Consider the following 57671-nt stretch of genomic DNA (forward strand, 5'->3'; position numbering starts at 1 on the left):
AGCAACCCGACCCCTGCCTACGTGCAGCGTGTCGCTGCAGCATTCGCCAACAACGGCAGCGGTGTGCGCGGCGACCTCAAGGCGATGCTGCGCGCGATCCTGCTCGACCCCGAGGCGCGCTTCGGCCAATGGTTCAATGCAGAACGCTTCGGCAAGCTGCGCGAGCCACTGATCCGCAACACCCATCTTTGGCGTTCAATGGACGCGATCGCGCCGAGCGGGCGCATCGTCACCCTCACACCATACCCGGCGATCGAGGACTGGTACGGACAGGGCCCACTGAGTTCGCCGTCGGTGTTCAATTTCTTCCGACCCGACTTCCGCGCGCACGGCGAGATCAGCGCACGCGGCCTGGATTCGCCGGAGTTCCAGATCGTCAGCGATTCCTACATGGTCAGCACCGCCAACCGCCTGTTCAGTGTGTCACTGTGCTGGTACCGCACGGGCACGAACTATGACGGCAGTTGCTGGGCCGACAATTTCAACGGCAGCCGCACGCTGTACCTCGATATCGGTCGCGATTCGACGCTGGCGACGAACGATCCTGCCGGCCTGATCGAGCGCTACAACCTGCTGTTCATGTCCGGACAGATGTCGCCGTTCATGCGCGAGACGCTGCTGACGCGGCTCAACGCGATCAGCGGCAACAACCGCGCCCGCCTGCGCATCCAGCATGCGCTGTACCTGATCCTCAATTCGCCCGAATACGTGGTGCAGAAATGAGCACGTCAATGACAAGCCGCCGCCGATTCCTCAAGCACAGCGTTGCCTCGCTCGCCGGCGCGGGCCTGTTTGGCGCCTTCGGCAACCTGCGTGTGCTGGCCGCCGCGGCCAACCAGTACGTGTTCCCCGCCGGCGACTTCAAGGCGCTGGTCTGCGTCTACCTCAATGGCGGCAACGACAGCTTCAACAGCATCGTGCCGTACTCGACCCAGGCCTACGCCGACTACCGCAGCTCGCGCACCGTGCTGATCGCCAACGGCGGACTCGCCTTCGACCAGGCCACGCTGGCGGCAAATGCGTTGAATCCGCTCGCGGCGAGCGGCGGTCTGCCCGGCGGCCTGCCGTCCGATGGCGCGAGCTACGGCGCGCATCCGGCCCTGGCCGAGCTGCGCGGACTGTTCAACAGCGGCCAGGCAGCAATCATCGCCAATGTCGGCACGCTGTTGCATCCGACCAGCCAGGCCGCCTACCAGAACGGCAGCGTGGCCGTGCCCCCGCAACTGTTCTCGCATTCGGACCAGACCACCTACTGGCAGACCTCGCGCCCGGACGATGCCAACGCGAACGGCTGGGGCGGGCGCATCGCCGACCGCATGCAGGCGGCGAACACCGGCGCTATCCCGGTGTGCATCTCGCTGTCGAACAACAACCTGTTCCAGCGCGGCGATGTCGTCGACAACTATTCGGTGTCGCCGAGCGGCGTCGAGAAGATGAGCTATCTCGGCGGAGGACCCGAGTCCTGGGTGATCGGCGCACCCGGGCAGAACCAGGCGGGCATCGCCGCATGGGATGCCCTGCTCACCGAAGGCTCGCAGCAGCACGTGTTCGAACGCACCTATGCCGACCGTGCACGCAGTGCGGTCGCCAGCTACGGCATCGTCGATGCCGCGTTGTCCGCTGCGCCGCCACTGGCCACGCCGTTCCCGGATTCGTCCCTAGGCGCACAGCTGAGGATGGCCGCCCGCCTGATCCAGGTACGCGGCGCACTTGGCATGGCCCGCCAGATATTCTACGTCTCGGTCGGCAACTACGACACGCACAACTACCAGGTCGACCACCAGCACGACAACCTCGCCCAGCTCTCGCAGGCACTTGCCGCCTTCCACGCGGCCACGGTCGAACTCGGCGTGGCCGGTTCGGTGACTGCCTTCACCGCCTCGGATTTCGGTCGCTCGCTGGCATCCAATGGCGATGGCACCGACCATGGCTGGGGCGGCCATCACTTCGTCGTCGGCGGTGCCGTGCGTGGACAGCGCTTTTACGGACGCATGCCTTCGCTGCGCGCGAACAACAATCCGGATGAAACCGGCTTCGGCCAGATCATCCCGACCACCGCGCTGGACCAGTACGCGGCAACCCTCGCCGCCTGGTTCGGCGTCAGTGCCGGTGACATCGCCGACATCTTCCCGGCGTTGTCACGCTTCGACACGCCGAATCTCGGGTTCATGGGCTGAGCGCCCGCGGGGGGACGCCTTCAGGCGCGAGACCTGTCAGGGATGTTCTTTATTCAGGACCACAACGCGCGGATCGCGGCAATGCCCTGGGCACCGCCGGCGCGGGCCGTGGCGATGTCGGCCGAACCTAGGCCACCCAGTGCATAGACCGGCAGGCGAGCCTGGGTGATGAGGGCGCGCGCGGCGTCCCAGCCGAGTACCGGTGCGCCCGGATGGCTGGCCGTTGGCAGCACCGGCGCCAGCGTGGCGAAGTCGGCACCAATGCGCGCGGCATGTTCGAGTTCGTCCTCGTCATGGCAGGAAACACCGACCAGGCGTGATGCCGGCAAGGGGCGTGTGTCGAGCCGGCGCGCGATGGCGGCAGGCAACTGCACTCCGTCGAGACCGAGCACCTCGGCGAGCATCCAGTCGGCATGCAGCAGCAGCTTCGCCTCGTGCTTCCTGCACAGTTCACGCGCCATGCGCGCAAGGGGAGCGACGCGTTCGCGTGGCGCATCCGGCAGGCGCAGGTCGACCAGGCGGATGCCGGCGCCCAGCGCACGTTCGAGCCCGGCAAGGAACGGCATGTCATCCGCAGGATCGACGTCGGGCGTGACCAGGTAGCGGTCGGGCAAGCGCAGCGCGGTCAACACCGGACGATCGGCCGGCGGCATCGATTCTGCGTCGATCGCCGAAGCATCGACCCAGGAGATCGCCTGCGCCTCGCGTGCATTCGGCCGACCGGACCAGGCAACGACTTCCCAGGCATCCAGCACAATGGGTCCGTGCGGGACCGACATCAGCGGTCGTGCCGCCCGTACGTCGATGCCGAGTTCCTCGTCGAGTTCGCGGGTCAATGCGACAAGCGCATCCTCGCCCTGCTCAAGCTTGCCGCCGGGAAACTCCCACAGGCCTGCGTGCTGCTTGCCTTCGGGACGTCGTGCAAGCAGCACGCGGCCGCGCTCGTCGCGCAAGACGCCAGCGACCACGGCGATCGCCGCCGGCGTACTCGTGATCGTCATCTGCCCGCGGTCAGCTCAGCGCGCCGTGGCAGTGCTTGAACTTCTTGCCGGAGCCACAGGGACACGGGTCGTTGCGGCCGACCTTGGGGGCGTCGCGCATGACCGGCATCGCCTGCGCGCGAGCCTGACCTCGGGCCTCGTCCTCCGCGGCGGCGGCGGCGCCACCGAAACCTGCCGGTTCTGCGTGCTGGAATTGCATCGCACGGGCCTGCGCCTCGGCCTGGGCGCGTTGCTGCGCTTCCATCGCCGCAACCTCCTCCTCGCTGCGTATGCGCACACGCGTCAGCAACTGGACGACATCGAACTTGATGCGCTCGAGCATGCGCTGGAACAGCTCGAACGACTCGCGCTTGAACTCCTGTTTGGGCTGCTTCTGCGCATAGCCACGCAGATAGATGCCCTGGCGCAGGTAGTCCATGCTGGTCAGGTGCTCCTTCCATGCATTGTCGAGTACAGACAGCATCACGTGTTTCTCGAGTGAACGCATGGTCTCGTCGCCGAGCAGGGTTTCCTTCTCACGGAACAGGCGTGCGGCGGCATCCTCGACATGGGCGAGCACATCCTCGGCGTCGGCTTCGTCCTGATCCTCGAGCCAGCGCCGGAGATCGAGCTTGAGGCCGAACTCCGATTCGAGCTCGGCCTCGAGCGCGGGAATGTTCCACTGCTCGTCGACCGAGTTCGGCGGCACGTGGCGGCGCACGAGCTCGGCGAACACGTCCTGCCGGATCGCCGCGACGGTCTCGCCGATGCCTTCGCTGTCGAGCAACTCGTTGCGCTGTTCGTAGATGACCTTGCGCTGGTCATTGGCAACGTCGTCGAACTCGAGCACGTTCTTGCGATAGTCGAAGTTCTGTGCCTCGACCTTGCGCTGCGCATTCATGATCTGCTTGGTCAGCATGCGATCTTGGATCGCGTCGTCTTCCTTCATGCCGAACATGCGCATGAGGCCAGCGACGCGCTCGCCCATGAAGATGCGCAGCAGGTTGTCTTCGAGGGAGAGGTAGAAACGACTCGAACCCGCGTCGCCCTGGCGGCCAGAGCGACCGCGCAGCTGGTTGTCGATGCGGCGCGACTCATGACGTTCAGTGCCGATGATGCGCAGGCCGCCAATCGCCAGTACGTGATCGTGGCGCTCCTTCCACTCGGCTTCGATTCGCGCACGCTCACCTTCGGGCGTCTCCGGCGGCAATGCGGCGAGTTCGGCCTCGAGGCTGCCGCCGAGCACGATATCGGTGCCGCGACCGGCCATGTTGGTGGCGATCGTCACCGCCTTGGGACGACCGGCCTGGGCGACGATGATCGCCTCGCGCTCGTGCTGCTTGGCGTTGAGGACCTCATGCGGTATGCCCGCCTTGCGCAGCAGTCCGGCGAGATATTCCGAGGTCTCGATCGAGGTCGTGCCGACCAGCACGGGCTGACCGCGCTCCCAGCAGTCCCTGATGTCCTCGAGGATCGCATCGTACTTGTTCTTCGCCTTGAGGAAGACAACGTCAGGTTCATCCCTGCGGATCATCGGCCGGTGGGTTGGGATGACCACGACTTCGAGGCCGTAGATCGACTGGAACTCGAAGGCTTCGGTGTCGGCCGTGCCGGTCATGCCGGCGAGCTTGCGGTACAGGCGGAAGTAGTTCTGGAAGGTGATCGAGCCGAGGGTCTGGTTCTCGCGCTGGATCGGCACGCCTTCCTTCGCCTCGACAGCCTGGTGCAGACCATCCGACCAGCGGCGCCCGGCCAGGGTGCGGCCGGTGAACTCGTCGACGATGGTGACTTCACCGTCGCGCACGATGTAGTCGACATCACGCTGGAACAGCGAATGTGCGCGCAGCGCCGCATTGAGATGGTGGACGACGGCGAGATGCTTGGAGTCGTACAGGCTCTCGTCCTCGCCGAGGATGCCGTCGCGGCGCAACAGCTCCTCGGCATGCTCCATGCCGGCCTCCGAGAGATGTACCTGCTTCTGCTTCTCGTCGACCCAGAAATCGCCCTCGCCGTCCTCCTTGTCCTGGCGCACGAGCTTCGGAACGATGCGGTTGACCTTGACGTACAGCTGGGGAGACTCGTCGGTAGGCCCGGAGATGATGAGCGGCGTGCGCGCTTCGTCGATCAGGATCGAGTCGACCTCGTCGACGATCGCGTAGTTGAGCGGGCGCTGGTAGCGTTGCTCCTTCGACAGCGCCATGTTGTCACGCAGGTAGTCGAAGCCGAATTCGTTGTTGGTGCCGTAGGTGATGTCGGCGGCGTAGGCGCCGCGCTTGTTGCCATGGTCCATGCCCGGATAGACGACACCGACGGTCAGGCCGAGGAAGCCGTAGATGCGGCCCATCCAAGCCGAGTCGCGCCGCGCGAGGTAGTCGTTGACGGTGACGACGTGGACGCCCTTGCCTTCCAGTGCGTTGAGGTAGACCGGCAGCGTGCCGACCAGTGTCTTGCCTTCGCCCGTGCGCATCTCGGCGATCTTGCCCATGTGCAGGACCATGCCGCCGATCAGCTGCTCGTCGTAGTGACGCAGGCCGATCACACGTCTGGCCGCCTCGCGCACGGTGGCGAAGGCTTCCGGCAACAGCGCATCGAGCGTCTCGCCGGCGGCGAGACGCTCGCGGAACTGCCCGGTCATGCCGCGCAGCGCATCGTCGTCCAGCGCCTGGAAACGTGGTTCAAGCGCGTTGATCTTGTCGACATTCGTCTGCAATGCACGCAGGATGCGGTCGTTGCGGCTGCCGAAGATGCCGGTCAGGAGGCGTTGAAACATCGGTGGGGTCGTCCCGTGGAGGGCCGCATGGTCAGCAGGCGGCAAGGTGCGGTTGAGCGAAGCCGGCAATGATAAGGCGCAGCCCACTGCAACACCAAGGGATGCCCTGATCAATCCCAGGCAACTTGGTCTCGAATGCGGCGATTCAAGGGTGCGACAGGGCAGGACCGATTCGCCGCATCGCAGTCAGTCGTCGACCGCGTAACGCGTCGGCGGCTCCCGAAAGCCTCGAAAGCCTGAGGAATCGCGCCTGAAGGCGCCCCCACAGGCGATCCTGCAAGGGCCTTCAGGCGCGCGGCGAGCGGGTTTGGCGCACGTAGGCCATCGGATTGACCGGGCGACCGTTGAGCCAGACCTCGAAATGGCAGTGCGGGCCGGTCGAGCGACCGGTCGAGCCGACCTTGGCGATGACATCACCGATGTGCACACGCGCGCCCACCTCGACGACATTGCGCGAATTGTGCGCATAGCGCGTCATGTAGCCGTTGCCGTGGTCGATCTCGACCGTATTGCCATAGCCGGCGCGGTTGTCCGAATACGTGACCACGCCCTCGGCAACGGCGAGCACGTCGGTGCCGAGGGGCACATCGAAATCGACGCCGAGATGCTGCGCCTGGCGGCCGGTGATCGGGTCGACCCGCACGCCGTAGCCCGAAACGACGTAACCGTGTGCAACCGGCATGCCGGCAGGTAGCAACGCATTGTCGATCTTGCGGTCGAACAGAAGATTCTCGAGCACGCCGAGTTGCGCTTCCTGACGTACGAACTCGGCGCGCAGGTTCTCGATCTCGGCATCCAGCGGCAACGGCGCGCTGGATTGCGCAACCGGATCTTCAGGACCTCCGAGGGCCGGTTCGGTGGCGAAATCGAACTCGCCATCATCGAGCTTGCCCACCTGGGTCAAACGCTCACCGAGCGCGTTGAGGCGCATCGCCTGTGCGCGCAACTGGCCTAGTTGCAGAGCCAGCGCGTCGACGTCGCGACGCGAAACGGCCTCGAACTCGGCCAGCGTGGTTTTCTGTCCGTCGATCAGCGCTCGCATCTCGGCGAGATCCTCGACTGCCGTCGAACGCGGATCGATGGTCAGCATGGCCACGCCGAAGCCGACGCCGGCGAACAGCAGGAATGCGCCGGCGAGGACGGAGCCAAGCAGCAAGCGTCCGCGCAGGCCGCCGAGATCAAGGCAGCGCGGGGTCGAATGGGATTTCGCGACTAGAATGATGTTCATTGCCGACCGCCGAATGGTTTCCGCCATGCAGCCCAGCCGTCCGCCGCGTCCGCATGCCGGCTTCATGCCGGTTGCGGAGTGCGCCGCCCTCGACACGCTCGCTGTGCGCGCGCGCGCCCTGGATGCGCTCGACGGAAGACTTCGCCACCTCTTGCCCGCCACGCTGGCCCGCGAATGTCGCCTCGCGGACGTACGCAACGGACGGCTTGTCTTTCTCGCGACCTCCGCCGCGTGGGCCACGCGCCTCAGGCTCCACCAGGAAGCCCTGCTCGCAGAAGCCCGTGTCGCCATCGGCGACACTGCCACGCAGGTCGTTGTGAAAGTGGCAGCCCTGCCGCCCGTTCCCCCGGAACCGGCAAGGCGGAAGCCTCTTTCCGCTACCGCCGCAAACCATTTGCGGACGGCGGCAAGTTCACTGACGGACCCGGAACTCAGGGCCCTCTTCCTCAACCTGGCTTCCCTCGCCGAATCCGATCCCCAGGCGGAGGCGTGAGCGCCCCTCTGCTGTCCCCGTGAAACGCCGACGACTCCACGCGGGAGTCGTCGTCCGAACCTGTGCTGCCTAGACCGCCTGCGCCGGATGGGCGTAGGAGATCGGGGCCTTGCTTTCGTCCTCGAAACTGACCTCTTCCCACGCGCTGCGATCGGCGAGGAGCGTGCGCAGCAGCGTGTTGTTGAGGGCGTGGCCAGACTTGTAGCCGTAGAACGCGCCGATCAGGCTGTGCCCGAGCAGGTACAGATCACCGATCGCATCAAGGATCTTGTGCTTGACGAACTCATCCTCGTAGCGCAAGCCATCCTCGTTGAGGACGCGGTAGTCGTCGAGCACGATCGAATTGTCCATCGAGCCGCCAAGGGCAAGGTTGCGCTCGCGCAACATCTCGATGTCGCGCATGAAGCCGAAGGTACGCGCACGACTGACTTCCTTGACGAACGAGGTGGTCGAGAAATCGATCTCGCTCGAGGACGTTCGCTTGCTGAACATCGGGTGGTCGAAGTCGATCGAGAAGCCGACCTTGAATCCGTCGAACGGCTCGAAACGCGCCCACTTGTCGCCGTCGCGCACGGTCACGGTCTTCTTGATGCGCACGAAGCGCTTGGCCGCTGGCTGTTCCTCGATGCCGGCCGACTGCAGCAGGAACACGAACGGGCCGGCGCTGCCGTCCATGATCGGCACCTCGGGCGCCGACAGGTCGACATAGGCATTGTCGATACCGAGGCCGGCAATCGCCGACAGCAGGTGTTCGATCGTCGAGATGCGCACGTCGTCCTTGACCAGGGTGGTCGACAGGCGGGTATCGCCGACGTTCTCGCAGCGAGAGACGATTTCCACGGGTTCGGGCAGGTCGACGCGGCGGAACACGATTCCCGAGTCCACGGCGGCAGGGCGCAGGGTCATGTAGACCTTGTCGCCCGTGTGGAGACCCACGCCTGTCGCCCGAATGACATTCTTGAGCGTGCGCTGTCTGATCATATTCTTGTGCTGACCCCTGGGGCAGGAGCATCAAAACGCCGGGGATGCTAGCACAGCGACTTGGTCAGTCCAAGTTCATGCGACGCCAAAAGCCCACATTTTGTTGCTTTCTAGCAACAGCGGGCAGGGTGTGGCGTGATGGCTACAGAGTCAGGTCGTCGGTTTGGCGGCTGGATCGCGTCGTCCTTTCGATTCGGAAAAGCCCGCTGCGACGCCACGCAGCGGGCGGGTTCCTGCATGCCGCGCCTGCCGGTGGCAGCCGGACACAGTGCGCGGGACTAGCCGATCGGTCCCTCGAGGCAACGGGAACACTGACGGAAAACTCCGCAAATCCTCCTCAATCGGCCTGGCGGCGCAGGAACGCCGGGATGTCGAGATAGTCGATCTGCGTGTCCGCCGTCGCCGCGGCCTGCTCGGCCGGGGCCTGGCTGCGGACGAGGCCAGTGGCATGCATCGGCGGCACGGCGGCGTAGTCGACCTCGCCGGTGGTGGCATTGCGCACCACGCGAATCGGCGGACGTGGCACATTGGCGACTTCGCGCTCTGTGCGCAGCACCGGCTGGCGCGCAACGCCGCGATTGAGGCCGGTGGCAACCACGGTCACACGCACCTCGTCCTGCAGTTCCGGGTCGAGCGCGGTGCCGACGACCACGGTGGCATCCTCGCTGGCGAACTCGTGGATGACCTGGCCGATGTCGTCGAACTCGCGCATGGTCAGGTTCTGGCCGGCGGTCACGTTGACGAGGATGCCGCAGGCGCCGGCGAGGTTGACGTCCTCGAGCAGCGGGTTGTTGATCGCCGCCTCGGCCGCCGCCACGGCGCGGTCGTCGCCGCGCGCGCTGCCGCTGCCCATCATCGCCATGCCCATCTCGGACATGACCGTGCGCACGTCGGCGAAGTCGACGTTGATCAGGCCCGGCCGGGTGATCAGGTCGGCGATGCCCTGCACTGCGCCGAGCAGGACATCATTGGCCTGTTTGAACGCACTGAGCAGGGTGACATCGCGACCGAGCACGGTGAGCAGCTTTTCGTTCGGCACGGTGATGAGCGAATCGACGTGCTGGCCGAGATCCTCGATGCCCTTGAGCGCGACCTGCATGCGCCGGCGGCCCTCGAACGGGAACGGCTTGGTGACCACGGCGACGGTCAGCACGCCCATCTCCTTGGCCAGTTGGGCGAACACCGGTGCGGCGCCGGTGCCGGTGCCGCCGCCCATGCCGCAGGTGATGAACACCATGTCGGCACCCTGCAGCAGTTCGACGATACGCTCGCGGTCCTCCAGAGCGGCCTGGCGGCCGACCTCGGGATTGGCGCCGGCGCCGAGACCCTTGGTGACGTTCACACCGAGCTGCAAGGTGTGCTTGGCGCCGCTGTTCTTGAGTGCCTGTGCATCAGTGTTGGCACAGATGAAGTCGACGCCGTCGACATGCGCCTGGACCATGTGGCTGACCGCGTTGCCGCCGCCGCCACCAACACCGATGACCTTGATCACCGCATTCGGTGAGGTCTTTTCATAGAGCTCAAACATGTTCCCGTCCTCCGTCGGCTCTGGCCGTATTGGTTATGTGTTCATGCATGTGCGGTCTCCGAGACCGCCCCTGCGTCTTGCCATCGGCTGGCGTGCCGACGGCACATCCCGGTCCGCCTGGACCCGGGTGTTTTCAACCGCGACCGTTTCGGTCGCCTCGCCGCGCATCCCGCGCGACCGTGCAGCCCAACCCTAGAAATTGCCCTTGAGCCAGTGCGTGACCCGCCCCCACAACCCGGTTCCGGCAACGTCGCCGCGCGCACCGCCGGCATGCGCCTGCTGGCGACTGCCGTACAGCAGCAGGCCGACGCCGGTGGCGTGGATCTGGTTCGAGACGACATCGGCGAGGCCGGTCACGTGCTGCGGCGCGCCCAGACGCACCGGCATGTGGAAGATCTCCTCTGCCAGTTCGACCGCGCCTTCCATCTTCGAAGCACCGCCCGTCAGCACGATGCCGGCGGCGACCAGGCTTTCGTAGCCGGAGCGACGCAGCTCGGCCTGGGCCAGCGAGAACAGCTCTTCGTAGCGTGGCTGCACGACTTCGGCGAGGGTCTGCCTGGCCAGCCGCCGCGGCGGACGATCGCCGACGCTCGGCACCTGGATCGTTTCCTCGGCGTGCGCGAGCTGGGCCAGCGCACAGGCGTACTTGACCTTGATCTCCTCGGCGTGCGCGGTCGGCGTGCGCAGGGCCACGGCGATGTCGTTGGTCACCTGGTCGCCAGCGATCGGCAACGAGGCGGTGTGGCGAATCGCACCCTGGGTGAAGATCGCGATGTCGGTGGTGCCGGCGCCGATATCGACCAGGCACACACCGAGTTCGCGCTCATCCTGGGTCAGCACGGCGAAGCTCGAAGCAACCTGCTGCGGCACGAGGTCGTCGACGCGCAGTCCGCAGCGCGACACGCACTTGCGGATATTGGCCGCCGCACTCATCGCACCGGTGACCAGATGCACACGCGCCTCGAGGCGCACGCCGCTCATGCCGATCGGATGGCGGATGCCTTCCTGCCCGTCGATGACATAGTCCTGCGGCTCGACATACAGACGCTCCTGGTCGGCCGGGATCGCGACCGCGCGCGCCGCCTCGATGACGTGCTCGCGATCGGCCTCGGTCACCTCCCGGTCTCGGATCGGCACGATGCCATGCGAGTTGAGGCAGCGGATGTGGCTGCCGGCGATGCCGGCGTAGACCGAGCGGATCTCGCAGCCGGCCATCAACTCGGCTTCCTCGATCGCGCGCTGGATCGACTGCACGGTCGATTCGATGTCGACCACCACCCCGCGCTTGAGCCCGTGCGATGGGTGCGTACCAATGCCCATGATCTCGACCGGCTGGCCGGGCTCGTGCTCGCCGACGATCGCGACGATCTTCGACGTGCCGATGTCGAGGCCGACGATAAGGTTTTTTTCGGTCTTGGGTTTCATGGGGCCGTGGGTCGGGAATCGGGTGTGGGAAACAGCCGGGAATGGAGCATGGAGAATGGAGAATGGTTTGCCGCCAGAGCGTGCAGCTCTTGCCCGTTTCCCATTCCCGATCCCCCATTCCCCGCGTTGGGCAAGGCCCAGCGCACGGCGAAGCCGTTCTCGTAGCGCAGGTCGACGTAGACCGGCGGACCGCCGGCGCCGGAGGCGAGCTTCGGCCAGACATCGAGAAAACGTTTCAGGCGCGCGTGAGCATCGACGCGACCGATCTCGATCAGTGCGCCGGTACTCAGGGTCAGGGTCCAACTGCCGCGCGGACTCAGTTCGACCGCGCGCACGGCCAGCCCGCTGCCGGCGAATTCACGCAGGATCCCGGCGTGGAAGGCGAGCACGTCGGCGAGACGCTCGTCGGGGCCAGCGAGTTGCGGCAGGCCCTGCATGCCCTCCGCACCCGGTACCTGGAAGATCTCGCCGCTGCGGCTGAGCAAGCGATCCTCACCCCAGTGCGCATACGGCTGGCGCTCGTAGACTGTCATCTGCAGCGTGTCCGGCCAGCGCTTGCGCGCATCGACGCGCTCGACCCAGGGCAGTGCCTCCAGTGCTTTCTGCACATCGCCGAGACGCAACGCGAAGAATCCCGCGCCCAGATGGTTCTCGACGGTCGCCCGGATCTGCTCGGCGCTGACGTGGTTGTACTCGGCGCGCAGCTCGATCTGGCGCACCGGCCAACGATCGGCAGCGAACCATCCGTTGAGCACGCCCACGATCGGCAACCCGACCAGGGTCAGGGCGATGCTCCAGGCGAGGACCTTGACCGGCAGCGACTTCATGCGTCGGCTCCGCCGCCTGGGGAATGGGAAGGAGCAGCGCGCTCCGGCTGCCAACCATTGCCGACTCCCGACTCCCGATGCCCGGCGTTACCCCATTCCCGGACCAGGCTGGTCTCGAGGATGCGCCAGCACAGCTCGTCGAACTCGATGCCGGCGACCCGAGCCGCCTTCGGCACCAGCGAGTGACTGGTCATGCCGGGCGTGGTGTTGACTTCGAGCAGGAAGTTGTTGCCGGCGCGGTCGCGCATGACATCGACCCGACCCCAGCCCGAACAGCCGGCCGCGTCGAAGGCCGCCACGGCGAGCGCGCGGATGTCGGCTTCCGCGCTACCGTCGAGGCCGGGACAGAGATACTGCGTATCCTCGGCGACGTACTTGGCGTGGTAGTCGTAGAACGCAGCTTTCGGCACGATGCGGATCGACGGCAACGCCACGCCATCGAGGATGGCGATCGTCAGCTCGTCGCCCTCGACCAGTTGCTCGATCAGCAGTTCACCGTCGTAGCGCGTGGCCAGTTCGACCGCGCCGGCAAGGTCGGCCGCGGAGAATACGCGCGTGATGCCGACGCTCGAGCCCTCATGCGAGGGCTTGACGATGGCCGGGTAACCGATCGATGCGATCGCCGCACCGATATCGTCGCCCCGCTTCCATGCCACGTAACGCGGCGTCGGCAGGCCGAGCGCCTGCCACACCTGCTTGGTGCGCACCTTGTCCATGGACAGTGCCGAACCGAGCACGCCACTGCCGGTGTACGGCACGCGCAGCGCATCGAGTGCACCTTGCAGCATGCCATCCTCGCCACCGCGGCCGTGCAGGATGTTGAACACCCGCGCATAGTGACCGGCGCGCACAGCATCGAGCAGGGCGGGAATGCCATCGACCGGATGCGCATCAATGCCACGCGCACGCAGCGCGGCAAGCACGTTGCGGCCCGAATCGAGCGAAACCTCGCGCTCGGCAGAGGCGCCACCGAAGGCGACGGCGACACGGCCGAAGACCTTCGCGTCGGTCACGCGCATGGCTTGCCGGGTCATCGGCCGCCCCCCTGTGATTTCAGTTGGCCGACCGAAGCCAGTTCGGCGGCGGTGGCCCCGATGTCGCCGGCGCCGAGCAGGAGCAGCAGGTCACCGTCGGCAAGCAAGGTCGGCAAGGTCGCGCGCAGATCACGCGGATGTTCGACGAGAACCGGATCGACCTTGCCGCGCGCGCGCACGGCGCGGGCCAACGCGCGGCCGTCGGCATTGGCGATCGGTGCCTCGCCGGCCGGGTAGACCTCGGTCAGCACGAGTACGTCGACGTCGGCGAGCACGCGCGCAAAGTCATCAAGCAGGTCACGCGTGCGCGAATAGCGGTGCGGCTGGAAGGCGACGACGAGGCGGTGCCCGGGCCAGCCGCCGCGCGCAGCGGCAAACACCGCAGCCAGTTCGCTCGGATGGTGGCCGTAGTCGTCGACCAGCAACACCTTGCCGCGATCCAGGGCGACCTCGCCGCGCAGCGTGAAACGACGACCGACGCCCTGGAACGCCGCGAGCGCGGTCTGCATGGCCGCTGCGGACACGCCTAGCTGCCAGCCGACCGCGCAGGCGGCCAATGCGTTCTGCACGTTGTGCCGGCCGGGCAGATTCAGCTTCACCGGCACGGCCTCGTCGGCGTCCGGCAGGTGCAGGTCGAAGTGCATGCGCGCGCCGTCCTGGCGCAGGTTCGAGGCGCGCACGTCGGCCGCGCTGTCGATTCCACAGGTCAGCGTGCGCCGCGGCGTCAGCGCGGCCAGCGCGGCGACCTCGGGATCGTCGATGCAGAGCACGGCCACGCCGTAGAACGGCAGGCGGTGCAGGAAGGCCTCGAAGGCCTGCTTCACGCGCGCGAAGTCTCCGTCGTAGTTTTCGAGGTGGTCGGCGTCGATGTTGGTGACGATGGCGATGACCGGCGCGAGCATCAGGAACGAACCATCCGACTCGTCGGCTTCGGCGACGAGGTATTCGCCGGTGCCGAGACGCGCATTGGCGCCCGCCGCGGTGAGTTGGCCGCCGATGACGAAGGTCGGGTCCAGCCCAGCTTCGGCGAGCACGCTAGCGGTCAGGCTGGTCGTGGTGGTCTTGCCGTGCGTGCCGGCAACGGCGATGCCGCGGCGGAAACGCATGAGCTCGCCGAGCATTTCGGCGCGCGGAACGACCGGGATGCGCCTCTCGCGCGCAGCCAGAAGCTCGGGATTGTCATCGGCGATCGCACTGGAGACGACCAGCACGTCGATGTCCTCGACGTGCGCGGCGGCGTGGCCGCGACGCACGTCGATGCCGAGCCCGGCGAGGCGGCGCGTGGTCGGCGAATCGGCGCGATCGGAACCGGATACCGCATAGCCGAGGTTGTGCAGCACCTCGGCGATGCCGCTCATGCCGACGCCACCGATGCCGACGAAATGGACATGGCGGAAGTCCTGCATGATGTCACCGTGCTGGCGCAGCCGCTGCGGCGTCATGCTGCGACCTCCAGGCAGATGTCGGCGATGCGCGCGGCGGCCTGCGGGCGCGCGAGCGCGCGCGCGGCGGCGGCCATGCCGGACAGGCGACCGCGGTCGCGTGCGAGGCCGTCGATGGCCACGCCAATGCGGCGCACGAAATCCTCTCCTTCGGCAACCAGGCACGCGGCACCCACCTCGACCAGCATCTCGGCGTTGCGCGTCTGGTGGTCGTCGACCGCAGCGGGGAACGGCACGAGGATCGCAGCCACACCGGCCGCGCACAGTTCGGCAATGGTCAGCGCGCCGGCACGGCAGATCACCAGATCGGCCCAAGCGTAGGCTGCCGCCATGTCGTCGATGAACGGTTCGATGCGCGCCTCGATGCCCGCCTGGGAATACGCCGCACGCGTCTTGTCGAGATGTTTGCCACCGCACTGATGGCGGATGTCGAGCGCAGGCGCGCTGCCGCGGCGCTGGAACACCAGCGGCAGCTGCGTGTTGAGGCTGGCCGCGCCCTGGCTGCCTCCGAGCACGAGGATGTGCAGTGAACCGGTGTGGTCGGCTTCGCCCGGCGGCGGCATCGCTGCGATCTCGGCACGCACGGGGTTGCCGATCCATTCGGCACCGGGCAGCGCACCGTCGAAGCCGCCAAGCACGCGACGCGCCAAGCGTGCCAACAGGCGGTTGGTGAAACCGGCGACGCGGTTCTGCTCATGCACGACCAGCGGACGCTTCAGCAGCCACGCGGCGATGCCGCCCGGCGCCGCAGCGTAGCCGCCCATCGACAGCACGCTGCGCGGAGCGAGGCCGGCGATCAGGCGGCGCGCAGCCAAGACCGCGCGGGCGAGGCGCAGCGGAGCGAGCATGAATGCGAGCAGGCCCTTGCCGCGCACACCAGAAAAATCGATCGTCTCGAGTTGAATGCCGGCGCCCGGCACGAGCTGCGACTCGAGGCCCTTTCGACCACCGAGCCAAACCACGGGCACGCCGCGCGCGAGAAGCTCGCGCGCGACCGCGATGCCCGGAAAGATGTGACCGCCGGTGCCGCCGGCCATGATCAGTACGGGCGCGCTCACGCCGGCGCTCCGCTGGGCTCGCCAGACTGCACGGCCTGCACGGCCGCCGCTTCGGCGCGCGAAAGCTCGAAACTGACGCGCGCGAGCACGCCGATCGCGAGACAGGTCATCAGCACGCTCGAACCACCCGAACTGATCAGCGGCAAGGTCAGGCCCTTGGTCGGCAGCACGCCGAGATTCACGCCGATCGACACCAGCGCCTGCAGCGACAACATCAGCGAGATGCCGAAGGCCGAGTAGCCGGCAAACCGCAGGCCACGCTCGACCGCACGCAGACCGATGCTGAAGCCGCGCCCGACCAGCCAGGCGAACAGCACGAGCACGAGCACGATCCCGGCAAGACCGAGCTCCTCGGCGATCACTGCGAGGATGAAGTCGGTATGCGCCTCGGGCAGATAGAACAGCTTCTGCACGCTCGCGCCGAGGCCGACACCGAGCCATTCGCCACGACCGATCGCGATCAACGCCTGGGTCAGCTGGAAGCCGTCGTTGAACGGATCGGCCCAGGGATCGAGGAACGACTTCAGACGCTTGAAGCGGTATTCCTCGAAGATCGCCGCCCAGGCGATTGCCGGTGCGACGACCGCACCGAGCATCGCGAGGTTGCGCAGGCGCGCACCACCAAGCCAAACCATGCCGAGCGACACCGCCATCAGCAGCATCGCGCTGCCGAAATCCGGCTGCGCGAGGAGCAAGCCGACCAGCAGCACGCCGATGCCGAGCGGCTTGAACACACCGAACATGCTCGACTGCAGGCTGTCGCGGTGGCGCACCAGGTAGCTGGCGAGATAGGCGATGAAGATCAGCTTGACCGCCTCGACCGACTGGAACCCCGAAATGCCCAGGTTGATCCAGCGCCGCGCACCATTGATGCGTGTGCCGATGCCGGGCACGAACACGAGCAACAGCAGGACGATGCCGAATACGAGCAGGATGCCGGCATGGCGTTCGATCCATTCCAGCTCGATCTTCGCCACCGTGATCGCCAGGGCAACGCCCAGCGCGAGAAACACGAGGTGGCGGATCAGGTAGTAGAACGGCCCGATCTGCTGGTTGTCGGCGACCGCGATCGAGCTCGAGGCGACCATGATCGTGCCGAGACTGGCCAACGCGATCGCGCTCAGCACGATGCCGGCGTCGTAGCGCCCCTTCGCATCGCTGCGTCGCGTGGCCTGGGTATTGGCGGTCGTGGCGAACATCAGCGCACCTTCAGAGTGGCCAGGCCAACGAGCACAAGAACGACACTGATGATCCAGAAGCGCACGATCACGCGCGGCTCCGGCCAGCCCTTGAGCTCGAAGTGGTGATGGATCGGCGCCATGCGGAAGATGCGTTTGCCGGTGAGCTTGAAACTCGCCACCTGCAACATCACCGACACCGTTTCGATGACGAACACGCCGCCCATGATGATGAGCACGATCTCCTGGCGGACGATGACCGCGATCGTGCCGAGCGCGGCACCGACCGCGAGCGCGCCGACATCGCCCATGAAAACCTGCGCCGGATAGGTGTTGAACCAGAGGAAGCCAAGTCCGGCGCCGGCCATCGCCCCGCAGAAGATCGCCAGCTCGCCGGCACCCGGGATCGACGGAATCTGCAGGTAGCTCGAAAACACCGCGTTGCCAGCGAGGTAGGCGAAGGCGCCGAGTGCTGTGACCACGAGCACGCTCGGCATGATCGCCAGGCCGTCCAGCCCATCCGTCAGGTTCACCGCGTTGGAGAATCCGACGATCATGAAATACGCGAGGGGTACGAAGGCGATGCCAAGTGGGATCGCCACGCTCTTGAACACCGGCAGGTAGAGCACGGTCTCCGCGGGCGTCTCGGCGGTCAGATACAACACCACGGCAACGGCGAGGCCAAACACCGACTGCCAGAAGTACTTCCAGCGCGCGGCAAGACCACGGCTGTCCTTCAGCACGAGCTTCTTCCAGTCGTCATAGAAGCCGATGCCGCCGAATGCGATCGTCACGCCGAGCACGAGCCAGACGTGACGGCTGTGGATGTCCATCCACAGCACGGTGGCGATGATCACGGCGAGCAGGATCAGGCCGCCGCCCATGGTCGGCGTGCCGGCCTTGGCCAGATGCGTCTGCGGGCCGTCGTTGCGGATGACCTGGCCGGCCTTCAGTTCGGCCAGCTTGCGGATCACCATCGGGCCGACCAGCAACGACACCGCCAGCGCGGTCAGTGTGCTCATGATCGCGCGGAAGGTCAGGTACTGGAACAGATGGAAGCCGCTGTACCAGTTGCGCAGCAGGTCGGCGAGTTCAAGCAGCATGGCGGCCTCCCGGTGCGGCATCGGCGCTGAGTGCGGCGACGACGCGATGCATCCCCGAGCCATGGGAGCCCTTGACCAGGGCGGTGGTGCCGGCGCCGAGTTCAGCGCGCAGCGCATCGACCAGGGCAGCCTGGTCGCGGTGGTGCGCGGCATTCGCTCCGAATGCCTCGACGGCAGCGGCGCTGAGCGGACCGACCGCATGCAGGCGCTCTATGCCTTCCTGTTTCGCCAACGCACCGATGCGGGCGTGCAAGGCAGGCGCGTCGGGGCCGAGTTCGAGCATGTCGCCCATCACCAGCACGCGCGTACCGGGCTCGGCGGCGAGCGTGGCGACGGCCGCGGCGAACGAGCCCGGATTGGCGTTGTAGCTGTCGTCGATGAGCACCGCGCCATTGGCCAGCGCGATGCGTACGTTGCGACCCGGCACCGGCGTGGCTGCTTCGAGGCCGGCCTTGATCGTCGCCAGCGGCACGTCGAGCGCATGCGCGATGGCCGCCGCGGCAAGCGCGTTGCCGATGTTGTGCCGGCCCGGCAGGGCGAGCTGCACCTGGGTCTCGCCCTGCGGCGTGACCAGCACGAACTGTTGCGCCGGCGCGCCGACCTCGAAGCGCGCACCGATTTCTGCCGGCGTGGTGAGGCCGAAGCGTACGATGCGGCGCGTGCCGGCCAGTTCGACGAAGCGCGGCGCGTAAGCCTCGTCGGCATTGATGACGGCGATGCCGTCGGCCGGCAGCTGCGCGTACAGCACGCCCTTGGTTTCGGCGATCGCATCGAGCGAGCCCATGCGCTCGAGATGGGCTGGAGCGATGTTGTTGACCAGTGCGACCGACGGCCGCGCAATGCGCGCGAGGTAGTCGATGTCGCCCGGCTTGCCGGCGCCCATCTCGAGCACGACGTAGTCGCTGTCGGCCGGTGCCGAGAGCAGGGTCAGCGGCAGGCCGATCTCGTTGTTGAAGCTGCCACTGTTGACGTGAGTACGGCCATGGCGTGCAAGGATCGATGCAGTCAGTGACTTGACCGTGGTCTTCCCGTTGGATCCGGTGATGCCGATCACGCGAGCCTCGCGTGATGCACGCACACCGCGCGCGACGTCACCGAGCGCGACCAGCGTGTCGGCAACCACGACTTGCGGCAAGTCGGTTTCGAGTGCATGGTCGACCAGCACCGCCGCCGCGCCGCCTGCGCGCGCCGCATTGGCGAAGGCGTGGCCGTCGTGGTGCTCACCGCGCAGGGCCACGAACAGCGCACCGGGCGCGAGCGTGCGTGTGTCGGTCGACACCGTGCCGATGCGCACGGCGGCACCGATCAGATGTCCTTCGCACCAGCGCGCGACGTCGGCGAGATCGAGGTTCAGCATGGCCGCCCCTCCAGCACCGCGTCCACGACGGCACGATCGTCGAATGCATGGCGCACGCCGGCGACTTCCTGATAGCGCTCGTGGCCCTTGCCGGCGACGAGGACGACGTCATCCGCGCCGGCCATGCCGATCGCCATGGCGATCGCGCGCGCGCGGTCGCGCTCGACGCGCACCGCTCCCGCGTCGGCGAAGCCGGCGACGATGTCGGCGATGATCGCATCGCCGTCCTCGCCGCGCGGGTTGTCGTCGGTGACCATGATGGCGTCGGCGAAGCGCTCGGCGATCGCCGCCATCTGCGCGCGCTTGCCGGTGTCGCGCTCTCCGCCGCAGCCGAACACGCAGACCAGGCGCCCGGCGCAATGCGCACGCAGGCTCGACAGCGCCTGCTCGAGCGCGTCCGGTGTGTGTGCATAGTCGACCACGACCAGCGGCTGGCCATGGTTGCCGCCAAGGCGGTTCATGCGTCCTGCCACCGGCTCGAGCATGGCCAAGGTCGCCGCGATCGCCTCGAATGCGTAGCCGAGCGCATGCAGGGCTCCGGCAACGGCAAGCAGGTTGGAGACATTGAAGCGACCGAGCAGGCGCGTCGCCACCCGGCCTTCGCCATCAGGCAAGCGAAGCTGGAATCGCAAGCCGCCGGCCGGCGTCTCGATGGCGCTCGCCGATACCGGCGCGACGGCATCGTCGATGCCATAGGCGAGTGCGCGCACCCCGGCCGGAAGGCTCGCCAGCAGCTCTCGACCGAAGGCATCGTCACGATTGATGACGGCGTGGCGCAGGCCCGGGAGCGCGAACAGGCGTCGCTTGGCGGCGCCGTAGGCTTCCATCGTGCCGTGGTAGTCGAGGTGATCACGACTGAGGTTGGTGAAGACCGCCAGGGCGAAGTGCGTCCCCTCTACGCGACCCTGTTCGAGCGCATGCGAGGACACCTCCATCGCCACGTCGGTCGCGCCGGCAGCGCGGAACTCGGCGAACAGTCCTTGCAGGGCGATCGCGTCGGGCGTGGTGCGCTCACCGGGATGGAAGTTTTCCGGCAGACCGGCACCGAGTGTGCCGATCGTCGCTGCGCGGCGGCCGAGATGGCCGAGTGCCTGGGCCAACAGCTGTACGGTCGAGGTCTTGCCGTTGGTCCCGGTAACCCCGCTGACGCGGATCGCCTGCGACGGTTCGCCGTGAAAGCGCGCAGCGATCACACCGACTTCACGATGCAGGCGCTCGATCCACACGATCGGCACGCCGGGCGCATCGATCGGTTCGGCCGGTGCCTCGGCGAGCACGACGACCGCCCCGCGCGCGACCGCGGCGGGCGCAAAATGGATGCCGTGCGCGCGCGTGCCGCGCAGGGCGAAGAATGCATCTCCGGCGCGCACACTGCGCGAATCGAGGCTGAGACCACGCACGACGACATCACCGGCCGCCGCAGGCAGAGCGGCGCCGGTGATGAGTTCACGCAGGGGCAGGCCGGCACTCATTGCGGCACGGCCTCCTCGTAGTTCGGCTCGTCCGGCGGATAGTCCGGCGGAAGACTCGTCGCGCCGATGGCATGCCCCATGTCCGGGGAACCGGCATACCAGCGCTGCACGTTGTCCGGGGCGACGTCGAGCAGGCGCATCGCCTCGTTCATGACCTTGCTGAACACCGGTGCCGAGATCAGGCCGCCGAAATAGGCGCCGCCGCGACCGCCACCCGGATCGTGGATCACGACCACACCGACCAGGCGCGGTGCGCTGGCCGGCACCATGCCGGCGAACAACGACACGTAGCGTTTCTCGTAGCCGCCGCCGATGGCGCGGCGCGAGGTGCCGCTCTTGCCAGCGACGCGATAGTTGGGCACCGCTGCACGCAGGCCGCCGCCCTCGGGACCAACCACGGTCTCGAGCATGGCGATGACCTGCCCGGCGATGTGCGGATCGACCACCGCGCTGTCCGGATTGATGGCGCCCTTGACGAAACCCGGCTGGCGCAGCCGCCCGCCGTTGGCCAGCGCGGCGTAAGCCTGAGCGAGTTGCATCGGCGTGACGCTGAGGCCATATCCGTACGAGATCGTCGCCTTCTCGGTCGGGCCCCACGCCTTGGCGACCGGCAGCAGACCCGGCGATTCACCAGGAAAACCGCAGCCGGTGACCTCGCCGAAGCCGAAGCGGTGGAACACGTCGTACATGTGCTCCGCACTCATCGACATCGCCATCTTGGTCGCGCCGACGTTGCTCGACTTGGTCAGCACGCGGGTGACGTTGATCGGCCCGAAATTGCGGATGTCGCCGATCGTGTAGCCGCCCGGCAGGGTCATCCTGCCGGGCGTGGTATCGATCGGCGTGTCGGGCTTCCAGCGCCCGCTCTCGAGCGCGGCGACGACGGTGAACGTCTTCATCGTCGAACCGGGCTCGATCACGTCGGTCACGCCGCGATTGCGGCGAAACGCCGGTTCGGCACTGCCTTTCGCGTTCGGGTTGAACGAAGGCTGGTTGACCATCGCCAGCACTTCACCGTTGCTGACGTCGAGGATCACCATCGAACCCGAAGAAGCGTTGTGTTCGAGGATCGCGGCCTTCAGTTCGCGGTAGGCGACGTACTGGATGCGACGATCGATCGACAGGGTAAGGTCGCGGCCGGGCTGCGCTTCCTTGAGCAGTTCGACATTCTCGACGACATGGCCGAGACGGTCGCGGATGACGCGCTTGACGCCGGGCTTGCCGGCCAGCCAGTCGTCGAAGGCGAGCTCGAGGCCTTCCTGACCGCGATCGTCGATGTTGGTGAAGCCGAGCGTGTGGGCGAGCACTTCGCCACTTGGGTAGTAGCGGCGGAAGGCGCGTTCGCTGGCCACGCCGGGAATCTTCAGCGCGAGCAGTTCCTCGGCGGCATCGGGATCGACCGGACGCTTTAGGTACATGAACTCCTTGTCGCGACGTTGCAGCAGGCGTTCGGTCAGCGCGTCCAGACTGACCCCGAGCGCCCTGGCCAGTTCCGGCAACCGATCCGGCGCGGCCAGCAATTCCTGCGGATTGCCCCAGATCGATTCGACCGGTGTCGACACCGCCAGCGGCTCGCCGTTACGGTCGAAGATCGTGCCGCGCGACACGGCGATCGGGATGTCGCGCAGGTAACGCGCGTCGCCCTGGTCCTGGTAGAAGTCCTTGCGCACGACCTGCAGGTCGACCGCGCGCACGATCAGCGCGGTCGAGGCAAGCACGAGCACCATCAGCACGGTGTACAGGCGCGCGCGCAGATTGGCCGGCTTGGCGCGCTTCATGGCGAACCCCGGCGGATTCGCGTGCACGCGCAAGCCTGCGCCTGCGCGCAGCCACGAAGACGACCGCCAATGGCGGCGCCTGCGGATGTCGCCCCGCTGACCGGGCGTCCGTTCATGACTGTGAGTTCCCCCTCACCGTCGTCCTACCGTCTTGTCACGACCATCTCCGCGGGGCCCGGCGAAACCATGCCGAGGCGCCCACGGGCGATCTGTTCTATTCGATTGTTCTCGGCCCAGGTCGCCTGCTCGAGCTGCAGGCGTCCGAACTCGTAGTTGAGGTCGTCGCGTTCACTGGTGAGGCGATCCAGCTCGATGAAGTGGCGGCGGCTTTCGTGACGCGCGTAGACGATGCCGATCGAACTGGCGACCACCGCCGCAGCCAGCAACAGCAGCAACGCCACACGCACCTTCACGGCCGCCTCTCCGCCACACGCAGCACGGCGCTGCGCGCACGCGGATTGGCCGCCAGTTCGGCCTCCCCGGGGAACTGTTTGTCGATCGCGACCAAGGTCCGCGCGGGCGCATCCAGCGGCGGCAGGTTGCGCCGATTGGCCGGCCGCATGTCCTGTCCACGGATGAAACGCTTGACCACGCGATCCTCCAGCGAGTGGAAGCTGATCACCACGAGCCGCCCGCCAGGCCGCAACCGGGCGAGCGCACCTTGCAAACCTGCCTCGAGGGCGCCGAGCTCGTCGTTGACGGCGATGCGCAGCGCCTGGAACGTGCGCGTCGCCGGATGCTTGTGGCGCTCGCGATAGCCGATCGTGCGCGCCACCAGTGCAGCCAACTCGCCGGTCGTACGCAACGGCGCTCCGGCGCGGCGCTCGACGATCGCGCGCGCGATGCGCCGGCTCATGCGTTCCTCGCCGTAGCGCCACAGCACATCGGCGATGTCGGCTTCGTCGGCGGCAGCCAGCCATTCGGCGGCGCCAATCCCGGCGGAGCTGTCCATGCGCATGTCGAGCGGGCCATCGGCCTGGAAGCTGAAGCCACGCGTCGCGTCGTCGAGTTGCGGCGACGACACCCCGAGGTCAAAGAGCACGCCATCCAGGCCTTGCGCCGTTTCCGGCCAGTCCGCGAGTTCCGCGAAGCTGGCATGCCGGATGCGCACACGCTCGTCCCTGCCCAATGTTTCCCGCGCCGCCGCGATCGCCTGCGGGTCACGATCCATCAACAACAACCGCCCTGCCGGCCCGAGCCTCGCCAGCACTTCGAGCGCGTGACCGCCGCGACCGAAGGTGCCGTCGAGATAGGTACCATCCGGACGGACCCGCAGCGCCTCGATCGTCTCGACGAGCATGACCGGCGCATGGGTGAAGGTTTCCGCCATGACAGCGTCCCGACTAAAGCGGCAGTTCGAGCATGTCCTCCGTCAGATCCTCCTCGCCGATGGTCTGGCGGATCTTTGCGTGGTGGGCCTGCTCGCTCCAAAGCTCGAGTTTGTTGCCCATGCCCAGCAGGACCGCCTTCTTCTCGATGCCCATCGCGCCGCGCTGGCTGGCCGGCACCTGGATGCGCCCGTTGGCATCCGGCTCGACCGCGGCAGCGGCACCAACGAGCTTCATCTGCAGATTGCGATGCACGGTCTTGGCCTTGCTCAGTGCGTTGACCTCGTCGCGCAAGGTTTCCCACTCCTTTTCCGGAAAGATCCACAGGCAACCGTGTTCGAACGGGTTGTAGGTGACGACGAGGTGGTTGGCGCTGGCCCTGGCCACGGCCTCCCGATGGGCGCTCGGAATGGCGAGCCGGCCCTTGTCGTCGAGCGTGACGGGGGTTTCACCCTGGAACATCCCACCTGACACCACTAAAACCCACTTAAAGCCACCTTATGTCGCAGTCCATGAGACTGTCAAGAAAAATTCCATGGCGAAGCGGTGCCCTGAGGGCTGCTCCGGGACAATCCGTGGCGGGGAACTGCACCGGCCGGGACTGACCCGCAGGCAGGGCCAGCCGGAACCGCACGGCGCGCGCAGGGTCATGGTCAGTGGTCAACCCGCCACCTGATCGGAGATCCGCGAGAGCCGCGCTCGACTTACACCCGGATCAGGTCGTGCCGGGACATGGACCGCACCCGGAGCCAGGGGCTCGACCGGAATCGAGGCACTGCGATTCAACGCATCCCGTCGTGTTGCAGCAGATTGGCGAAGCCAAGGTCGTCGTCGGCGCCGCGGCTGCGCATGAGCACGCGTATGCCGCCGGCGGCGCCGCCGGCGCGGCGTTCGATCAGGCTCGATGCCGGGAACGGAACGTCGTCGAGAACGATGTCGGCGCGGGCGAGGAAGTAACTGCTGGCCACGCCGAGGCCGCGCCGGTCGAGATCGGCGATGACGATGCCTTGCTGCTCCCATTCGCGCAGGGCCGCAGCCACATCGCTCCAGCGCGCCTGGCCATCGAGACTGACGCGGCCGGCGAGCGCGGGCGTGATGCGTGAATCGAGGCTCATCAGCACCGCCGTGGTGGCCGTGTTGAGATTGAGCCGGGTGCCGGGAGGCAGCGCGCAGACCTCGGGCAGCAGGCGTGCATACGCGGCACCGTCGATGCCGCGCACGAGGCGCAGTTCGGAGACATGCGCGAACGGCCGGTTGGCCGCGCGGTATGGCACACTCTGGGCCAGATAGGCCGGATCTTCGGCACCACCGGAAGTGTCGACATTGCCGTCGCCATCGACCCAATCAGTGATCGCGCCGGCCAGCGCCGGATCGAGTTCCAGTGCGGTCAGCAGCCGGCGCAGGCGCTCGCGCCAGAGGCCCGCGAGCGCGGCATCGGCAACGATGAGGTTGTTGAGGTTGAAGCAACCGTTGAGGTCGCGCAGCGAAGCCGAGATGCGCCCGCCCGGCACGTCCTGAGGCGGCAACGGCAACGCCCAGATGTCGGTGCGCGTGTCGATGCGCTCGTCAAGATCCTTGATCAACACCTGCGCGGCATAGGCTTCGAGGCCGTCGGCATAGGCGACCGCCTGGGCGCCGCGCAACACGTTGCGCGTGCGTGCAAAGGCGAGCTCACCGCGATCGAGCAATGCGGCAATCAGGATCACTGCCAACGCCACCGCGAGCAAGGCGATGATCAGGGCGACGCCACGCTGGCGATGCGCAAGACTCATGGCACACCGATGGTCAGCGGCGTGGTCGGGATACCGGTTTCCGCAGCCGCCTCCGCGGCACGCATCGGCAGGCCGGACGACAGGATGACGATGCGGCGCAGCTCGCCGAAGTCCTCGACGAGCAGGCGCCATTCGACCGCGCGCGGCAGCGTTTCGGCCGCGATGTCACGCGGCGGCCAGGCGTCATGCCACTGGTTGCCGTCGCCGAGGTAGCGCAGGCGCAGCGATGTCGCACGCTCGAGCAGGTCGCGCCGCGCAGGCGTGCTGTTCGCCGCGCGATCGAGCACCGCCCAGCGTTCGCGCACCAGCTTGCCGGCATTGACCGCATAACCGACGCGCTCGACATGACTGCGCGGTTCCGCGCGCGGACTGGCGAAACCGACGCGGCTCAATTCGACGCGATCACTGCGTCCCATCACGGCGGCCAGCACCTCGCCGTAGTTGCCGCGCACCGGTCGCGACACGGCCTGGCGCAGGTCGCGCTCGAGATCGCCCATCGAACGCACGACAGCGGCAAAGCGATCCTGCTGCGCCGCCAGCTCGCCGCGCGTGCGCACGACCTGGCCGAGCGCACCCCAGGTGATCGCCGCGACCGCGGCGAACACGACGAGGGCGACGAGGATTTCGATGAGAGAGAAACCGGGATCGGGCTTCATGGCATCTCACTCCCAAACCCCGACAACGTCGCCAAGGGCTGTGCGTCGTCGCCGGCATGCACGGCGATGTCGAGGCGGCGGATCTGCGTGTTGGCGGTGGCCTGCACGTCGAGGGTCCAGCGCCATTCGCGGCCGGCGAACTGCATGCGGCCGTCGCGGCGGCCGGTCGGTGGAAGCGGCGTTGCCAATCGTGTTTCGGCCAGCACATTGGCAGCGACCCAGCCGGCCAGCGTGCGTTCGCGCAAGGCATCGAAGGCGGCAACCTGGCCGCCGGCGGTGCGTGTCAGCGCAAGCAGGGCCAGGGCGACCACGACGAGGGCGACCAGCACCTCGATCAGGGTGAAGCCGCGCGCTTGCCTCATTGCCGCGCTTCCCGGCGTGCCAGTTCGACACGCCCATCGGCGTGGCCGACGACGTCGATCGCGGCGAGGCCTTCGCCAAGCGAGAGCGTGAGGTGGAACGGCGTCAGCTCGCCGGATGGAAAGCACACCAGTTGCGGCGCCGCTGCGTCGTCGGCAGCCGTGCGCAGTTCACGTCCGTCGCGCGCGAGTGTGACGTGCATGCCCTGCATCCATTCGCGCGCACGCAGCTCGCCCTCGCCGCGACCCTCGCGCCAGCCTTCGATGCCCAGTGTCATGAACGCATAGCGCGCGGCGTCGACACGCAAGCCGATGCTGCGCCCGCCGAGTTCTGCCTGCGTGCAGGCATGCACGACCAGCGCCTGGAACCGCTCCGCCTCGCGCTCAAGCCGCCGCTCGCCACCGACACTGGCCACGCCGATCCCGACCGCCAGAACCAACACGCCGACGATGGCGAGCACGACGAGCACTTCGATGAGGCTGAAGCCAACCGGTGGCCGGGCGCCGGAATCGCACCGAACCATCGGCGAAGACGCGGCGCGACGCAGCTTTGCCCGCTCCTTTCCCTCGCTTGCCACGCTGTGGGCCCCTCGCGCCTTCACGGCTTCGACCCATTTCCCATTACCGGCCTCAATCGCCCCAGTTCCCGATATCGGCATTCTCGCCTTCGCCGCCCGGACGGCCGTCGGCACCGTAGCTGAAGATGTCGATCTCACCGTGCTGGCCGGGCTGCAGGTACTGATAAGGCTGGTTCCACGGATCCTTCGGCAGGCGGTCGAGGTAGGGCCCCTTCCAGTTCGGTGCCTCGGGTTGCCCGGAAGGCTTGCTGACCAGCGCCTGCAGGCCCTGGTCATTGCCCGGATAGCGGAAGTTGTCGAGCTTGTAGAGGTTGAGCGCCGTGGTGATGCCGGCGATGTCCTGCTTGACGCGCGTGATGCGCGCCTCGGCCGGACGCTGCATGACGCGCGGCACGACGATCGCGGCAAGAATGCCGAGGATCACCACGACAACCAGGATCTCGATGAGGGTAAAGCCGCGTGATGAGGCCGGGAATGGGGAACGGGAAATGGGGAATCGGCAAGACGGGCGGCTCGAGCTGCGTCGCCGCGCTGCGTCCATTCCCGATTCCCGATTCCCCGTTCCCGGCTTCCCGCCATTCCCCATTCCCCATTCCCCGTTGTCGGATTCAATGTTCATGCGTGCAGCGCTTGTGTGGCGGCGGGAATGGCGGGGATCATAGCAAAGCATGTCCCAGCCCCCGCCGCCGCATTTCCACGTGCCTGCGCATACCGACCTGGCCGCACGCGATCTCGCCGTGGTCTGGCATCCGTGCACGCAGATGCATGATCACGAGACGTTGCCGATGCTGCCGATCACGCGCGCCGATGGCGCGTGGCTGTACGGCGACGACGGCCGACGCTGGCTCGATGCAGTCAGCTCGTGGTGGACCTGCCTGCTCGGTCACCGCCATCCACGCATCGTCGCCGCACTCAAGGACCAGCTCGATCGGCTCGATCACGTGATGCTCGCCGGCATGACGCACGCGCCGGCCGTCGAACTCGCCGAGGCACTGGTCGCGATCACTCCAGCCGGCCTCGAACGGGTGTTCTATGCCGACAACGGCTCGAGCGCGATCGAGGTCGCACTCAAGCTCAGCTTCCACTACTGGCGCAACCTGGGCAGCGGCGAACGCAGGCGCTTCATCGCCCTGCGTGGCGGCTACCACGGCGAAACGCTCGGCGCACTGTCCGTCACCGACGTCCCGCTGTACCGCGAGACCTATGCGCCGCTGCTGCTGCAACCGCTGTTCGCACCCTCACCCGACGCCTACGAAGCCGAACCGGGCGAGAATGCGGTGGATTGCGCACAGCGCCGGCTCGGTGACATGCGCGCCCTGCTCGAACGCCACGCGCACGAGACCTGCGCGGTCATCGTCGAACCACTCGTGCAGTGCGCCGGCGGCATGCGCATGCACGATGCCTCGTACCTGAGCGGCCTGCGCGCACTCTGCGACGCCTACGACGTGCACCTGATCGCCGACGAGATCGCGGTCGGCTTCGGGCGTACCGGCACCTTGTTCGCTTGTGAGCAGGGCGCGATCGCACCGGACTTCCTGTGCCTGTCGAAGGGCCTCACCGGCGGCACCTTGCCATTGTCGGCCGTGCTGACCACGGCGGACATCTACGCAGCGTTCTATGCCGAATACACGGCCGGCAAGGCCTTCCTGCATTCGCACAGCTACACCGGCAATCCGCTCGCCTGCCGCGCTGCGCTGGAGACGCTCGCTATCCTGCGCGAGGAAAAGATACTCGAACGAAACCGCGCGCTGGCCGTGCACCTGGCCGCGCGCCTCGCCCCGCTCGGTGACCATCCTCATGTCGCCGACGTACGCCAGACCGGAATGATCGCCGCGCTCGAACTGGTCGCCGACAAGGCCACGCGCAGGCCGTTCGCACGCAACGACCGCCGCGGCCTGCGCGTGTATCGGCACGGCCTCGAACGCGGCGCGATCCTGCGTCCGCTCGGCGACGTCGTGTATTTCATGCCGCCTTACTGCATCACTCCGGACGAGATCGACTTCATGGTCGATGTCGCCATCGATGGCATCGAGCTCGCGGTTCGCTGAGCCCCACGCGTAGAATCGCAACATGCGCATTCCCCGCATCTGCGTTTTCGATCCGCTCACTACCGGCATGGAGCTTGCCCTGCCCGAGCAGGCCGGCGAGCATCTCGCGCGCGTGCTGCGTCTCGAGCGCGGCCATCCGCTGGTGCTGTTCAACGGCGACGGTCGCGAATACCGCGCCGAGATCGCTCAACTGGCCAAGCGTGCGGTCACCGCGCGTGTGCTCGGCGAAAATGCCGTGGTCGATCGCGAAAGCCCGCTCGCCCTGACCCTCGTGCAGGGCATCGCGCGCGGCGAGAAGATGGACCTGATCCTGCAGAAGGCGACCGAACTCGGCGTGGCGCGCATCGTGCCGGTCATCACCGACCGCACCGAGGTCAAGCTCGACGCCGAACGCACCGGCCGGCGCCTCGCGCACTGGCAGGCCGTGATCGCCGGCGCCTGCGAGCAATGCGGGCGTTCCATCCTGCCCATGCTCGACCCGCCACAGCGGCTCGTGCACTGGGCCGGCGAACTCGGCAATGCCGGCGGCCTGCGCCTGGCGCTTGATCCCGACGGCGAAGCCACACCACGCTCGCTCGCGTCGTTCGATGCGGCGATGCTCGTCGTCGGCCCCGAAGGCGGACTGTCCGACAACGACATGACCGTACTCGACGAAGCCGGCTTCACCGGCCTGCGCCTCGGTCCACGCATCCTGCGCACCGAAACCGCCGGCCTCGCCGCGATCGCGGCCTTGCAGGCGCTTTACGGAGACCTCTGACGGACCGTGGCGCGAGACCTGCCCCGCCCGCTTCTGGTCGCGAATGGCGCAGGCTCAACCGATGTCGGTGGCCTTGCTGACAGTTCTCCGCATTGTGGGGAACGTGAATCCGAAGTTCGGGCGGTCAGACGGAGATCGCTGCGGCGACCATTTCCTCGATCTTCGAAAGATCGGGAATGACGGCGTGGTCGTCGCGCACGAGCACTTCGGAGTGCACACCAGGCCCGAGTTCGGTGTGGTCGCCGGTGGTGACCAGGAGTTCCGAGGTGATCGTGGTCAAGCGAGGGAAGCCTTGGGCAAGCATGGCGATGAACGGCATCTTGGCGTTGCCGCCGAGCGCCTTGAGCACGGTCACGCGGGCGTTGCGCGTGCTTTCCTCGCTGGCATGGCCGGCAAGCATCGGGAACGAGAACAGCGGCAGACGCCAGCCGCGCCAGCCGAGGCGGCCGAGCAGCCACGCTGGTGCACCCGCGATCGGTTCGGGAGTGGTGAAGGTGATTACCTCGGCGACGGTCGCGTTCGGCAGCAACACGCGGCCACCGGTGACCGGAATCATGACGCCACGGATTTCGCGCGGAAGCTCGGCCATCGAGGGTGTCCTAAGAGTTTGAGGGAGCGCCACGTTCGGCGAGCACGCGTTCGGCGAGCTCCTGCGGCGAACCCGTGAACGAAGCGACGCCGGTCTCGAGCACCCCATCGACCATCGAACTGATGACGCAGGTCTCGGGATCCTGCACGTAGACACGACCACCCTTGGCGACGAGGATGCGGCTGCCCTCTGCCGCATCCTCGGCCATGCCGGAGAACACGATCGCACTGGCCTTCGCGCCGAAGCGGTCGGCGACATCGACGAGCAACTGGTCGATCGATGGGCTGTATGCGGGCTGCTGCTCGTCGAGCGGTTCCAGCACTACCACGCCTTCGGCGTCGATGCGCAGGCGGCGATCGATCGGCACGATGACGATGTCACCGTGGCCGACCCGCTCGCCATGCGAGGGCATGCGTACGGTCAGCGAGGTGGCCTTGGTCAGTTGCTGGGCCATCAGGTCGACGAACTCGGCACCCATGTGCTGGGCAAGCAGGAACAACGCCGGATAGTCCTTCGGGATGTGGGCGAGGAACTCGCGCACGGCTTCGGGACCGCCGATCGAAGCGCCGAGCACGATCACCCTGCGCACCGCGATCTTGACCGCCGCCGTGTCCATCCAGCTCTCGTGCGCCGGCGCTGCATCGCGCGGCTGCGGGGCGACCGCCTCCTCGAGCGGCACGAGTTCGAGGGAGAAACTCGCCGGTTCCGCGGTTTCTTCGGCGGCCGGCTCGGCCTCCGGAGCGAGATACTCGGCGGCGCTGATCGTCTCGATGCCGAAGTCGGCCTTCGCGTCGGGTGGCGGCGCTGCGGTCTCGGCAGCCTCTTCACCGTCGACCTCCGACAGAGTCCAGGAGAAGGCTTCATGCGATACCGGTGGAGGCGGAACCACCACGGCTTCAGGAGCCTCCTCGCGAGCTGGAGGCGCCGGCGCATCGGCCCAATCGAGATCGAGCAGTTCGAGTTCAACCAGGCCATCGCGAGCGCTGGCCGCACGGTCGATCGCCTCAGCGGAGGCCACCAGTTCGGCAGCCACGTCCTGGGGCGGGGGCGCGACCGTGGCCGGCGCTTCATCGATCGGGTCAAGGTCGAATCCGAACGCCGATTCGTCATGCGGACGCGGTTGCGTTGGCTCGTCCGCCACGAAACCGATACCGTCTTCGACGCCGCTGTCGCCGGCAAAATCGTCGAGATCGCCGAAGCCCAGCGCGGCAATGTCGGTGGCGTCGGAATCTGATCCGGCAAGCGGCGATTCGAATGCCTCGGTATCGCTCGCGGCGACCACGTCTTCGGAGCCGCTGGGCTGCTCGACCTCGGCAATCTCGAAATCGAAGCTGAAATCGCCCGCCGGCGTCGCGGCAGTGGCGTCATCGAGCGCAAACTCGGCGGCGAGGTCGGTTGCCGCCTCGATCTCGACCTGCGGCCCTGGCGCAGGCACCTCCTGTCCGGGCTGCGTGGCTTCGACTACATCGGTGACGTCGGCGGCGGGCGCCATGCGCGGCGCAGGCTCCGGCTTCGGCACCGGTTCGGCATCGGCCGGGCGCGGCGGATCGGCATGTTCGGCGCCGAGCACCTTGGCGGCGAGATGACGCGCCCAGCGCGCCTGCTCCCAACCTGCGAGCTGCAGCGAAACCTGCGCCTCGTTGAAGATCACCTTGTAGCGGTCATCGTCAAGCAAGGCATAGACCTCGTCGAGCTGCGCCTCGACATCACCGTCGAGATTGACGACGACGACGCGCGCGCCGGAGGCTTCCAGCGCGTCGCGGTCCAGCGCGGCGGCATTCGCCTCGTAGACGATTGGAGTGCCGGCTCCGGCCAACGCCTCACGCACATGGCGGCTCGATTCACCGACCTGCGACAGCAGGGCGATCGGAACGCTGGACTCAGGCATCGACACGGTGTGCCCTCAGCGTTTCCTGCACATTGCGCAGCAGATCGGCTTCCTGGTACGGCTTGCCGAGGTAGCGCTCGACACCAATCTCGATCGCGCGCTGGCGATGCTTTTCGCCCGTGCGCGAGGTGACCATGATGATCGGCACTCCACGCAGGCGCGCGTCATTGCGCATGTAGGTGGCCAGTTCGTAGCCATCCATGCGCGGCATCTCGATGTCCAGCAGCATGAGATCGGGCACGTTGTCCTGCAGTTTTTCGACTGCGTCGAGGCCGTCCTTCGCGGTGATGACCTCCATGTCGGCACGTTCGAGCACACGCGTGGTCACCTTGCGCATGGTGATCGAGTCGTCGACAACCATGATGAGCGGGTTGCGACGCGTCTCGACCGCCACCGGTTCGGCTGCGGCCGGCATCTCCGACACCTCGCCGGCGGCGACGCTCGCGCGCAGTGCGGAGACGCGACGCACCAGCGGAGCGAGGTCGAGGATCATGACCACCGAGCCGTCGCCCATGATCGTTGCGCCGAAGATGCCCGGCACCGAACTGATCTGCGGACCGACCGACTTGACGACGATTTCACGCGAACCGACCACCGCATCGATGCGCACCGCGGCGCGCTGGTCGCCGGTGCGCGTCATCAACAGCGGCAACTGCGTCTCGTCGACGATGCGTCCCGGCGGCACGCCGAGCAGGTGCGAGAGTTCGTAGATCGAGAACTCATCGCCGGCATATGCATACGTCGGGTTTCCACTCGTCATGCGGCGCTGGTAGTCGTCGAGAGCAATGCGCACGACGCCCTGCACCGATGACATCGGCACTGCGTAGACGGCATCGCCGAGGCGCACGAGAATCGCCTGGGTCACGGCAAGGGTGAATGGCAGGCGGATCGTGAAGACCGAGCCCTCGCCCGGCTTCGAATCGATGACCAGCGAGCCACCGAGCTGCTTGATTTCACTGAGCACGACGTCCATGCCGACGCCGCGTCCGGAAAGCTGGGTGACCTGTTCGGCGGTGGAAAAGCCGGGCTCCATGATGAAGCCGTAGAGGTCGCGGTCGGAAAGTTGCGCGTCCGGGCTCAACATGCCCTGGCTGATCGCCTTGGCGCGGATCGCGTCGCGATCCATGCCTGCGCCGTCGTCGGTGATGCGCAGCACGACTTCGGTCGATTCACGCGTTACCGCGATCGTCACCGTACCATCGAGCGGCTTGCCCGCAGCAAGGCGCTGCTCCGGCGTCTCGATGCCGTGGGCGAGCGCGTTGCGCAGCATGTGCTCGAACGGCGCCTTCATGCGCTCGAGCAGGTTGCGGTCCATTTCACCCTGCGCACCCTCGACCTTGAGTTGGGCGCGCTTGCCGGTTTCCTGCGCAGCCTGGCGCAGTGTGCGGCGCAGCGAGGGCACCAGCGAATCGAACGGCACCATGCGAGTACGCATGAGGCCTTCCTGCAGGTCCGAGCTGACCCGCGACTGCTGCAGCAACAGGGTTTCCGACTGGCGGGTGAGGTCGTCGAGAAGGCCCTGAATCGATACCAGGTCAGACACCGACTCGCCGAGCGCGCGTGAATACTGCTGCAGTTGCGAGAATCGGTCGAGCTCAAGCGGATCGAAGGTTGCGTCGGCGCCTTCGTGATGCTCGCGCTGGTAGCGCGCGATGATCTGCGCCTCGGTCTCGATCTCCAGCTTGCGCAGCTGCTCGCGCAGACGACTGACGGTCTGTTCGAATTCGATGAGGTTGAAGCGGAATGTCGAGATTTGCTGCTCGAGGCGCGAACGGTAGATCGACACCTCACCGGCATAGTTGACCAGCGAGTCGAGCAGTTCGGAGCGCACGCGGATCATTTCCTGCGGCGCACGAGCCTCCTCCTCGATCTCGGCCACCGGCATCGGGCGCGGAGCCGGTCGCACCGGTGCCGGTGCCGGTGCCGGTGCCGGCTCAGACACGGCTGCAGCGGCGGCAGCGCGATCGCTCGCCGTCGGCGCTGACAGTGTTTCGCCGGCGACGAGGTTCTCGAAGCGCATGATCGCGCGTTCAGGCATGGCAATGGCCTGGCGCCGCGCGACGCGCTGAACCAGGCCGTGCAGACCGTCGAAACCGCGCTCAAGCGCCTCGACCGCCGGACGGTCCATCTCGCGGAGTCCTTCCTGCACGGCGTCGAGCAGGGATTCCATGACGTGGGCGAGATCGCCGATCGGAGCAAGTCCGGCCATGCGCGCACCGCCCTTGAGGGTGTGCAGGTTGCGCTGCAGACCACCGAGCAGCTCGCGCTCGTGAGGCGTCTCGCGCAGGCGCGCCATCGTCGTGTCGGCCTGGTCGAGAATGTCGTTGCCCTCGAGCACAAAGATGTCGAGCAGGTCTTCGTCCATCTCCGGCAATTCGAGGCGGCCCTCGGGCTGTTCGTCCTCGAGCGCAGCGCCGGTCTCACCGAGCAGAACCTCGAGTTCGGCGCCAGCCTGTTCGACATCGACCACCGACGCTTCAGACTCGATGGCCTCGTCGGACTCGATGGCCTCTTCAGACTCGATGGCCTCGGTGGACTCGACCACAGCCTCGTCCACTGCTACCGGTGTCTCGAAGCCGAGCACCACTTCGTCGGCGAAGGCCTGCGCTTCAAGGAGCGGCTCGTCGGCTTCCGCCGAAACCGGCTCACCGTCGACGTCGGCGACCGCGAACCATTCGGATTCGAGTTCTTGCAGAGGCTCCGCACCGTCGTTTGCGGCGATCGACACTTCCGCCACGGTACTGTCGAGGTCCTCGCCGGAAGTCCCGGAAACTTCGGCAACGTCACCCTCCAATGCAATGTCGCCTGCCTCGGCGTCGGCCGCACCCGCGGCAGATTCCGCCACTGCAGCAGGCTTGTCGGGCAGTTGCTCGAATACATTGGCCGCACTCAGCAGGATGCCGGCGTCGACCAACTCGGCGTCTCCACTCGGCAACTGGCCAGCAAACATCCGCGTGACTTCTACCGCGACAGCAGCCTCGGCATCGTCCGCCGTGATCGACGGTTCCACCATCTCGCCGGCGAGACCTTCGAGTTCAGCCGTCAGCTCGTCGAGGCCGACGAGTTCCTCGTCGGGCCCCACCGCAGCGACTGCGACATCCTCCGCCCCCACGTCGCCTTCGTCGGCATGTCCCTCGTGATAGAACTCGAGCGCGCTGACCGGCTCGGCCAGCTCATCCCGCATCGCCGAGATGCGTTCGGCGAGTGCCGTGGAATCCGGCAGGGCGCTCGAACCCTCGTCGAGCCGACGCATGACCTCGCGCACGATCTCCGACGATTCGGCGATGACAGCGAGGCCCTCCGCTGCGAGCGGCGCGGCTTCGGCGCGCGCGCGCTTGAGGTACCCCTCGAGTGGCGCCAGGACCTGCGCGAGCGGCGCGATCTCGACCATCGCGATGGCTCCGCTCAGGGTGTGCACGGCGCGCAGCACGGCCTCCGAGACTGGCAGTGGCACGTACCTGGATTGCTCGAGGAAATCGTCGACCACGCCGAGATGCAGGGCGGTCTCGCTCTTCAAGATGTCGAACAGGACCGGATCAAGTCCCGGCAGCGGACCGGCGACGATGCTCTCGCTGTGCGCCGATTCGATCGCCACCGGCGCCGCGGAGGTGAGGTCGTGGGTGGGTTCGGCAGGCGTTGCCGGCGGCGCTTTCGGCACGGCAACGCGGCGCGTGACGATGCGCTTGATCGTACGCCGGCCAACTGGCTGACGCTTTGGCACCTCGACCATTTCGCCGGCGCCGAGGCGATCGGCGGTATCCATGATGGCACCGATGTCCGCCTCGATCACGCCGTCGCCACGCAATGCGGCGAGCAGGCCCGGCAAGGCATCGACGGCGTGCTGCACGAGTGCGTACACCTGCGGAGCGGGCTGGATCGTGCGATCGAGCACGCGGTTGAGCATGTTCTCGACCTTCCAGCTGAATTCACCGAGGGTGAGGGCGCCGACGAGACGCCCCGAACCTTTCATCGTGTGGAAGGCGCGACGGATGGGCTTGAGCTGCTCGAGGTCGTCGAGATTGGCCTTCCACGCCGGCAAGGCGGTACCGAGGCCGTCGATCTCTTCCTGGACTTCCTCGATGAACACGTCGCGGATCTCGTCGTCGATGCCGCTGTCGGCGTCGACCTGGAACCCGCTACTGCCGACGGCCGGCGCCCCCGTCTCGTCGTCCTCGATCTCCTCCTCAACTTCCTCGCTGATTTCGATCCAATCGACTGCATCAGCATCGGCATCGGTGCTGGCGGCCTGGTCGACGGCATCAACCGGGGGCGAGACTTCAAGCTCGGGCACCGCATCGCGTTCGAACGTCTCGACCAGGCGCAGGCCGGCAAGATCCTGCTCCTCGGGTTGGTGCGCAGGCGCGTCGCCAACGATCAATCCGCGCAGATCGCTGCCGGCGGCAATCTCGACAATGCTGTCGAGTTCCTGACCGTCGACCGCTGCCGGATCACTCGGCACCGCGGCAGCCCCGGCCTCCCCATCGGCAGGCGCGACGAGGACATCGACGAATGCCGTCAGGTCGACGTCGATCGGGGCGAGTTCAATGCCCTCGTTGCTCTCGGTCTCGCCGATGTGCAGCGCGGCCTCCTGCTCGACCGGCAGAGGTTCGCTCCACGACGGGAACGAGGCGTCCGATGGTGCTTCGCCAGCAAAGGCCAGACTCGACGCCGACGCAGCCGAAGCCGGCTCGTCGGCCGTGCCGTAGGCGAGCGCGGCCGCGGCGGCGAGCAGGGATTCGTCGGGCGCCCCCTCCGGCGGCGGCGGGTCGCCATCCGGGCCGGATCGGGGCCCGGGATCCAGGCCGGGTCCGTCGTCGAGCGGCGGCGGCACTGGCCAGTACCCGAGCGCTTCGAGACTGCTGCGCGTGACGGCGAGGATCTTTTCGCGCCCGGCACGCTGTTCACGCGTGGCCTCGAGGTAGTACTCGATCGACGCCAGAGCATCGGCGAGTTGGTCCATCTGCTCGGTGGTCGGCACGCGCCGATGTTGCAGCAGTTCGACTTCGACGAAGCGGATCAGGCCGCCCATCAGCTCGGCCGCCTCGCCGAGGTCGAGCATGCGCATCGCTCCGGAAATCTCCTCGAGCAGGCGCGGGATCTGCTCGACGCGCGCATGGTCCCAAGGTGATTCTATGAAGGCGACGATGTCATGCTTGGCCTGCTGGATGTTGACCGAGGCCTCGCGCATCAGCGCGTCGAGAATCTTGCGTACTTCGGCCTTGGGCAGCTCGAGTGCGCCGTCGTCGGCTTCCGCATTCGCCGCGCCGAGGCGCTCGATGTGGTCATCGAGCGAGGACTCGACATAGAGCAGTGCACCCGCGACGTCGAGCAGGGTGCCCTCGTCGGCCTGACGACGACCGGCAGCGATGTCCTCGATGATGCCGCGCTGTTCGGTGACGACCCGACGCGGCACCCCGAGGCCGAGCATGCCAAGCGTGTCGCGCACGCGGTCGAGCAGGTCGACCTGACTGACCAAGTCGGCGCTGTCGCGATTCTGCGCGCGCAGGAAGATGTCGAGCGCCTCCTTGACGCGCAGCAGGTCGTCCTTGATCGCAACCGAAACCGTATCGAGCAGGGTGCGATTGTGCCCGGCCATGGAGCCGCGCGCATGCTCCACCTCGGCATCGGTCGGCAACAGGGAACCGAGCCGATAGGTGTCGCGAATCAGTTGCACGCGACCCGACTGGCTCGTCGAATGAGCGATGTAATACAGCAGGTTCTGCACCAGATCGCGTGGCGGTGTGGCCGCGAACGCCGCCTCGCCGGTGTCGCCGAAACGACGGATCTCGCGATCGACGCCACCGAACAACAATTTGACCGCCGCACTCGATTCGAGCGCACCATCGCCGATCGCATCGGCCACGGCAGCGGCGATCCAGAACAGGCGACGTGGATGCTCGCCGTGTGCCACGCTGGTACGCAGGCGATCAAGAATGTCGCGCAGGCGGTGCGGATGCTGGGGAACACCAGCTTCGCGGAACCATTTCAGCAGGGCTGCCTGGAACGCCAGGCGCAGGCGCAGAGCCTGAGCCTGCAACTCCTTCTGCGGCAACGGCGCGACCAGTCCCTTCGCTTCGGCGGGCAGCGGCAGCGACAGATCGGGCGCAAACAGCACCGATTCGGTGAGCAGCTTCTCGCCGCGGCAGGCGCGCAGGTCATTGAGCAGCGGCAACAGGACGATCGGAATATCCTTGTGCCCACTCTGCACGCGCTCGAGGTAGTCCGGCAGCTGGACCATTCCGCGCATGAGGATCGAGTAAGCCTCCTCACGCTGACGCACGGCATCGGCGAGCAGCGCTTCGGCGACGCGCTCCATTTCTTCCACGACCATCGCCGCGCCGTACAGCTCGACCATGCGCAGGCTGCCCTGCGCCTGGTGCAGATAGGTGGAGCAGAACTGCATGAGACTCGCGTCGGCAGGGTCGTCGACGTAGGCCTCAAGGGCCTGGCGAGCCTGCTTGAGGGTCTCGTCGAGCTCGCCCTTGACCCAGTTCAGCGTGGTGAAGTCGTCTTGCAGTTTCATCTTCTCGTTCGCCCTCGCGAGACGCCCCCGCCGACCCTGGAACGCACATCCCGCGGCGAAGCAGGCTTCGCACGCGCGATGACTCGTCTACCCGACATGTGGCGCCATCGCTTTCCCTGCGGATGCTCGCGCATCCGGCGGCGACGGGTTCATGACAGTGGTCGCAGGTGTCTGTGCTCGCAGTCTCCGTGGTGGTTCAGTTCCAGGATCAGATCAGCCCGGCAGCTTGAAGTCCGCGACCGAGCGGCGCAGATCGGAAGCGAGTTGGGCAAGGTTGCCGATCGACTCTGCCGTCTGGCTCGCACCGACCGAGGTCTGCGTGGTGATTTCCTGAATGACGTTCATGGTCGCCGAGATGTTGGTCGCCGCGGCCGACTGCTGGCGCGCCGCCGACGAAATGTTCTGGATGAGGTCGGCAAGGTCATGCGAAACCTTTTCGATCTCGCCGAGAGCGAGGCCCGCGTCCTCGGCAAGGCGGGCGCCGGCGACGACCTCGGCCGTGGTCTGCTCCATCGAACTGACCGCTTCGTTCGTGTCCGACTGAATCGTCTGCACCAGCGTCTCGATTCGCTTGGTCGCGTTCGCCGAACGCTCCGCGAGGCGCTGGACTTCGTCGGCAACCACCGCGAAGCCGCGACCGGCCTCACCGGCCGAGGCCGCCTGGATCGCCGCGTTCAGCGCGAGAATGTTGGTCTGCTCGGCGATGTCGTTGATCAGTTCGACGATCGATCCGATTTCCTGCGACGACTCACCGAGGCGCTTGATGCGCTTTGAGGTTTCCTGGATCTGGTCGCGGATCGAGTCCATGCCCTGGATCGTCTGGCGCACGATGCCGGCCCCCTTGGCAGCAATCTGCACCGAGCGCTGCGCCACCTCGGCGCTCTCCGCGGAGTTCTTCGACACCTCGTCGATCGAGACCGCGATCTCATTGATTGCCGCCGAAGCCGATGTGATCTGCTGCGCCTGGTGCTCGGCGGCCTCGGCAAGGTGCATCGCGGTCGCCTGCGTTTCCTGCGCGGCGGCGGATACCTGCACGGCAGTCTCGTTGATCGTGGTCACCAGGGAGCGCAGCGCCTCGACTGCGAAGTTGATCGAGTCCGCGATCGCGCCGGTGATGTCTTCGGTGACGGTGGCCTTTACCGTGAGGTCGCCTTCGGCGAGCGAGCCCATCTCATCGAGCAGGCGCAGGATCGCTTCCTGGTTGCGCTGGTTCAGCTCGGCCGACAACTGGTAGCGGCGCTGCTGGTCGCGCACGAGTGCAACACCGAGGAAGATGACGAGCAGGATGGCCAGCGCCGCAGCGATTGCGCCCCACAGGGGGTTCGGGAAGAGGCGCTTGGATGGCAGCTCGTCAAGGCGCTGGGCGACCACCTTGGCCTTCTCGAGCACGACCTTGCTGTCGCGCACGATATCGTTCGCCGCCGCCTTGACGTCCTGCAGGCCGGTCGAGGATTCGAGGATCTTGCCGACCGGTTCATCCAGGCCGACCCATTGCTGCAGCACGTCACCGAGAATGGTGCGCGCGTTCGGCTGGTCGATCGCGCGGATATTGAGCGTGGCGTTACCGTCAATCAGGCCATTCAGCACAGAACGATACATCGCCGCGTCGCGCGAGAAACCATCTGCCGCGGACTGCGCGTCCTGGCCGCCCTGGCCGATTTCCTGCACGCGGCGAATCATGCGGTCGGCGAGCAGCATCTGGCGCGTGGCAATGTAGACCTGGCCGGCAGCGCCGTTACGCTCGGTAAGGATGTTGACGACCTCATTCATGCGCGAATTGAGGATCGGCATCTTCGATGTGAAGTCCTCACTGGTCGCGGCAGTGTCGAGCACGAGGGTCTTGCCGTTGAGGATCTTGGTCGCGTTGGTGAGCACCTGCGTCCACGCCGCATCGAGTTCCCTGATCTCTTTCTGCACGTGCGGTTCGTCGGCGTAGCCGGGCATACCGGTTGCGTTGTCGCCATTCTTGAGAGCGCCGATGTTGCGATCGATCGTCGCGCGCGTGCCGTCCAGTTCGGAGAACGAGATCTCGTTGCCGCCGGCCGCGTTGGACGCGTAGGTGGTCAGCTCCTGCGACAGCACCTGGATCTGCGTGGTCAGCGAACTGGCCTGGCGATCGTGGCCGTTCTTGATCGTCAGATAACCGAAATCGACGGCCGCGAAGGCGATCGCCAACACGAGCAGGATGATCAGCAGCGTATTGAAACTGCCGGATCGCTCCGATCCCGAGAGTGCGCCGGACGTTGTGCTCATGGTTTCACCTCACCCCTGAAAGTTGCTGTTGGCACGCGCCGCCCAGCGACGCCCGCCCGCGATCAATTGGCCGCCTGCTGGAACTCCGCCGAGCGCACCAGCGCGCTCATGCTGAACAAGCCCCACAGCACGTCCCCGAGCTGTACCTTTTCTCCGACGAAACGTGCGTAGCGCTCGTCCTCTTCGCCGACCGCCTGCGCGCGTTGATCGTCGGAAAAACTGCGCTGCCCAAGCACTTCGTCGACGAGCAGGCCGACGCTGCCGCCGTGCTGGCGCACGACCAGCACCCGCGAAGAGTCGGTCAACAGCGTGCGCTCGCCCTCGATGTGGCCGCGCAGGTCGATTACCGCGACGAGGTTGCCGCGCACGTTGGCCACACCAAGCATCCAAGACCTCGTCCCCGGCACGATTGCCAGTGGCGGCATGGTCAGGATTTCGTTGACCTCGGCGATGCTGCTGACCAAGTGATGCGAACCGACGCGAAAACCGATGCCGCGCCACAGACCCTCGGCCTCGACTTGATCGGGCAGACCGGCAACGTGGGCCAGGCTGCGCTGCTCGTAGTCGGCGAGCGCTTCGTAGGGTGAGGTTGGCGTGGTGTCGAGTGCCATGGTCGACCTAACCCGCCAGCAGCGAGTCGATGCGCTGAAGGAGATCCGTCGACTCGACCGGCTTGGTCATGAAGTCCTTGGCACCTTGACGCAGGCCCCAGACGCGATCGGTGTCCATCGACTTCGTCGTGATGATGAGAATCGGGATGTCCGAAGTCCCGGCATCGCGACTGAGGTTGCGCGTGGCCTGGAAACCGTTCATGCCGGGCATGATGACGTCCATGATGACGAGATCGGGGCGCTCGTGGCGCACCTTGACGATGCCATCCTCGGCACTCGCCGCGCTGCTGACGCGATGCCCCGCCTTCTCGAGCATCGTGGTGAAGACGCGCACGTCTGTCGGCGAATCGTCAATGATGAAAATGTGCGCCACCGCCTAACCCCCGTGAGTCGAATGGCCTTTGGTTTCAACATCCGTGCAACGGCTTACTTCCAATCCACATGCCGGCGGATCGCACCGAGCAGCTCCTCGCGCGTGAACGGCTTGGTCAGGTACTGCTCGGAACCGACGATGCGCCCACGCGCCTTGTCGAACAGGCCGTCCTTCGAGGACAGCATGATCACCGGCGTGTTGCGGAAAATCTGGTTGTTCTTGATCAACGCGCAGGTCTGATATCCGTCGAGCCGCGGCATCATGATGTCGACGAAGATGATCTGCGGCTGCTGGTCGGAAATCTTGGCCAGCGCCTCGAAGCCGTCGGTCGCAGTCACGACTTCGCAGCCCTCCTTGCGCAGCAGCGTCTCCGCCGTGCGCCGGATGGTCTTCGAGTCATCAATGACCATGACTTTAAGGCCGCCCAAGCTGCCCTGTTTGGTCTCATCCACCTGGTGCAGACTCCCGTCGCCAACTCGTGATCGGACCGGCCCCCGCGGCCAACTCGGCAACGACGGGCCATACATGCGCGCAACCCGGGGAAACGCCGTGCTGTCGCGTGGCGCCTCCCCGACAATCCCCTGTTCGGGCTTCTTTAAGCTTTACTTAGCTGACTTGTCAAGTTATGCGCCCAAGTCCTTGCAATACATGGAATATGGACTTGCCGCACAACCTGCCCCGACGAGCCGCTGCGTAGCGCAGTGTAATATACGCGACGCGGTGACCCTGCTCTTGCATGCACGAATGATGCCGCTCGGGGACGCCCTGATTCATTCCGGAGCCGACCATGCCGCGCACCCTGGCCGTCCTCATGGACGCCATCGCCGCCATCAAGATCGCCAAGGACTCAACTTTCGCGATGCTGCTCGAGGCGCAGGCGCGTGGCTGGCACCTGCGCTACATGACCCAAGGTGACCTCGCCATCCGTGATGGCGTGCCGTGGGCACGGCTGGCTCCGCTCGAAGTGCGCGACGATCCGACGGGCTGGTATTCGCTGGGCACGCCGACCTGGACCGACCTGCGCACGCTCGACCTCGTGCTGGCCCGCAAGGACCCGCCCCTCGACACCCAGTTCCTTTACGACACGCTCGTCCTGCAACTCGCCCACGATGCCGGCGTGCTCGTGGTCAACCATCCGCAGGGCCTGCGCGATGCCAACGAGAAACTGTTCACCCTGCTCTTTCCGCAGTGCATCACGCCGACCCTGGTCGCGCGCGATGTGCGCGAAATCCGACGATTTGTGGCGGAACATGACAAAGTCGTACTCAAGCCGCTCGATGGCATGGGTGGACACAGCATCTTCAAGTCTGCGCACGGCGACCCGAACCTCAACGTCATCCTCGAGACGCTCACCGACAACGGTGCCCGCTTTGCCGTCGCCCAGCGCTTCATTCCCGATATCACGGCCGGCGACAAGCGCATCCTGCTGGTCGACGGCGAACCGGTCGACTACGCGCTGGCGCGCATCCCGCAGGGCGACGACTTCCGCGGCAATCTTGCTGCCGGCGGCAAGGGCGTTGGCGTGCCGCTGTCCGACCGCGACCGCTGGATCGCCGCCCAGGTCGGACCGGAACTGAGGCGGCGCGGCATGATCTTTGTCGGCCTCGACGTCATCGGCGACTGGTTGACCGAGATCAACGTGACCTCGCCGACCTGCATCCGCGAGCTCGACGCCCTGTTCGGCATCAACATCGCCGGCCGCCTGTTCGACACCATCGAGGATCGCCTCGGGTGAACACTTCAACCACCGCCGGCGACCGCCTCGGCGTGACCCTGTTGTTCTCGCTGATAGCCCACGGCGTGCTTGCGCTCGGCGTGACCTTCGCCTACGAGAAGCCGGCCCCGGCGCTGCCGGCACTCGACGTCATCCTGGTGCAGTCGGCCAGCGGGCAAACGCCGGACAAGGCCGATTTCCTCGCCCAGGCCAGCAACAGCGGTGGCGGGGACGCCGAGACCGCGAAGCGGCCGACCGAGCCGCTATCCAGCCCATTGCCAAAACCGACCGCCGGCATCACCCCGCGCCCGACCGAAACGGGTGCGCCGCGACCGACCCCGCCGAGCCGGGAGGAACTGCTGACCGCGCGCGAATCCGACCTCGCCGTACAGACCGAGCGCGAAACGCCCCAGACGCAGACCATCGACGCCGCGGTCGAGCGCGAGATCATCGAACGCAAGCTCGAAATGGCGCGCCTCGCCCAGGAAGTGCAGCGCGAATCCGAGCAGTACGCCAAACGACCGAAACGCAAGTTCATCTCGGCCAATACGAAGGAATACGCCTATGCCTCGTACATGGCCGCCTGGGTTGCCCGCGTCGAACGCATCGGCAACCTCAACTACCCCGACGAGGCGCGGCGCCAGGAATTGCACGGCCAGCTCGTACTGACCGTCGGTCTCGACCGCGACGGCAACGTCCGCAGCGTCGACATCATCCAGCCGAGCGGCCACAAGGTGCTCGACGACGCCGCCATCCGCATCGTCCACCTGTCCGCCCCATTCAACGCCCTGCCGAAAGACGGCGACACCGTGGACGAGCTCTACATCACGCGTACGTGGCAGTTCTTGCCCGGAAACATCTTGCGCAACCGCTGAGAGGGGCTGGGAATGGGGAATAGGGAATGGTTGAAGCAGGAGCGCAGAGCGTTTGCTTTTGATCATTCCCCATTCTCTATTCCCCATTCCCTATTGCCGGCATTTCACCATTCCCGGCTCCCAGGGATGTCCTGATCAATCCCACAACGGCGTCACCGTCCTGTGCGGGCGCAGATCAAGGCGCGACGGCGAAGGCAGACTGGCCGTCTGTCGAGCCGGCCCAACGCCGAGCTGCGTCCGCACAGGGCGGCCTCAGCCTTTCGATTCCCAATGACGGGGTGACATCCGCAAGGCCCGCAGCGCGGCGTGCGCGGCTCGCCCAGGCAACCAGCCTGCACTTCGCCACGCCCACCCCGCTGCGAACCTTGCGGATGTCATGACGCCATTGCGGGATTGATCAGAGCATCCCTAGTACAATCGCCCCCATGCACGAGGCCTCCACGCTCTCGAACCAGTTGCTGATCGCGATGCCATCACTGCGCGACCCGAACTTCGCGCGCGGGGTTGCCCTCGTTTGCCAGCATGGCGAGGACGGCGCCATGGGCATCATGATCAACCGTCTGTCGGAGTACCGCCTCGGCGACGTGCTCGCGCAGATGAACCTGCGCTCGGAATTGCGCGACGTGATCGATGCACCCGTTCTGGTCGGTGGGCCGGTACAACCCGAGCGCGGCTTCGTCCTGCACACGCCGCATGGCGAGTGGGATTCCTCGTTCCGCATCTCCGACGAGGTCAGCGTGACCACCTCACGCGACATCCTCGCCGCGATTGCGGTCGGACGTGGCCCGGAACACGCCCTCGTCGCGCTCGGCTATTCGGGCTGGAGCCCGGGCCAGATCGAGCACGAGTTGCGCGAGAACGCCTGGCTGACCGCGCCGGCCGACCCCAGCGTGCTGTTCGAGACGCCGCTGGACGAACGCTGGCAGGCCTCGGCTGCCCTGGTCGGCGTCAACCTCGCCAGGATCTCGCCCTACGCGGGCAACGCCTGAATGGTCACGCCGGGCCGCGCGCTCGCGTTCGACGTCGGGCGCAAGCTGATCGGTGTCGCGGTCGGCCAGCGCGATGCCGGCACCGCACGCGCGATCGCCACGGTCGAGGTACGCGGCGGTGAATTCGACTGGAGTGCGATCGACCGCCTCGTTGCCGAGTGGCAGCCGGAGTGGTTCGTGGTCGGCCTGCCGCTCACCCTAGATGGCGGCGAACAACCGATGAGTACGTTTGCGCGCCGCTTTGCCGAGATGATCGCGCAACGGCATGCGCGCCCGGCCCACCTGGTCGACGAACGCCACAGCTCGCGGGAAGCGAGCCGCCGCTTCGCCCGCCAGCGTGCCGACGGCGTGGCGCGGCGCAAGCACGCCGCCGCGATCGATGCGCTGGCCGCCCAGGTCATCCTCGAAACCTGGCTGGCCCAGCCGGATGAAGGCATGCTCTCGCCATGAATACGCTGCAGTTCGATGACACCCGCCGCCTGCGCCACCTGCTTACTCTCGACGGTCTCGGCGGCGAACGCATCGGCGCCCTGCTCGACCGCGCCGCGATGCTGCGCACGGCCTTCGCCGCCGCCGGCGCGAAGCCGAGACCGCTGGCCGGACGCACGGTCGTCAACCTGTTCTTCGAACCCTCGACGCGCACACGTACGAGTTTCGAACTGGCGGCGCGGCGACTCGGCGCACAGGTCGTCAACTTCGATATCGCCAGTTCTTCGACCAACAAAGGCGAGACGCTCGAAGACACTCTGGCCACGCTCGAAGCGATGCAGGCCGATGCCTTGGTCGTGCGCCACAAGGCGAATGGCACACCCGCACGTCTGGCCGCCAGCGCACGGCACGCGGCGATCATCAATGCCGGCGACGGCAACCACGCCCATCCAACCCAGGGCCTGCTCGACGCCCTGACCATCCGCGACCATCACGGCGACTTCGCGCATCTGACCGTAACGATCTGCGGCGATATCCTGCATTCGCGCGTCGCGCGCTCCGACCTGCACATGCTGCGCGCGCTGGGTGCGCGCGAGATCCGCCTGTGCGGACCGAAGCGCCTGTTGCCGACAGCGGAGGAATGTGCCGGCGCGATCATCACCACCGACTTCGACGCCGCACTGGATGGCAGCGACGTCGTCATCATGTTGCGCCTGCAGAAGGAGCGCATGGACGAGGCACTGGTTCAGAGCGAGAGCGCCTATTTCGAGCGCTACGGACTCGACGAGAAACGCCTGCGCCGTACCTCCCGCGATGCGATCGTCATGCATCCAGGGCCGATGAATCGGGGCGTCGAGATCGCCGACGCCGTCGCCGACGGTCCGCAGTCACGCATCTTCGCCCAGGTAGCCAACGGCATCCCTGTGCGCATGGCCGTGCTCACCGACCTGCTCGACCCCTGATTCGCTTCAACTGCTCCGAGGAGATGACCCCATGAACGCTGTCCATCATGCCCGCGCCGTCCTGCTCGCCGCGACCCTCGTCCTGGGCGCCTGTGGCGCGAGGGCGCCTGTTGAGGCCGATGCTTCGCCACTGGCCTACGTGCCGGCCGATACCGCCTTCGTCATGGCCAACCGCGAGCCCTTGCCCGAGGCGAGCGTGAACGCCTGGTCACGGCAGATGCAGGGCGCCTGGCCGGTCATGATCGGCATGTACGAGAAAATGCTGACCGGGCTGGCGACAAGCGCGGACGACCCGCAGGCAGCGACCGCGTTGCGTGTCGCCAATGCGCTCATCGCCGAACTGAAGTCGCTCGACACGATCGACAAGTGGGTTGCCGTCGGCTTCACCACGAAGGCGCGTGCTGCACTCTACGCTGTCGGCCTCGTGCCCGTGCTGCGTATCGAGCTCGGCGACCCGGATGCATTTCGCGCGATGGTCGCACGCATCGAGGCGAACAGCGGGGCCCGACTCGGCACACTTGATGTCGACGGTCGCTCGGTGTGGACGATCGACCTCGAAAAACTGCGCGGCCTGATCGCCATCGAAGGTCGCCAACTCGTCACCAGCGTCCTCCCGGCGAATGCCGACGAGGCCTTGCTGCGTCGCGTGCTCGGCTTCGAGCGGCCGCAGCAGAACCTCGCCGCCAGTGCCGCGCTCGCCGCACTCGAACAGGCTGAGGGCTATCAGCCCTACTTCTCCGGCTGGCTCGACCTGCGCCGTATCGTCGCGCTGGTCGACCGTGATCCAGGCTACCGCGCTTTCGCCGCGCTCGCCGGAAATGCGCCAGCGCCAGCCCTCGATGACATCTGTCGCGCTGAACTCGACGGCTTGTTCGCACAGATGCCGCGCATGGTGTTCGGCTACACGCAGCTCGACGCATCCCGCATGCGTGCCTCGGCGCGAATCGACCTGGCCGCACCGGTCGCGCAGTCGCTGCTGACGCTGTCGGCACCCCCACCGGGATCGAATGCGCCAGCCGATGCGATCTACGATGTCGCCGTGTCGCTGCCGGTAATCAAGCTCAAGGATTTTCTGCTCGCGCGCATCGAGCCGGTAGTCGCTTCACCCTACAAGTGCGCGGCCTTCAGCGACTGGAATGCCAAGGCCGCCGAGATGAAGAAACAACTCTCACAGTTCGTACCGCCGCCGTTGAGCGATTTCACCGGCCTGCGTCTGACTCTCGACCGCTTCAGCTGGCCAGCAGACGGCGAACCGAATTTTGCCGCGCGCCTGCTCATCGCCACCAGCAATCCACAGGCCCTGATCGGCATGGCGCAGATGACCCTGCCGGCACTTGCCCAGGTGTCGATTCCGACCGATGGCACGCCGGTCACGCTGCCGGCCGACGTCATCCCGGGCAGCATCGGCCAGTCTCCGACGCTGCGCGTGGCGATGGATGCGAAAGCGGTCGCGCTGGCCGCCGGCGACGCTGACCTGAAGGCGTACCTCGATGCGCCTGCGGCGAGCGATGGCCAACTCATGCGGCTCGCCTTCAGCGGTGCGCTCTACTCGATCGTCGGCGACATGATGGGCCGATTCGGCACGATGCTGCCGACCGAGGACCAGGTCGACCTGGCCGCACAGCGCGATCTCTATGCGCTGTACGCGAAGTGGATCAAGCAGGGCGATATTCGCGTCAACGCCACGCCCAAGGGCCTCGAACTCGTACAGGACATCGAAATGGTTCCGTAGTCCGGGTGCGCGCGGGCACGATCAGTCGCGCGTGACTATCCAGCGTCGTCCGACCCACCCCGCGCCTGCTGCACCATCGTCCATGGCGATCACAAGGCGCACGCCCGGATGGCGAGTGAGCACGGTTTCAAGACGGGATTCTCCGAGCACGTGCATTTCGAACACCGTGCTGCGCCGCCATGCCAGGCGGCGCAGAGGGTTGAGCCAGCGGTTCGGTACCATACCGTAGAGGCGTCCGCGCAGGCTCGCGTCCGTGCCGGCGACGAACTGGAACGACGCCACACCACCCGGCGCGAGCACGCGCAGGAACTCGTCGACATACCCCTCGGCGAGTTCGGCGGGAATGTGCTGCAGGGTCATGTTCGAATAGACGAAATCGACGCTGGCGTCGGCGAGCATCGCCAGCGTCGGCGCTGCGTTCTCGATGAAATGCAGGTTGTCGATGCCGGCATTGAGCCGGCGCGCGCAGTCGATCATGCTCGGCGAAACGTCCACGCCGATCGCCTCGTCGAACATGGCTGCGAGCGGCCGGGTCAATCGCCCCGCCCCGCAACCGAAATCGACGGCCCGCCCACGCGCACGTGGCAGGCCCATCGCGGCGAACGCGGCGAGATGCTCGCCGATCTCGATCCGGCCGGTCGCAAAGAACTCATCGACATCCCAGCGCCCGCCACGCTTGTCCGGCCGCGACAGCACGGCCCACAACGGATCCTCGCGACCTAGGCTGGACCAGACCTGGCGAAGGTGGGCCAACTGCCGGGACTTGGACATGTGCAACGGGGAATGGAGGGGGCCGCCAGCCGGCTCAGGATGGGCTTCACCCTGCCCATCCGATCGAGATTTGACCATTCCCTACGCTCTGATTCCGATGCCCGGCCCCACTCACGTCTCCGCCAGCTCTACGCCATCGAGGCCCTGCGAAAGGGTATGCGCGTCGCCGCCCTGGGCGAGCTTGATCTTGAGGCGCACCTCGTTGGCCGAATCTGCGTGGCGCAGCGCATCCTCGTAGGAAATTTCGCCGGCCTGGTAAAGCTCGAACAGGCTCTGGTCGAAGGTCTTCATGCCGAGGTTGGTCGACTCCTTCATCACGTCCTTCAGCTTGTGGATGTCGCCCTGGCGGATGTAGTCCTGCACCAGCGGCGTGCCCAGCAGTACCTCGATGGCGACTCGGCGCGACTTGCCGTCCGGAGTGGGAATGAGCTGCTGGGCGACCACACCCTTGAGGTTCAGCGACAGGTCCATGAACAACTGCGCGCGACGGTCCTCGGCGAAGAAGTGGATGATGCGGTCCATCGCCTGATTGGCGTTGTTCGCGTGCAACGTGCACAGGCACAGATGGCCGGTCTCGGAGAAGTTGATCGCGTGTTCCATCGTCTCGCGCGTGCGCACCTCGCCGATCATGATGACGTCGGGTGCCTGGCGCAGGGTGTTCTTCAGCGCGTTCTCCCAGGAGTCGGTGTCGATGCCGAGCTCGCGCTGGGTGATGATGCAGCCCTCATGCTTGTGCACGTACTCGATCGGATCCTCGATCGTGATGATGTGACCGGTCGAGTTCTGGTTGCGGTAACCGACCATCGCGGCCAGCGAAGTCGACTTGCCGGTGCCGGTGGCGCCGACGAAGATGATGATGCCGCGTTTGGTCATCGCCAGCGTCTTGATGATCGGCGGCAGGCTCAATTCGTCGACGGTCGGGATGCGCGTCTCGATGCGGCGCAGAACCATGCCGACACAGTTGCGCTGGTAGAAGCACGAAACACGGAAGCGACCGACGCCGGTGACGGCAATCGCAAACTGGCACTCGTGCGTCTTTTCGAATTCCTCGCGCTGCGATGGCGTCATCACGTTCAGCACCATGTCGCGCGATTGCTGAGGTGTCAGCGCATTCTGCGTGATCGGCGAGATGCGCCCATGCACCTTCATCGACGGCGCGACCCCGGCCGTGATGAACAGGTCGGACGCCTTCTTGTGCACCATCAGCTTGAGAAAGGATGTGAAATCGACGCTGCTCATGTCCGTCTCCAGGCGTGCGGCCGGGCTGGGGTGGCGGGCATCTTACACTGCGCCCCGCCGTACGCGATGCGATGTCTGGCACGACCCGCAGGCAGCCCGCAGACGCATCTCGCGGGTGAGCGGGTTCAACTTCAACCCGATGCACGCACTCCGGCAAACCGGAGTTCGCTCGGCCGCTCTACTTGAAGATTTCCTTGTTCTTCGCGTAGCCGATTGCCTGCTGGCGGGTGACGAGGCCGCGCTTGACCAGATCCTGCAGGCACTGATCGAGGGTCTGCATGCCGTGCTGGGCGCCGGTCTGGATCGCCGAATACATCTGCGCAACCTTGTCCTCGCGGATCAGATTGCGGATAGCCGGGATGCCGACCATGATCTCATGCGCGGCGATGCGGCCGCCGCCGACCTTCTTGAGCAGCGACTGCGAGATCACCGCGCGCAACGACTCGGACAGCATCGAGCGCACCATGGGTTTCTCGCCAGCCGGGAACACGTCGATGATGCGGTCGATCGTCTTCGCCGCAGAACTCGTATGCAGGGTGGCAAACACGAGGTGACCGGTTTCCGCGGCCGTAAGGGCAAGGCGGATGGTTTCGAGGTCGCGCAACTCGCCGACGAGGATGTAGTCCGGGTCTTCACGCAACGCCGAGCGCAGTGCCTCGTTGAAACCGTGCGTGTCGCGGTGCACTTCGCGCTGGTTGATCAGGCACTTCTGCGAGGTGTGCACGAACTCGATCGGATCCTCGACCGAGAGGATGTGGCCGTACTCGTGCTTGTTGACGTGGTCGACCATCGCCGCCAGCGTCGTCGATTTGCCCGAGCCGGTCGGCCCGGTGACCAGGATCAGCCCCTGAGGCTGCTCGATCAGTTCCTTGAACACCTTCGGACAGCCGAGGTCCTCGAGAGTCAGAACCTCGGACGGAATCGTGCGGAATACCGCGCCGGCACCGCGGTTCTGGTTGAAGGCGTTGACGCGGAAGCGCGCCAGGCCCGGGATCTCGAACGAGAAGTCGACCTCGAGAAACTCTTCGTAGTCGCGGCGCTGCTTGTCCGACATGATGTCGTAGATCAGCGAGTGGATCTGCTTGTGGTCGAGCGCCGGGATGTTGATGCGGCGGACGTCGCCATCGACGCGGATCATCGGCGGCAAGCCGGCCGACAGATGCAGATCCGAGGCCTTGTTCTTGACCGAAAAGGCCAACAGCTCGGCGATATCCATACAATCTTCCCCTGGCAAGGCGCGGCAGCATGAGGCTGCGGTTCGCGCGAGTATAGCTCGGCAAAATCAAGGTGATGCAAGCACAATCCGCGAATTCCCCCGAACTGGCATGGCGTTCCGTGATCGACCGCGCGCAGGCGGCGGCGGCGGGGCGGCCGGTGCGCGTGATCGCGGTCGGCAAGACGCGACCGGCGGCGGCGCTGGCTGCGCTGGCCGCGCTCGGCCAGCGTGCATTCGGCGAGAACTACGTGCAGGAAGCGCGCGCCAAGCAGGCCGAACTGGCCGGACTCGATCTCGAGTGGCATCTGATCGGCCCGCTGCAATCGAACAAGTGCCGCGAGGTCGCACGCCATTTCGACTGGCTGCAGACGCTCGACCGGGCCCGGCTGGTCCCCTTGCTCGAACGCGAGCGTCCTACCGGACTGCCACCGCTCGACGTGCTCGTTCAGGTTGACATCGATGACGAGCCAACCAAGTCCGGCTGCGCGCCGGACGAAGTGCCGGCCCTGGCCGATCTTGTCTCCGCGTCACCGCGTCTGCGCCTGCGCGGGCTGATGGCAATACCGGCTCCTGCCATCGACCATGCCGACCGCGCACGCGCCTTCGCCCGCATGCGTGCACTGTTCGAGCGCCTGCGTGGCACGCACCCTGCGATCGACACGCTGTCGATGGGCATGTCCGAGGACTTCGAGCTGGCGATCCGTGAAGGCGCAACCATGGTGCGCATCGGCAGCGCGCTGTTCGGCACGCGCGGCTGAGCGCGATCAGTGTGGCGCATCCGCAACGCGCGCCTTCAGCGTCGCTTGCAACAGCTTGGCCTGGCGCGTATCCCAGGCTTCCGCGCCGACGCCCCTCTCGAGCCCATCGATGGCCTGCGGCAGCAAGGCCAAGGCCTCGGCGACGCGACCGACGGAGGCAAGGCAAGCGGCTTCGTGGCCGAGCAGCGCAGGGCCGAGGAAGGCTTCGTGTTCCTGTGCGTAGATGGCCTTGGCCGCCGCGAACTCGGCCATGGCCTTGTCGAACATGCCGTCATGGCAATCGAGACGGCCGCGCATGTGCTGCACGCGCGCCTTGTACGCGTCGAAGACGTCCTCGCCCTCGGCAAGGCTCGTGGCGCGCACGGCCATCGCGCGCGCCGTACCCAAGTCTCCCGCCTCCAACGCGGCCCATGACAGGTAGGTCATTGCCGGCAGCAGGTAGGCATGCCTCGATCCGTACACGCCAGCCAGCACGTCGAGCGCTTCGGTCAGCGTCCTGCGAGCTTCGTCGAAGCGGCCGAGGCGCAGGTACAGCAGGCCGAGATTGCTGAGCTTGACGCCGACCTGGCGATGACGCGGCCCGAGGGTCTCGCGCAAGCGCTCGATGCCGAGCCGGTAGTGGCGTTCGGCTTCGGCATACTGACGCAGGTCGAGCAGGCTGTCCGCCAGCGCGACCAGCGCGCGCGCCGTATCCGGCGCCTTGTCGTCGAGGGCCTCGCGGTTGAGGGCGACCGCTTCGCGCGCAGTCTCGACCGCGCGCTCAGGGCCGTGGACGAGCTGCGCATGATCAACCTGCAGCAGGCTCATCTCGGCAAAGAAGCGTGGATCACGTGAGAACAACCGAGTGCGCAGACGCGCGATCTCGACGTAGTGCGGCTCCGCCTCAGCCGGACGCATCAGGTTGCCGAGAGCCATTGCCGCAGCCGCGTGCGCATACGCGGATTCTATCTGGTCGCGTCCGCTCAGCGCGGCGAGCAGTCCTCCGGCTTCGCGCAGCACCGCTTCGGCCTCGGTCGTGTCGCTGGCGTCGAGTGCACTGGCCGCACTGTCCTTGAGCGTGCGCGCATACAACTGGTCATCACCCGCACGGTTTGCACGCAACGCCCCGAGTGCGCGGTCATAGAGCGGGCGCGCCGCCTCATACAGCCCGAGGCCCTGGTACGAACGCGCCATCGTCGCCTCGAGCTGCGCGCGCGTGTGCGTACCGATGCGCGATTCGCGGTCGAGGCGCTCCACACCGCGATCGAGCAACTCGCGGGCACTGAGGTCCGGCTCACCGGTCTCCTGCGGATTCGCCCCGCGGAACAGGTCCTGCAGGAAGCCAGCGATTACGAGGGCCTGGTCCCTTTCCGCGGCGATGCGGCGGTTCTTGTCGGCAAGATCGACGACGTAGAACACCGAGGCCGCAACCATCGCGACCACTCCCGCGGTCGCCGCCCAGTTACGCCGCAGGAACTTGCGTGCGCGGTAGGCCAGGCTGCCGCGATGCGCGCGCACGGGTCGCCCGGCCAGCCAGGCCTCGAGATCCTGGGCCAGCGCCTGCGGCGAGGCGTAGCGCTCGACTTCGACCTCGGCCGTGGCCTTGGCGACGATGCGGGCGAGATCGCCGCGCAACAGCGTGCGCAGGCGCTCGGGCGTGGTCGCACGTGCCTCGGCGATCGCGCTGCGTTGTGCATCCGGCAGCACCTGGAAGGCAAGATCGAGGCGCGGCAGCAGGCGCTCGCCCTGTGCCGTGCGCAGCTCGTGTGCAGCACGGCCGACCAGCAGTTCGAACAACAACAAACCGAGCTGGTAGACGTCGCTCGGCGTGCGCACGGTATCGCCCCGGCGCTGCTCGGGACTCGCATAGGCCGGAGTCATCGCCAGCGTCTGCGTCTGACGGGCTTCCCCTTGGTCGACCAGTTTGGCGATGCCGAAGTCGAGCAGTTTCGGCGTGCCGTCGCTGGTGACCAGCACGTTGGCCGGCTTGATGTCGCGGTGCACGACGAGGTTCTGGTGGGCGAACTGCACAGCCGCGCACAGCGGCAGCAGCAGACGCACGCGGCGGCGCACATCGAGGTGCTGGCGGTCACACCATTCGGTGACGGTTTCGCCGTCGACATACTCGAGCGCGAACCACGGCTGGTCGCCGCTGGCGCCACCGTCGTAGAGCTGGGCGATGTTCGGGTGGCCGAGACGGGCGAGGATGTCGCGCTCACGGCGGAAATGCCGGTCTGGGCGCAGCCAACCGCCGCGCAGCAGCTTCAGTGCGACCTGGCGCTCGAATGCGCCATCGGCGCGCTCGGCGAGCCAGACTTCGCCCATGCCGCCTTCGCCGAGCGGATGCAGCAGGCGATACGGACCGACCGCCTCCCCCGGCTGGAAAACCCTGCCGGACAGGCCGTGCGGGCGTGCCGCTTCCTCCATGGTCATCGATTCGGCATCGCCGATGAGGCGCAGTACGCGCCGCTCGAGCTCGGCGTCTCCATCACACAGGCGATGCACGCAATCCCCACGGGCGACCGTGTCTTCGACATCGAGTGCCTCGCGTGCGATGCTGAGGGTGCGCTGGGTCAACGGGTCCATGCCATCTCCGGATCGATGCGCATGCCGGCCGCAGCATGCGGATATGTCAGCCTCGCGCCCCGTTTCGCGTACCGTTCCGTTGTTTGCCCACCAACGAGGAACCGACCATGTCGAAGAACCCGATCAACATCGACGACCTGCTGCAGCAGTTGCAGGCAACCCTGCCGAAAAGCGGAGGCCAGTGGCGCCTCACGTCGCTGTCCGCCAGTGTGCCGCTTGAGCCACGCGCCGGCGATCCCGACACACCTCCGGCACCGGAACGCAAGGACTCCGACCCGGCGCCGACCAGCCCCCCGGTGAAACCGGGTGCGCCAAAGATCGAGGCCGTCTACGAGTGGGAAGAGGCCTGAGGAACGCACGGCCGCGCCGTGCCCCGGCGCGGCCGCTCCATTCAAGCGCGCAGGCGTTCCTGCAACCACGCCTTTGCCAGCGCCCAGTCGCGATAGACCGTGCGCTCCTCCACTTCCAGCACGCCAGCGGCCTCGGCGACGCTCAATCCGACGAAATAACGCAGTTCGACAACGCGCGCCATGCGCTCGTTGGCTTGTCCGAGTTCCTCCAGTGCCGCGTCGAGCAGTTGCAGGTCCGTGTGGCCGGGAATCGGCAGCTGCAGCGCCTCGACGAAGCTTTCGCGCTGCCAGGCGGCCCCGTGCTTGTCGCTGGCGGCGCGGCGCGCCCGATCGACGAGGATCTGGCGCATGATGCGCGCCGCCGTGGCGAACAGGTGCTTGCGGTTCTCGAGATCGACCTGGTCGGCACTGAGCAGGCGCACGAAGACTTCATTGAGCAATGCAGTCGGCTGCAGCGTGGCGTGCCCCTTGTGGGCGCCGAGCGCACCAGCGGCAAGACGACGCAGTTCACCGTAGACCTGCGGCAACAGGGCATCGAGCGCGGCGGGTTCCCCCGCCCGCCAGCGTTGCAGCAATTCAGTCGTGGTCCCCGGCATGTCCACCCTGCGGGCAGGTGACAGGGATCCATTTTTATCACGTCGCCGCCGCGGCGACACGCGCACGAAGCGCAGGACGACTGCAACCTCCCGGCCGATCGGTTCGCCGGAGTGCGCGATGCTCAAGCGCGTCGGTCAATCACCTGTGCGGGACCACGCCGACAGCCGCGCTCGGCGACGACGCAGTCGCCCACCTGGACGAAGCCCTGGACCTGCCGGCGGCGCTGGTGGAAGCGATCGAGCGAAGCGGCCAGTTGGACGGCACGATTGTGCAGCAGTTCCATTTGCCTGCGCGCGCGCAGGACCGAATCGATCAGGCGTGCGCGCTGCCGCAACTGTTCATCGTCCATCGGCGAGCTGAGCGGGGCGAGGTTGCGGCAGATCACGCTGACGCCCTGCAGGGCATTGACGGCGGCGCGCGCATTGACGGTGGCAGCTTGCATCGACATCGGAACTCTCCGCATGGGACGGCGGATATACCGCCGGGTGTATCGATACATACGCAGTTCCATTCCCGAACATGACATCGCCCCCGACCGGTGGATGCTCTGCACCAGCCCGCAGTCGCCAGTGACCGCTTGGGATGCTCTGATCAACCCCTGGTCGGGGCTTTCCGAAACGGTATTGCTATGCTTCCCACCCCCTCTTCGCGGACGGCCGGAACGATGTCGACGCCCAGCATCGCCTTCATCGGCGGCGGCAACATGGCGCGTAGCCTGATCGGTGCGCGCCTGCGCGGCGGCGCGCCCGCGGACACGATCCGTGTCGCCGAACCGGATGCCGGGCTGCGTGAGCGCCTCGTGGCCGATTTCGGCGTGGCGGTGTTCGAGCGCGGGGTGGAGGCCGCTGCCGGCGCGGACATCATCGTGCTCGCGGTCAAACCGCAGGTGCTGCGCGAGGTTTGCCGCG

The 57671-nt window shown here is 66.7% G+C and carries 50 protein-coding genes (2 of these 50 running past the window's edge); 14 read left to right on the forward strand and 36 right to left on the reverse strand.

Annotated features, from left to right (window positions below; all coding sequences use genetic code 11):
* Both KF907_RS01485 and KF907_RS01490 read left to right on the forward strand, forming a co-directional pair.
* Window positions 1–723, forward strand: the final stretch of a protein-coding gene (locus tag KF907_RS01485) for a DUF1800 domain-containing protein (RefSeq protein ID WP_291217442.1). 1089 nt of this gene lie to the left of the window's left edge; the window shows 723 of its 1812 coding nt (coding positions 1090–1812); its start codon lies beyond the left edge, outside the window; the stop codon is at window positions 721–723.
* Between the two features lie 8 nt (window positions 724–731).
* A complete protein-coding gene (locus tag KF907_RS01490; RefSeq protein ID WP_291217444.1) occupies window positions 732–2177 on the forward strand; it encodes a DUF1501 domain-containing protein in 1446 nt (481 codons plus the stop codon).
* 53 nt (window positions 2178–2230) lie between these two features.
* Here KF907_RS01490 and KF907_RS01495 read toward each other — a convergent pair whose 3' ends face one another.
* The 3 genes from KF907_RS01495 to KF907_RS01505 all read right to left on the reverse strand — a co-directional run bounded on the left by KF907_RS01495 (window position 2231) and on the right by KF907_RS01505 (window position 7155).
* Complete coding sequence (locus KF907_RS01495; RefSeq protein ID WP_472843844.1) at window positions 2231–3172, reverse strand: Nudix family hydrolase; 942 nt, start codon at window positions 3170–3172, stop codon at window positions 2231–2233.
* Between the two features lie 16 nt (window positions 3173–3188).
* Entirely contained in the window at window positions 3189–5927 is a 2739-nt protein-coding gene (gene secA, locus KF907_RS01500; RefSeq protein WP_291217448.1) for a preprotein translocase subunit SecA, read from the reverse strand.
* A 286-nt stretch (window positions 5928–6213) separates the two neighbouring features.
* Window positions 6214–7155, reverse strand: coding sequence for a M23 family metallopeptidase (locus tag KF907_RS01505; RefSeq protein ID WP_291217450.1), 942 nt, complete (start codon window positions 7153–7155; stop codon window positions 6214–6216).
* Between KF907_RS01505 and KF907_RS01510 the strand changes: the two genes are divergently transcribed.
* Window positions 7148–7648 carry a DciA family protein gene (locus KF907_RS01510; protein WP_291217452.1) on the forward strand — a complete coding sequence of 167 codons (501 nt, stop codon included), beginning with the start codon at window positions 7148–7150 and terminating at the stop codon, window positions 7646–7648. The genes KF907_RS01505 and KF907_RS01510 overlap by 8 nt on opposite strands.
* Before the next feature lie 69 nt (window positions 7649–7717).
* Here KF907_RS01510 and lpxC read toward each other — a convergent pair whose 3' ends face one another.
* The 20 genes from lpxC to gspG all read right to left on the reverse strand — a co-directional run bounded on the left by lpxC (window position 7718) and on the right by gspG (window position 28014).
* The gene (gene lpxC, locus KF907_RS01515) at window positions 7718–8629 is read right to left on the reverse strand and encodes a UDP-3-O-acyl-N-acetylglucosamine deacetylase (RefSeq protein WP_291217454.1); all 912 of its coding nucleotides are present in this window, start codon (window positions 8627–8629) and stop codon (window positions 7718–7720) included.
* Window positions 8630–8966: 337 nt separating this feature from the next.
* Window positions 8967–10157, reverse strand: a complete 1191-nt coding sequence (gene ftsZ / locus KF907_RS01520; protein ID WP_291217456.1) for a cell division protein FtsZ — start codon at window positions 10155–10157, stop codon at window positions 8967–8969.
* Window positions 10158–10349: 192 nt separating this feature from the next.
* Window positions 10350–11582 (reverse strand): cell division protein FtsA, encoded by a 1233-nt coding sequence (ftsA, locus tag KF907_RS01525; protein WP_291217458.1) that lies wholly within the window; start codon window positions 11580–11582, stop codon window positions 10350–10352.
* Window positions 11579–12409 carry a cell division protein FtsQ/DivIB gene (locus KF907_RS01530; protein ID WP_291217460.1) on the reverse strand — a complete coding sequence of 277 codons (831 nt, stop codon included), beginning with the start codon at window positions 12407–12409 and terminating at the stop codon, window positions 11579–11581. The genes ftsA and KF907_RS01530 overlap by 4 nt, the downstream gene beginning before the upstream one ends.
* A complete protein-coding gene (locus KF907_RS01535) occupies window positions 12406–13443 on the reverse strand; it encodes a D-alanine--D-alanine ligase (RefSeq protein ID WP_291217462.1) in 1038 nt (345 codons plus the stop codon). Before KF907_RS01535 ends, KF907_RS01530 begins: the two co-directional genes overlap by 4 nt.
* Window positions 13440–14885, reverse strand: coding sequence for a UDP-N-acetylmuramate--L-alanine ligase (murC, locus tag KF907_RS01540; protein WP_291217464.1), 1446 nt, complete (start codon window positions 14883–14885; stop codon window positions 13440–13442). The genes KF907_RS01535 and murC overlap by 4 nt, the downstream gene beginning before the upstream one ends.
* Complete coding sequence (gene murG, locus KF907_RS01545) at window positions 14882–15922, reverse strand: undecaprenyldiphospho-muramoylpentapeptide beta-N-acetylglucosaminyltransferase (RefSeq protein ID WP_291220205.1); 1041 nt, start codon at window positions 15920–15922, stop codon at window positions 14882–14884. The genes murC and murG overlap by 4 nt, the downstream gene beginning before the upstream one ends.
* 17 nt (window positions 15923–15939) lie before the next feature.
* A complete protein-coding gene (gene ftsW, locus KF907_RS01550; protein WP_291217466.1) occupies window positions 15940–17142 on the reverse strand; it encodes a putative lipid II flippase FtsW in 1203 nt (400 codons plus the stop codon).
* Window positions 17142–18224, reverse strand: a complete 1083-nt coding sequence (gene mraY / locus KF907_RS01555; protein ID WP_291217469.1) for a phospho-N-acetylmuramoyl-pentapeptide-transferase — start codon at window positions 18222–18224, stop codon at window positions 17142–17144. The genes ftsW and mraY overlap by 1 nt, the downstream gene beginning before the upstream one ends.
* Window positions 18214–19581 (reverse strand): UDP-N-acetylmuramoyl-tripeptide--D-alanyl-D-alanine ligase, encoded by a 1368-nt coding sequence (locus KF907_RS01560; protein ID WP_291217471.1) that lies wholly within the window; start codon window positions 19579–19581, stop codon window positions 18214–18216. The genes mraY and KF907_RS01560 overlap by 11 nt, the downstream gene beginning before the upstream one ends.
* The gene (locus KF907_RS01565; RefSeq protein ID WP_291217473.1) at window positions 19575–21053 is read right to left on the reverse strand and encodes a UDP-N-acetylmuramoyl-L-alanyl-D-glutamate--2,6-diaminopimelate ligase; all 1479 of its coding nucleotides are present in this window, start codon (window positions 21051–21053) and stop codon (window positions 19575–19577) included. Before KF907_RS01565 ends, KF907_RS01560 begins: the two co-directional genes overlap by 7 nt.
* Window positions 21050–22831, reverse strand: a complete 1782-nt coding sequence (locus tag KF907_RS01570) for a peptidoglycan D,D-transpeptidase FtsI family protein (RefSeq protein ID WP_291217475.1) — start codon at window positions 22829–22831, stop codon at window positions 21050–21052. Before KF907_RS01570 ends, KF907_RS01565 begins: the two co-directional genes overlap by 4 nt.
* Before the next feature lie 143 nt (window positions 22832–22974).
* Window positions 22975–23238, reverse strand: coding sequence for a cell division protein FtsL (ftsL, locus tag KF907_RS01575; protein WP_291220207.1), 264 nt, complete (start codon window positions 23236–23238; stop codon window positions 22975–22977).
* A 2-nt stretch (window positions 23239–23240) separates the two neighbouring features.
* Window positions 23241–24161 carry a 16S rRNA (cytosine(1402)-N(4))-methyltransferase RsmH gene (rsmH, locus tag KF907_RS01580; protein WP_291217477.1) on the reverse strand — a complete coding sequence of 307 codons (921 nt, stop codon included), beginning with the start codon at window positions 24159–24161 and terminating at the stop codon, window positions 23241–23243.
* A 13-nt stretch (window positions 24162–24174) separates the two neighbouring features.
* Window positions 24175–24621, reverse strand: coding sequence for a division/cell wall cluster transcriptional repressor MraZ (gene mraZ, locus KF907_RS01585; RefSeq protein ID WP_291217479.1), 447 nt, complete (start codon window positions 24619–24621; stop codon window positions 24175–24177).
* A 320-nt stretch (window positions 24622–24941) separates the two neighbouring features.
* Window positions 24942–25931: a type II secretion system minor pseudopilin GspK gene (gspK, locus tag KF907_RS01590; RefSeq protein WP_291217481.1), complete on the reverse strand. Its 990-nt coding sequence runs from the start codon at window positions 25929–25931 to the stop codon at window positions 24942–24944.
* Window positions 25928–26587, reverse strand: coding sequence for a type II secretion system minor pseudopilin GspJ (gspJ, locus tag KF907_RS01595; RefSeq protein ID WP_291217483.1), 660 nt, complete (start codon window positions 26585–26587; stop codon window positions 25928–25930). The genes gspK and gspJ overlap by 4 nt, the downstream gene beginning before the upstream one ends.
* Window positions 26584–26949, reverse strand: coding sequence for a type II secretion system minor pseudopilin GspI (gene gspI / locus KF907_RS01600; protein ID WP_291217485.1), 366 nt, complete (start codon window positions 26947–26949; stop codon window positions 26584–26586). Before gspI ends, gspJ begins: the two co-directional genes overlap by 4 nt.
* Window positions 26946–27470 (reverse strand): GspH/FimT family pseudopilin, encoded by a 525-nt coding sequence (locus KF907_RS01605; protein ID WP_291217487.1) that lies wholly within the window; start codon window positions 27468–27470, stop codon window positions 26946–26948. The genes gspI and KF907_RS01605 overlap by 4 nt, the downstream gene beginning before the upstream one ends.
* A 106-nt stretch (window positions 27471–27576) precedes the next feature.
* A complete protein-coding gene (gene gspG, locus KF907_RS01610) occupies window positions 27577–28014 on the reverse strand; it encodes a type II secretion system major pseudopilin GspG (RefSeq protein ID WP_472843845.1) in 438 nt (145 codons plus the stop codon).
* A gap of 178 nt (window positions 28015–28192) precedes the next feature.
* Between gspG and bioA the strand changes: the two genes are divergently transcribed.
* Both bioA and KF907_RS01620 read left to right on the forward strand, forming a co-directional pair.
* Entirely contained in the window at window positions 28193–29572 is a 1380-nt protein-coding gene (gene bioA / locus KF907_RS01615) for an adenosylmethionine--8-amino-7-oxononanoate transaminase (RefSeq protein ID WP_291217492.1), read from the forward strand.
* Window positions 29573–29594: 22 nt separating this feature from the next.
* The gene (locus tag KF907_RS01620) at window positions 29595–30329 is read left to right on the forward strand and encodes a 16S rRNA (uracil(1498)-N(3))-methyltransferase (RefSeq protein WP_291217494.1); all 735 of its coding nucleotides are present in this window, start codon (window positions 29595–29597) and stop codon (window positions 30327–30329) included.
* Between the two features lie 124 nt (window positions 30330–30453).
* Here the strand turns inward: KF907_RS01620 and KF907_RS01625 are convergent, their stop codons facing one another.
* From KF907_RS01625 to KF907_RS01655, 7 genes are all read right to left on the reverse strand, one after another.
* The gene (locus tag KF907_RS01625; RefSeq protein WP_291217496.1) at window positions 30454–30918 is read right to left on the reverse strand and encodes a chemotaxis protein CheW; all 465 of its coding nucleotides are present in this window, start codon (window positions 30916–30918) and stop codon (window positions 30454–30456) included.
* A gap of 10 nt (window positions 30919–30928) precedes the next feature.
* A complete protein-coding gene (locus KF907_RS01630) occupies window positions 30929–32806 on the reverse strand; it encodes a chemotaxis protein CheB (protein WP_291217497.1) in 1878 nt (625 codons plus the stop codon).
* The gene (locus KF907_RS01635; protein WP_291217498.1) at window positions 32799–39329 is read right to left on the reverse strand and encodes a hybrid sensor histidine kinase/response regulator; all 6531 of its coding nucleotides are present in this window, start codon (window positions 39327–39329) and stop codon (window positions 32799–32801) included. Before KF907_RS01635 ends, KF907_RS01630 begins: the two co-directional genes overlap by 8 nt.
* A 213-nt stretch (window positions 39330–39542) precedes the next feature.
* Complete coding sequence (locus KF907_RS01640; RefSeq protein WP_291217500.1) at window positions 39543–41582, reverse strand: methyl-accepting chemotaxis protein; 2040 nt, start codon at window positions 41580–41582, stop codon at window positions 39543–39545.
* Window positions 41583–41644: 62 nt separating this feature from the next.
* Window positions 41645–42193, reverse strand: coding sequence for a chemotaxis protein CheW (locus KF907_RS01645; protein WP_291217502.1), 549 nt, complete (start codon window positions 42191–42193; stop codon window positions 41645–41647).
* Window positions 42194–42200: 7 nt separating this feature from the next.
* The gene (locus KF907_RS01650) at window positions 42201–42566 is read right to left on the reverse strand and encodes a response regulator (RefSeq protein ID WP_291217505.1); all 366 of its coding nucleotides are present in this window, start codon (window positions 42564–42566) and stop codon (window positions 42201–42203) included.
* A gap of 53 nt (window positions 42567–42619) precedes the next feature.
* A complete protein-coding gene (locus KF907_RS01655) occupies window positions 42620–42976 on the reverse strand; it encodes a response regulator (protein ID WP_291220209.1) in 357 nt (118 codons plus the stop codon).
* 377 nt (window positions 42977–43353) lie between these two features.
* Between KF907_RS01655 and gshB the strand changes: the two genes are divergently transcribed.
* The 6 genes from gshB (at window position 43354) to KF907_RS01685 (ending at window position 49267) form a co-directional block, all read left to right on the forward strand.
* Window positions 43354–44301 carry a glutathione synthase gene (gshB, locus tag KF907_RS01660; RefSeq protein ID WP_291217507.1) on the forward strand — a complete coding sequence of 316 codons (948 nt, stop codon included), beginning with the start codon at window positions 43354–43356 and terminating at the stop codon, window positions 44299–44301.
* Window positions 44298–45155 carry an energy transducer TonB gene (locus KF907_RS01665; RefSeq protein WP_291217509.1) on the forward strand — a complete coding sequence of 286 codons (858 nt, stop codon included), beginning with the start codon at window positions 44298–44300 and terminating at the stop codon, window positions 45153–45155. Before gshB ends, KF907_RS01665 begins: the two co-directional genes overlap by 4 nt.
* A gap of 425 nt (window positions 45156–45580) precedes the next feature.
* On the forward strand, window positions 45581–46144 hold the full coding sequence (locus KF907_RS01670) for a YqgE/AlgH family protein (RefSeq protein WP_291217511.1): 564 nt from the start codon (window positions 45581–45583) through the stop codon (window positions 46142–46144).
* Complete coding sequence (gene ruvX, locus KF907_RS01675) at window positions 46145–46594, forward strand: Holliday junction resolvase RuvX (RefSeq protein WP_291217514.1); 450 nt, start codon at window positions 46145–46147, stop codon at window positions 46592–46594. It begins immediately after the preceding gene.
* Window positions 46591–47535: an aspartate carbamoyltransferase catalytic subunit gene (locus tag KF907_RS01680; protein ID WP_291217516.1), complete on the forward strand. Its 945-nt coding sequence runs from the start codon at window positions 46591–46593 to the stop codon at window positions 47533–47535. The genes ruvX and KF907_RS01680 overlap by 4 nt, the downstream gene beginning before the upstream one ends.
* Window positions 47536–47566: 31 nt before the next feature.
* Window positions 47567–49267: a hypothetical protein gene (locus KF907_RS01685; RefSeq protein WP_291217518.1), complete on the forward strand. Its 1701-nt coding sequence runs from the start codon at window positions 47567–47569 to the stop codon at window positions 49265–49267.
* Window positions 49268–49288: 21 nt separating this feature from the next.
* Here KF907_RS01685 and KF907_RS01690 read toward each other — a convergent pair whose 3' ends face one another.
* The 3 genes from KF907_RS01690 to KF907_RS01700 all read right to left on the reverse strand — a co-directional run bounded on the left by KF907_RS01690 (window position 49289) and on the right by KF907_RS01700 (window position 52493).
* Window positions 49289–50038: a class I SAM-dependent methyltransferase gene (locus KF907_RS01690; RefSeq protein WP_291217520.1), complete on the reverse strand. Its 750-nt coding sequence runs from the start codon at window positions 50036–50038 to the stop codon at window positions 49289–49291.
* A gap of 111 nt (window positions 50039–50149) precedes the next feature.
* Window positions 50150–51277: a PilT/PilU family type 4a pilus ATPase gene (locus tag KF907_RS01695; RefSeq protein ID WP_291217522.1), complete on the reverse strand. Its 1128-nt coding sequence runs from the start codon at window positions 51275–51277 to the stop codon at window positions 50150–50152.
* A 178-nt stretch (window positions 51278–51455) separates the two neighbouring features.
* Window positions 51456–52493, reverse strand: a complete 1038-nt coding sequence (locus KF907_RS01700) for a type IV pilus twitching motility protein PilT (RefSeq protein ID WP_291217524.1) — start codon at window positions 52491–52493, stop codon at window positions 51456–51458.
* A 74-nt stretch (window positions 52494–52567) separates the two neighbouring features.
* Between KF907_RS01700 and KF907_RS01705 the strand changes: the two genes are divergently transcribed.
* On the forward strand, window positions 52568–53251 hold the full coding sequence (locus KF907_RS01705; RefSeq protein ID WP_291217526.1) for a YggS family pyridoxal phosphate-dependent enzyme: 684 nt from the start codon (window positions 52568–52570) through the stop codon (window positions 53249–53251).
* A 6-nt stretch (window positions 53252–53257) separates the two neighbouring features.
* Here KF907_RS01705 and KF907_RS01710 read toward each other — a convergent pair whose 3' ends face one another.
* The gene (locus tag KF907_RS01710; protein WP_291217528.1) at window positions 53258–55816 is read right to left on the reverse strand and encodes a serine/threonine-protein kinase; all 2559 of its coding nucleotides are present in this window, start codon (window positions 55814–55816) and stop codon (window positions 53258–53260) included.
* 107 nt (window positions 55817–55923) lie between these two features.
* Here KF907_RS01710 and KF907_RS01715 point away from each other — a divergent pair, with 107 nt between their 5' ends.
* Window positions 55924–56166 (forward strand): hypothetical protein, encoded by a 243-nt coding sequence (locus KF907_RS01715; protein WP_291217530.1) that lies wholly within the window; start codon window positions 55924–55926, stop codon window positions 56164–56166.
* 41 nt (window positions 56167–56207) lie between these two features.
* Here KF907_RS01715 and KF907_RS01720 read toward each other — a convergent pair whose 3' ends face one another.
* Window positions 56208–56762, reverse strand: a complete 555-nt coding sequence (locus KF907_RS01720; protein ID WP_291217532.1) for an ECF-type sigma factor — start codon at window positions 56760–56762, stop codon at window positions 56208–56210.
* A gap of 122 nt (window positions 56763–56884) precedes the next feature.
* Window positions 56885–57211, reverse strand: coding sequence for a hypothetical protein (locus KF907_RS01725; protein ID WP_291217535.1), 327 nt, complete (start codon window positions 57209–57211; stop codon window positions 56885–56887).
* Window positions 57212–57427: 216 nt separating this feature from the next.
* Here KF907_RS01725 and proC point away from each other — a divergent pair, with 216 nt between their 5' ends.
* Window positions 57428–57671: the 5' portion of a pyrroline-5-carboxylate reductase gene (gene proC, locus KF907_RS01730; RefSeq protein WP_291217538.1), read on the forward strand. 590 nt of this gene lie beyond the right edge of the window; 244 of the gene's 834 nt are visible here — the first part of the coding sequence; its start codon is at window positions 57428–57430; its stop codon lies beyond the right edge, outside the window.

Origin of the sequence: Dokdonella sp., assembly GCF_019634775.1 — a bacterium.
Taxonomy (GTDB): Bacteria; Pseudomonadota; Gammaproteobacteria; order Xanthomonadales; family Rhodanobacteraceae; genus Dokdonella.

What these genes read in the sequence shown, in the direction of transcription:
- KF907_RS01710 (WP_291217528.1), bottom strand. Translation starts at nt 55,816, where the DNA reads ATGGACCCGTTGACCCAGCGCACCCTCAGCATCGCACGCGAGGCACTC.
- KF907_RS01705 (WP_291217526.1), top strand. Translation starts at nt 52,568, where the DNA reads ATGCAAGCACAATCCGCGAATTCCCCCGAACTGGCATGGCGTTCCGTG.
- KF907_RS01505 (WP_291217450.1), bottom strand. Translation starts at nt 7,155, where the DNA reads ATGAACATCATTCTAGTCGCGAAATCCCATTCGACCCCGCGCTGCCTT.
- bioA (WP_291217492.1), top strand. Translation starts at nt 28,193, where the DNA reads ATGTCCCAGCCCCCGCCGCCGCATTTCCACGTGCCTGCGCATACCGAC.
- lpxC (WP_291217454.1), bottom strand. Translation starts at nt 8,629, where the DNA reads ATGATCAGACAGCGCACGCTCAAGAATGTCATTCGGGCGACAGGCGTG.
- ftsA (WP_291217458.1), bottom strand. Translation starts at nt 11,582, where the DNA reads ATGAAACCCAAGACCGAAAAAAACCTTATCGTCGGCCTCGACATCGGC.
- KF907_RS01690 (WP_291217520.1), bottom strand. Translation starts at nt 50,038, where the DNA reads ATGTCCAAGTCCCGGCAGTTGGCCCACCTTCGCCAGGTCTGGTCCAGC.
- KF907_RS01680 (WP_291217516.1), top strand. Translation starts at nt 46,591, where the DNA reads ATGAATACGCTGCAGTTCGATGACACCCGCCGCCTGCGCCACCTGCTT.
- KF907_RS01645 (WP_291217502.1), bottom strand. Translation starts at nt 42,193, where the DNA reads ATGGCACTCGACACCACGCCAACCTCACCCTACGAAGCGCTCGCCGAC.
- gspI (WP_291217485.1), bottom strand. Translation starts at nt 26,949, where the DNA reads ATGAGGCAAGCGCGCGGCTTCACCCTGATCGAGGTGCTGGTCGCCCTC.
- KF907_RS01625 (WP_291217496.1), bottom strand. Translation starts at nt 30,918, where the DNA reads ATGGCCGAGCTTCCGCGCGAAATCCGTGGCGTCATGATTCCGGTCACC.
- KF907_RS01640 (WP_291217500.1), bottom strand. Translation starts at nt 41,582, where the DNA reads ATGAGCACAACGTCCGGCGCACTCTCGGGATCGGAGCGATCCGGCAGT.
- KF907_RS01530 (WP_291217460.1), bottom strand. Translation starts at nt 12,409, where the DNA reads ATGAAGTCGCTGCCGGTCAAGGTCCTCGCCTGGAGCATCGCCCTGACC.
- KF907_RS01670 (WP_291217511.1), top strand. Translation starts at nt 45,581, where the DNA reads ATGCACGAGGCCTCCACGCTCTCGAACCAGTTGCTGATCGCGATGCCA.
- KF907_RS01695 (WP_291217522.1), bottom strand. Translation starts at nt 51,277, where the DNA reads ATGAGCAGCGTCGATTTCACATCCTTTCTCAAGCTGATGGTGCACAAG.
- rsmH (WP_291217477.1), bottom strand. Translation starts at nt 24,161, where the DNA reads ATGGCGGAAACCTTCACCCATGCGCCGGTCATGCTCGTCGAGACGATC.
- KF907_RS01685 (WP_291217518.1), top strand. Translation starts at nt 47,567, where the DNA reads ATGAACGCTGTCCATCATGCCCGCGCCGTCCTGCTCGCCGCGACCCTC.
- mraY (WP_291217469.1), bottom strand. Translation starts at nt 18,224, where the DNA reads ATGCTGCTTGAACTCGCCGACCTGCTGCGCAACTGGTACAGCGGCTTC.
- gspJ (WP_291217483.1), bottom strand. Translation starts at nt 26,587, where the DNA reads ATGAAGCCCGATCCCGGTTTCTCTCTCATCGAAATCCTCGTCGCCCTC.
- KF907_RS01700 (WP_291217524.1), bottom strand. Translation starts at nt 52,493, where the DNA reads ATGGATATCGCCGAGCTGTTGGCCTTTTCGGTCAAGAACAAGGCCTCG.
- ruvX (WP_291217514.1), top strand. Translation starts at nt 46,145, where the DNA reads ATGGTCACGCCGGGCCGCGCGCTCGCGTTCGACGTCGGGCGCAAGCTG.
- mraZ (WP_291217479.1), bottom strand. Translation starts at nt 24,621, where the DNA reads ATGTTCCAGGGTGAAACCCCCGTCACGCTCGACGACAAGGGCCGGCTC.
- ftsW (WP_291217466.1), bottom strand. Translation starts at nt 17,142, where the DNA reads ATGTTCGCCACGACCGCCAATACCCAGGCCACGCGACGCAGCGATGCG.
- KF907_RS01635 (WP_291217498.1), bottom strand. Translation starts at nt 39,329, where the DNA reads ATGAAACTGCAAGACGACTTCACCACGCTGAACTGGGTCAAGGGCGAG.
- KF907_RS01720 (WP_291217532.1), bottom strand. Translation starts at nt 56,762, where the DNA reads ATGCCGGGGACCACGACTGAATTGCTGCAACGCTGGCGGGCGGGGGAA.
- KF907_RS01510 (WP_291217452.1), top strand. Translation starts at nt 7,148, where the DNA reads ATGTTCATTGCCGACCGCCGAATGGTTTCCGCCATGCAGCCCAGCCGT.
- KF907_RS01565 (WP_291217473.1), bottom strand. Translation starts at nt 21,053, where the DNA reads ATGAGTGCCGGCCTGCCCCTGCGTGAACTCATCACCGGCGCCGCTCTG.
- KF907_RS01725 (WP_291217535.1), bottom strand. Translation starts at nt 57,211, where the DNA reads ATGTCGATGCAAGCTGCCACCGTCAATGCGCGCGCCGCCGTCAATGCC.
- KF907_RS01490 (WP_291217444.1), top strand. Translation starts at nt 732, where the DNA reads ATGACAAGCCGCCGCCGATTCCTCAAGCACAGCGTTGCCTCGCTCGCC.
- KF907_RS01560 (WP_291217471.1), bottom strand. Translation starts at nt 19,581, where the DNA reads ATGCTGAACCTCGATCTCGCCGACGTCGCGCGCTGGTGCGAAGGACAT.
- KF907_RS01570 (WP_291217475.1), bottom strand. Translation starts at nt 22,831, where the DNA reads ATGAAGCGCGCCAAGCCGGCCAATCTGCGCGCGCGCCTGTACACCGTG.
- KF907_RS01605 (WP_291217487.1), bottom strand. Translation starts at nt 27,470, where the DNA reads ATGGTTCGGTGCGATTCCGGCGCCCGGCCACCGGTTGGCTTCAGCCTC.
- murG (WP_291220205.1), bottom strand. Translation starts at nt 15,922, where the DNA reads ATGGCCGGCGGCACCGGCGGTCACATCTTTCCGGGCATCGCGGTCGCG.
- gspK (WP_291217481.1), bottom strand. Translation starts at nt 25,931, where the DNA reads ATGAGTCTTGCGCATCGCCAGCGTGGCGTCGCCCTGATCATCGCCTTG.
- gshB (WP_291217507.1), top strand. Translation starts at nt 43,354, where the DNA reads ATGCCGCGCACCCTGGCCGTCCTCATGGACGCCATCGCCGCCATCAAG.
- KF907_RS01620 (WP_291217494.1), top strand. Translation starts at nt 29,595, where the DNA reads ATGCGCATTCCCCGCATCTGCGTTTTCGATCCGCTCACTACCGGCATG.
- KF907_RS01715 (WP_291217530.1), top strand. Translation starts at nt 55,924, where the DNA reads ATGTCGAAGAACCCGATCAACATCGACGACCTGCTGCAGCAGTTGCAG.
- KF907_RS01655 (WP_291220209.1), bottom strand. Translation starts at nt 42,976, where the DNA reads ATGGTCATTGATGACTCGAAGACCATCCGGCGCACGGCGGAGACGCTG.
- ftsZ (WP_291217456.1), bottom strand. Translation starts at nt 10,157, where the DNA reads ATGTTTGAGCTCTATGAAAAGACCTCACCGAATGCGGTGATCAAGGTC.
- secA (WP_291217448.1), bottom strand. Translation starts at nt 5,927, where the DNA reads ATGTTTCAACGCCTCCTGACCGGCATCTTCGGCAGCCGCAACGACCGC.
- murC (WP_291217464.1), bottom strand. Translation starts at nt 14,885, where the DNA reads ATGACGCCGCAGCGGCTGCGCCAGCACGGTGACATCATGCAGGACTTC.
- KF907_RS01535 (WP_291217462.1), bottom strand. Translation starts at nt 13,443, where the DNA reads ATGACCCGGCAAGCCATGCGCGTGACCGACGCGAAGGTCTTCGGCCGT.
- KF907_RS01630 (WP_291217497.1), bottom strand. Translation starts at nt 32,806, where the DNA reads ATGCCTGAGTCCAGCGTTCCGATCGCCCTGCTGTCGCAGGTCGGTGAA.